Source organism: Novosphingobium sp. GW835-FHT14H07 (assembly GCF_058793515.1).
The window spans coordinates 1-54,115 of the sequence record NZ_JBXAFX010000014.1 but is presented as its reverse complement, the minus strand read 5'-3'; the positions used below and the strand labels follow the sequence as shown (position 1 = coordinate 54,115).

Sequence of the window (54,115 nt, the reverse complement as noted above, 5' to 3'; positions counted from 1 at the left end):
GGAACGGTTATTTCGTGGTGCCGGGCCTGCGCCCTGCCGACGGCAAGCTGGGCGACCAGAAGCGCGCCGTCACCCCTCGCGCCGCACGCGATGCGGGCGCCAGCGTGCTGGTGATCGGCCGCCCGATCAGCCGCGCGGAAGACCCGGTCGCCGCCGCGCGCGCGATCGAGGCAACGCTCTGACCCCATGATCCGCTTTCGGTTGGCCAAGGCTGGGGACGTGCCAGCGCTGCGGGCGCTGGTCGAGAAAGCCTATCGCGGTGACACCGCCAAGCGCGGTTGGACGCACGAGGCGGACCTGCTCGACGACGAACGCACGAGCGACGCGGAACTCGCCGAGACCATTGCCTCGACATCATCGAGGGTGCTGCTCGCCGAGATCGACGGAGCGCTGGCAGGCACGGTAACGATCACCGATGTGGGCCAGGACCGCGCCTATCTCGGCATGCTTTGCGTCGATCCCGACCTTCAGGCCGAAGGCCTGGGCCGCGCACTGATTGCCGATGCCGAGGATATGGCAAGCGAAGTGTTCGGCGCGCGGCTCATGGAAATGACCGTCATCGACGCGCGGCCCGAACTGATCGCCTGGTACGAACGCCGCGGGTATGCGCGCAGCGGCGAGACGCGGCCGTTCCCCAATGGCGAGGCCGTGCCGTTCCGCATGGTTGTGCTTGAGAAAGACCTTAGCTGAGCGGTCTATTCGGGCGACGGTTCCGAACCGGCAGCCGAATCGCCATAATCGCTCGGCACTTCGGCCTGTGCCTCGCTCGCAGCCTGCTCGGCCTCAGCAATGTCGCGGTGCATTTCGGCATCCTGCTTGAGCGCCTTGCCTGCAGCCCCTGCAAAGCTGCCATCAACACCGTCGCTTGGCCAGCGGTAGGCAGTCGAGCCCCCGGCAAGCTCCGGGTTGAATGGACGGTCCTTCAGCGTGGCATCGACCAGTTCGATCACGCGGTTGCGGATCATGTTGTGGGCCATGCCTGCCGCTGCGCCTTCCCCGGCGCCGCCGCCCTCGCAGGTCACCTTGACCTTGGTCAGCACGGGCTCAAGCTCGGTCAGGTGCATGTGGCAGACGCGGTGGGCCATGTCGCCCAGGGCATCATAGGTGACTTCGGAGCCGCCATTGCCGGTGATGGTCGTCCGCAACCGGAAGAACGGCCCGTCTCCGGACGACGCGATGCGGGCAGAGAGCAGCTTGTCGTATGCCTGCTTGCGGCTGAGCGGATATTCGTCAGGCTCGGCGGCGCATCCAGCAAGCAGACTGGCCAGTGCAACTCCAAGAATCAGCCCCGAACGCTTCATGTATTCCCCCCACCCAACATGAACATCACATAACCGCGAAGGATTAATCCGGGGTTTCGCGTTTAACCGGGCACCAGTTCAGGTGTGCGACAGTTGGACTGGGCAAGTCTTGCCGCAATCCATCAGGAGACAAGCCCCGTGAAGTTCTTCAAATCCGCAACCGTTCTTGCCGCACTGCCGCTGGTCGCGCTCGCCGGCGCAGGCTTTGCGCAGAGTGCGCACGCGCAGGCCGTCTCGTCCGGGCCCGTCGTCGCCGCTGGAAACACCCTGCTCAACATCTCGGCAGAGGGCAAATCCGCCCGCACACCTGACCTCGCAGTGTTCAACGCCGGCGTCACCACGCAGGGCAAGACAGCGGGCGAAGCGCTGACCGAGAATGCGCAGCGGATGACCGCTGTCATCGCCGCCCTGAAGAAAGCCGGCATCGCCGAGCGCGACATCCAGACCAGCAACCTCTCGGTGAACCCGGTCTACGGCCAGCCCAAGCGCCTGCCCGACGGCTCCTTCGAACAGCAGGATCCGGTCATCATCGGCTATCAGGCGACCAACCAGGTCTCGGTCCGCCAGCGCAAGCTCGACCAGTACGGCAAGGTCATCGATACGCTGGTTTCGGCCGGTGCCAACCAGGTCAACGGCCCCACCTTCCAGATCGACAGCCCCGATGGTGCCCTCGACGAGGCGCGGCTCGAAGCCATGAAGAAGGCGCGGGCGCGGGCCGATCTCTATGCCAGGGCCGCAGGGCTGCGCGTTGTCCGCGTGCTCTCGATCAGCGAAAACGGTGGCTGGGCGCCGCCGCAGCCGCCCGTGATGTTCGCCCGGGCAGAAAAGGCCATGGTGCAAAGCGCTTCGCCAGTGGCCGCAGGCGAGCTTGAAATGACCGTGACCGTCAACGTCAGCTACGAACTGGCGCCCTGAGGCCTGATTGACATGGGCGGCGCGCCTCTCCTAACGCGCCGCTCATGCCTGTATCGTCCATCAAGATCTGCGGGGTGACCACCCGCGACGCGCTTTCCGCCACGATCGAGGCGCGGGCAAGCCATGTCGGGTTCAACTTCTTCCCGCCCTCCCCGCGCTTTCTTGCGCTGGCCGATGCTCCGGCCCTGGCCATGCAGGCCGAAGGCCGGTTGACCCGCGTCGGCGTGTTCGTCGATGCCGATGATGCGGCTCTGGGCGATGCCGTGGCCGCGGCCCGGCTCGACGCAATCCAACTGCACGGCAAGGAAGACCCGGCGCGGGCGGCGGCAATTCGCACCCGTTTCGGCAAGCCGGTGTGGAAGGTGATTTCGGTGGCAGGCCCGGGCGACGTGGCCAAGGCCGATGCCTATGCCGGGGTTGCCGATTTCATCCTGTTCGATGCCAAGACGCCGAAGGGCGCGGCGCTACCCGGTGGCCTTGGCCTTGCGTTCGATTGGGACCTGCTGCGTGCCTACAAGGGTCCGCTGCCATGGGGGCTTGCCGGGGGGCTTTCGCCCGCGAACGTGGCAGAGGCCGTGCGCGGCACCGGCACGTCGCTGGTCGATGTGTCGTCGGGCGTGGAAAGCGCTCCGGGCGTCAAGGATGCCGACCGTATCCGCACATTCTGCTTTAACGCACGAACTGCCTGATTCTCTGCTGAAAGCCGACACGTCGCAAGCACACCCCCTCCCGCCTCCAGGAGCGGAGTGATAGCGACGCCCTTGTGCTGATCGCCCAAACGAAAACGGGCGACCTCTTTTGAGGCCGCCCGCTTCATTTCGCTTGTGGCGAAGTTCGATCAGAACTTCACGCCGAGGCCGACAGCAACTGCGTCGACGTCGATCGTGCTGTCCTTCACGAAGAAGTGACGGTACTCGACCTTGCCATAGAGCTTGCCGAACGAGTGCTGGTAGCCAGCGCCGGCAGTCCAGGTGCCGTCGCACAGGTCGCAGAATTCGGTGTTGTAACCGCCAACAGCGTAGAGCTTGCCAGCTTCGGCGATCTTCGCACCGACGCGGCCGTTGAAGCCGAACGAAACCTTGGTGCCTTCGGTCAGCAGCTTGTCAGCCGAAACTTCGGCGCCGACGAAAGCGGTTTCACCGAGGTCGTAGTCGTAGCCAGCGGCCACGCCAGCGATTGCTTCGCTTTCACCATCGCTCCATGCAACGCCGCCACGTGCTTCGACGCGGGTTTCGTTGGCGAGAGCCGGGGTAGCCGCAACAAGCGAGGCGGCGAGAGAGATAAGAACCAGACGCATAGATTTTACTCCTGACTTTTTGGCCCCTTCTGTGAAGGTGGCGAGGCGGCAGGTAGAACCGGTCCAGTTCGGAGACAATGACGAAAGTCACAAGAAATTCAAATCCATCCGAGGATGTGACATAGCTGCAACATTCGGCAGCCTAACAATCGCAGATACTTTCGAGAATTACTTGGCCATTATTACAACGCCAAAAGGCGACCCCTTTCGGAGCCGCCTTCACGACGTTGCAAGGACGCCCTAGTCTGATCAAGATTGCCCGCACATGAACGGATCGTGCAGGTTGCCGCAATGCAGCATGGTATCCTTGCACCGCCCCTGCCCCAAAGGCGAAGGCATTGCAAATCTGGACTTTCCGCAAAGGCTCTGCCAAGCGCGAGCCCATGAACGCGCAGACTCCCAACAGCTTCCGCAACCAGCCCGACGAACGCGGCCACTTCGGCCAGTTCGGCGGTCGCTATGTCGCCGAAACGCTGATGCCGCTGATCCTCGATCTCGAGCAGGAATATCGCAAGGCCAAGGCCGACCCGGCGTTCCAAGCCGAGTTCGACGATCTGCTCGAACACTATGTTGGCAGACCGAGCCCGCTCTACTTCGCGCCACGGCTGACCGAAGAGTTAGGCGGTGCGCAAGTCTGGTTCAAGCGCGACGAGCTGAACCACACTGGCGCGCACAAGATCAACAACTGCATCGGCCAGATCCTGCTCGCCATGCGCATGGGCAAGACGCGGATCATCGCCGAGACCGGCGCGGGCCAGCACGGCGTCGCCACCGCCACGGTCTGCGCGCGCTTCGGCCTGCCTTGCGTGATCTTCATGGGCGCAACCGACGTGGAGCGGCAGAAGCCCAACGTGTTCCGCATGAAGCTGCTGGGCGCCGAAGTCGTGCCCGTCACCGCGGGCGCGGGCACGCTGAAGGATGCGATGAACGAGGCGCTGCGCGACTGGGTGGCGAACGTGCACAACACGTTCTATATCATCGGCACTGCCGCAGGTCCCCACCCCTATCCGGAACTCGTCCGCGATTTCCAGAGCGTGATCGGCAAGGAAGCGCGCGCGCAAATGCTCGCCCGCACCGGACGCCTGCCTGACGTGCTGGTCGCGGCCATCGGCGGCGGTTCGAACGCCATCGGCCTTTTCCACCCGTTCCTCGATGATGCCAGCGTCAAGATGCTCGGCGTGGAAGCGGCGGGCCATGGGCTGGACAAGGAGCACGCTGCATCGCTCGCAGGCGGACGCCCCGGCATCCTCCACGGCAACAAGACCTACCTGCTGCAGGACGAAGACGGCCAGATCACCGAAGGCCACTCGATCTCGGCGGGCCTCGACTATCCCGGCATCGGGCCCGAGCATTCATGGCTCAAGGAAATCGGCCGCGTCGATTATACCTCGGTGACCGACAAGGAAGCCCTGGACGCCTTCCAGCTGCTCTGCCGCACCGAAGGCATCATCCCCGCGCTGGAACCCGCCCACGCCATCGCCGCCGTCAAGAAGCTCGCGCCGACGATGGACAAGGACCAGATCATCCTCGCCAACCTGTGCGGTCGGGGGGATAAGGATATCTTCTCGGTGGCGGAGCATCTGGGAGTTTCGTTGTGACCCGCCTCTCCTCCGCCTTCGCCAAGGGCCGTCCCGCCCTCGTCACTTTCGTCACGGGCGGCGATCCGACGCCTGACGCCACTGCTTCCATCCTCGACGCTCTCGTCGAAGGGGGCGCGGACGTGATCGAACTGGGCATGCCCTTCACCGATCCGATGGCCGATGGGCCGGCGATCCAGCTGGCCAATCTGCGTTCGCTCGGCGCTGGCACCAAGACGGCCGATATCCTGCGCATCGCCACCGAATTCCGCGCGCGTCATCCGGAAGTGCCGCTGGTGCTGATGGGCTATGCCAATCCGATGACCATCCGTGGCGCCGACTGGTTCGCCGCCGAATGCGTCAAGGCGGGCGTCGATGGCGTGATCTGCGTCGACATTCCGCCAGAGGAAGACGCCGAACTTGGCCCTGCCCTGCGCGCGGCCGGCGTTTCACTGATCCGCCTCGCCACGCCGACAACCGACCATGCGCGGCTGCCCGCCGTGCTCGAAGGTTCGTCCGGCTTTCTCTACTACGTCTCGGTCGCCGGGATCACCGGGATGCAGCAGGCTGCGCAATCGTCCATCGAAGAGGCCGTGGCGCGGATCAAGGCTTCGGCGACGATTCCGGTTGCCGTCGGCTTCGGCGTGCGCACGCCCGAACAGGCCGGGGCCATTGCCAAGGTTGCCGATGGCGTTGTCGTCGGATCGGCCTTCATCGATCTCGTCGCCAAGCATGGCGCGGATGCGGCAGGACCGGTGAAGGAACTCACCGCTGCGCTTGCCGCCGCCGTCCACTCTGCCCGCAAGGAACTCGTATGAGCTGGCTCAACAAGGTCCGTAACGCCCTCCCCTTCACGCCGAAGCGGGACACGCCGGACAACCTGTGGATCAAGTGCCCTTCGTGCAGCGAAATGCTGTTCACGAAGGACTATGAGGACAACCTCTCGGTCTGCTCCTATTGCGACCACCACGGCCGCATTGGTGCCGACGCACGGTTCGACCAGTTGCTCGACGCTGGCTACGAGCTGCTGCCCGCGCCCAAGGTCAAGGAAGACCCGCTCAAGTTCCGCGACAGCAAGAAGTACGTCGATCGCCTGAAGGCCGCCCGCGCTGCCAATCCCCATGCCGATGCGCTGACCAATGCCTTCGGCAGGATCGAAGGGCAGAAAGCCGTGGTCGGCGTGCAGGAATTCGCGTTCATGGGCGGCTCGATGGGCATGGCTGTGGGCAATGCCTTCGTCGCCGGATGCGAGCGCGCGATCAAGGAGAAGTGCCCCTACGTGGCCGTGACCGCAGCAGGCGGCGCGCGCATGCAGGAGGGCATCCTCAGCCTGATGCAGATGCCGCGTTCGACCGTGGCCATCGCCCGCCTGCGTGCGGCAGGCCTGCCCTACATCGTGGTGCTGACCGATCCGACCACCGGCGGCGTGACCGCGTCCTACGCGATGCTGGGCGACGTGCAGATTGCCGAACCCGGTGCGCTCATCGGCTTTGCCGGACAGCGCGTCATCCAGGACACGATCCGCGAGAAGCTGCCCGAAGGCTTCCAGCGCGCCGAATACCTCCACGCCCATGGCATGGTCGACATGGTCACCCACCGCCGCGACCTGAAGGTGACGCTGGCGCAGGTGATCGATTACCTGATGGCGGGCAAGGCGGCGGCTTAAGGGCCCCTCCACCAACAGCAAAGTTCCTCCCCGTTTTCACGAAGTGCAAATGGGGAGGTGGCATTGGCAACGCCAATGACGGAGGGGTTGCTTGAAGGACTTCGCGATCTCCGAGAACCCGGCGGTGCAGGCGCAGCTTGACCGCCTCGGGGCACTGTCGCTGCCATCGGGGCGCCTTGGCCTCGATACCGTGCGCGAACTCTGCGCGCGGCTTGGCAATCCGCAGGACCGCCTGCCGCCGGTGTTCCATGTTGCTGGAACCAACGGCAAGGGTTCGACCTGCACCTACCTGCGATACATCCTCGAGGCCGAAGGGCTGACGGTTCACTCCGCCACCAAGCCGCATCTGGTCCGCTACAACGAACGCATCCGCATCGCCGGCAAGCTGATCGAGGATGACCTGCTCGCCGCGCTGCTCAAGGAAGTGATGGACGCGGGCGAAGGGCTTGAGCCGAGCTTCTTCGAGGTGACCACGGTCGCCACTTTCCTGGCCTATGCGCGCACGCCTGCGGACGCCTGCGTGATCGAAACCGGGCTTGGCGGCAGGCTCGATGCCACCAACGTGATGCCGACCGCTGCGGTATGCGGGATTGCGACGCTGGGCATGGACCATGAAGCGTTCCTGCTCGCGCCCGAAGAGGGCGTGCCGACCGATCCGCTTGCCCGGATCGCGTTCGAAAAGGCCAGCATCGCGAAGCCCGGCGTGCCGCTCGTGACGATGGCCTATAGCCAAGTCGCCGCCGATTCGGTGGCCGAGACGGCGGCTCGAATCGGTGCGCCGTTGATCATGCGTGGGCGCGACTGGGATGCCGAGATTGCCAGCTCGATCCTCTATCGCGACGAGCATGGCGAGTTGCCGCTGCCCCTCCCCGCCCTGCCCGGGACGCACCAGGCAGAGAATGCGGCGCTGGCCGTCGCGATGATCCGGCACCAGCATGCCGTGCAGGTGACGCTGGGCGCGCTCGGCAAGGGCATCGTCGATGCGCGGTGGCCTGCGCGCTTGCAGCGTCTGGGCGCGGGGCCGATGACAGATCTGGCAGGCGGGCGGACCGTCTGGCTTGATGGTGGGCACAATCCCGATGCGGGGCGTGCGATTGCGCGGCATCTTGAAGGCCAGCCACCGGTGCACCTGATCATGGGCATGCTGGCCAACAAGGACCCCTCGGCGATACTCGCGCCGCTGGCGGACCGCGCCCTGTCAATCTCCGTCGTACCGGCCCCCGGGCACGATGCGCACAAGCCTGCTGACTTTGCGCCGTTCACCAGCCTGCCCGTCGGCAGTTTTGCCACCGTGCCTGAAGCGCTGGCCGCCTTGCCACCCGAGGGTGACGTGCTGATCGTCGGTTCGCTCTATCTCGCGGGCGAAGTGCTGCGGATGAACGACGAGATTCCGGACTGATCAGGCGAAAGGATCGGCGTCCGACTTCTCCTCGCCCGCCGTGCCCATCGCCGCATCGACAAGGCCGCTGCGGCTCATCCACCAGAACAGCACGATGCCCGGCAGCGCCAGCACCGTGGTGAGCAGGTAGAAGTTCACGTAGCCCATGCCCTCGATCAGCGCGCCTGCGGTGGTGCCGGTGGCAAAGCGGCCGACGATGCTCGCAGCAGCGGAGATCAGCGCATATTGAGCCGCCGTGTAGCGCAAGTCGCACAGCGCCGAGAAGTAGGCGACGACAACGACGCCGCCATAGCCCGAGGCGACGTTCTCGAATCCGATCGCGCCGGCCATGCCCAGGTTGGAATGGCCAGCCGCCGCAAGCGCCGCGAAGGAAAGGTTCGACACCGCCATCAGCACCAGCGCCAGCAGGACCGAGCGCTTCAGGCCCATCTTCGCATAAGCCACGCCGCCGATGAACACGCCGATCAGGTAGGCCCAGAAGCCGACGCCAACGTCCCAGATCGCGATTTCGTCGTTGGTGAAGCCGAGATCGTCGAACAGTAGCCGGAAGGTGAGGTTCGCCAGCGTGTCGCCCACTTTGTGAACAAGGATGAACAGCAGCACCAGCCAGGCGCCGTGACGGCGGAAGAATTCGCCGAACGGCCCGATGATCGAGGCAATGACTTCGCCGACTCCCTTGCGCGCGGTGGGCTCGCGGTGGCGTTCGGGTTCACCCAGGATCAGCGCCGTCAGCATGGCCGGCAGGGCGAAGAGTGCACAGGCGAGATAGGCCGCGCTCCAGCCGGAACGCGCCGCCATGAACAGCGCCAGCGCCCCTGCCCCTGCCGAGCCGATGCGCCAGCCATACTGGCTCATGCCCGAGCCGGTGCCGAGCTGGTAGGGCTTCAAGGTCTCGATGCGGTAGGCGTCGATCACGATGTCGAAAGTCGCCCCCGCGACGCCCACCAGCACTGCCGCCAGCACCGTCGCGCCAAGATCCGCCGAGGGATCGACCAGCGCCAAGTTGGCGACTGCGGCCATGACCAGAGATCCGGCCAGCAGCATCCATGATACACGCTGCCCCATGCGCCCGAGCAGCGGCAGATGTACACCGTCGACCAGCCATGCCCAGAAGATCTTCAGGTTGTAGACGAGAAACGCGAGCGTAAAGGCGGTGACCGTCTTCTTGTCGATCCCGTCCTGCGCCAGACGCGTCGTCAGCGTCGCGCCGATCATCGCATAGGGGAAGCCCGAGGACACGCCGAGGAAGAACGCGGCCAGCGATTCCTTCTCAAGATAGGGGCGCACCGAGTCCCACAGGTTCCGGTCACTGGCCTCGGTGCTCATCGACGACTGCGCTCCCTCAAATGTTGCTGGCAGACTAGCGGCCAATTCCAGCGGCGCTAGGGTCAGGACCCATTACTCACACCTCCGAGGCGCCGGAATGGCGAACATATCGGGCGGAAATCCGCGCCGGGAAGGCTGGTTGCCTTTCCAAGCGGATTTCCGTTCGAAATGGAAGCCATTCCGGCGTCCCAGAGGGATTTGACCAAAATGGCCCATCGCTGCGTTGGATGGGCTTGAAATAGAACCACTATTCCCGCGCCCATCCGCCTTGCGCTGGGCCATTTTGCCTCAAACCTCGAAGGTGTGAGTAATGGGCCCTGACCCTAGGGGTGACGCAAGAGGCGTTCTCGCGTAAGGGCTGCCCCATGACTTTTCCCCCAAGAAACGGTGGCGACAGGCCGAAGCGGTTCAGCCCTCGGCCCGGTACCACTGAAAAGAAGCCTTTCTCCATGCGCAGCGGTGCGCCGCGCACGTCGCAGCCGGTCGTTCCCGCCAAGCGCGCGCCGAACGCCGATGGCTCCGAGCGCGAGGGCGATCGCATCGCCAAGCTGCTGGCCCGCGCAGGAATTGCCAGCCGCCGCGAGGTGGAACGCATGATCGAGGAAGGCCGCGTCAAGATCGGCGACGAGGTCGTGACCACGCCCGCCACGCTGCTGACCAGCCTCAAGGGGGTGAGCGTCGATGGCAAGATGGTCGGCCCGATAGCTGCTCCGCGCCTGTTTCGCTTCCACAAGCCTGCAGGCCTGATCACAGCCGAGCGCGACCCCACCGGTCGCCCCACGATCTACACCGCTTTGCGCAATGCCATGCCCAAGGACGCGCCGCGCGTCATGCCGGTCGGCCGCCTCGACGTGAATACCGAGGGGCTGCTGCTGATGACCAACGATGGCGAATTGAAGCGCGCGCTGGAACTGCCCTCTACCGGCATTCCCCGCACCTACCGCGCCCGCACTTTCGGGGACATCACGCAGGCGCGGCTCGAAGAACTTATGGAAGGCATCGAAATCGACGGCGTGCGTTATGGCCCGATCAACGCCAATCTTGAGCGCAGCGCCAACCGCAACAAGTGGATCGAGCTGACCCTGACCGAAGGCAAGAACCGCGAAGTGCGTCGCGTGCTCGAACATCTCGGCCTGGAAGTTTCGCGTCTGCTGCGCACCAGCTATGGCCCGTTTGAACTGGCTGACCTGCAACGCGGCTCGGTCGAGGAGATCCCGCAGTTCATGGTCGAACGCTTCCGCAAGACACTGAAAGCCAAATGAGAATTATAGCCGGAGAATGGCGCGGACGGCCCCTGCGCGCGCCCGAGGGTGACACCACCCGCCCCACTGCAGACCGCACGCGCGAGACGCTGTTCTCGATGCTGGCCAGCCGCCTCGGCAGCTTCGAGGACCTGACCGTCGCCGACCTGTTTGCAGGGTCGGGCGCGCTCGGCCTCGAAGCGCTGTCACGCGGAGCGGCGTCGGCAATCTTCGTGGAGCAGGACGCAGGCGCAATCCGCACCATCCGCGCCAACATCGCGGCCCTGCGCTGCGCCCCGCAATGTGATGTGCGCGCCTCGTCGGTGCTCAGCCTCGGCCCGGTGAAGCAGCCGCTCGACCTCGTCATGCTTGATCCGCCCTATGGTACCGGCGCAGGTGCCGTCGCGATCGACCGGCTGACCCGGCTTGGCTGGATCGGCGAGGCGACCTGGATCTGCCTTGAAACGGCTGCCAAGGAAGTGCCCGACCTGCGCGTGTGCGAGGTCGATGCCGAGCGCAAGGTCGGCAAGGCGCTGATCACGCTGATGCGGTTGAAGTCCTAATCCGCCTGTCGGGGCGAGAACTGCACGCCTGCCAGAGTCATCGCGCCAGCCAGCGTCAGGAACAGCCCGACATAGGCCGTGCCGCCTATGCCGGCGAGCCACGCCGCCGCGAACGGGGCCAATGCGCCACCGATGATCCCGCCCATGTTGAACGCCACCGAAATGCCGGTGTAGCGGACTTCGACCGGATAGAGCGTCGGCAGCCAGGAGCCCAGCGGTCCATAGGCCAGCCCCATCACGAACAGCGCGCTTGCCAGCGTGGCGAAGACCACCCAAGGCGATGCCGCGCCAAGGCCGGTGCCGAACATCATGCCGACGATGATCGTCAGCGCCGCCCCGGTGCCAAGGACAAGCCGCGCCGAGGCCTTGTCCGCCCAGTACCCCGCAACCAGAATGCCGAGCGCAAGGAAGCTGTTGGCGCCAAGCTGAAGCCCTAGAAACTCCTGCTTGGCATAACCGAGCCTGGTCGTGGCAAAGGACAGCGCAAAAGTCGTCGCGAGATAGAAGATCGCAAAGCACGCGACCACGCCCGCGATCCCCGCCAGCACGGCGCCAAGATGATTGCGGAACAGCAGACCGACCGGCACCTTGGGCGGCTCTGCCTTCTCGAGTGCTTCCTTGAACGCAGGTGTTTCGCCGATCCTGCGGCGTACCCACAGGCCAAGACCAACCAGCAGCGCGCTCGCCAGGAACGGCACCCGCCATCCCCAGGCGGCGAAGTCGGCATCCGACAGCCCCTTGCCGAGCAACAGGAACAGCCCGTTGGCACAGAGAAAACCTAGTGGGGCGCCCAGCTGCGGCGCAGAGCCAAAGCGGGCTTCCCACCCCTTCGGCGCGTTTTCCACCGCGAGCAGCGAGGCTCCGCCCCACTCGCCGCCAAGGCCGAAGCCTTGGCCGAAGCGCAAGCAGCACAGCAGCGCGGGCGCGACCCAGCCGATCATCGCGTAAGTCGGCAGAAAGGCGATCAGGAAGGTCGAGCCGCCCATCAGCATCAGCGAGGCGACAAGCGTCGACTTCCGCCCGATCCGGTCGCCGAAGTGGCCGAAGGCAATGGCGCCCACGGGCCGTGCAAAGAACGCGAGGCCAAAGGTCATGAAGGACAGCAACGTCTGTGCTGCCTCCGATTCGGTGGGGAAGAACAATGGCCCTATGACCAGCGCGGCCGCCGTGGCGTAGATGTAGAAGTCGTAAAACTCTACCGCCGTCCCGACCAGACTGGCAGTCAGAACGCGACCATGCTGGCGAATCGGATTCATCTTGGCGCTTCTCCCCTCGTACGCGGGGCGGGTTGTTCCGTCTCAAGCGATCCGGGTCAACCGCTGTGCACACGCAATGGGGCGCCGGTTTCCCGACGCCCCATTGCGCGACGATCGTCAGTAGCCCTTAGATGCCGCCGCGATTGCGACAGCTGTCGGTTACAGTCTTGCTGCAGACCGGATACTTCTTGTTCATGGCCGAGGCGGGCGGCGGGGTCATGTTGCCGGTAGTGCTGCTGTCCATGCTGCTCATCCCGCCTGAGGGAGGCGTTGCAGGCTCTGCGGGAGTGGCTGGCGTTGCGGGCGTACCCATGCCGGGATTGGGCTGGGCCGGCATCGCACCGGATGACGGCACTGCCTTGCCGGAAACCTGCGCCACGATCGAGGGCCAGACCTGCGTGCGTTGTTCCGGCGTCATGGCATAGATCTGCGCCTTCTGCTCGTCGGTCAGCGCCCACCAGCCCTTCTGCTGATCAGCATCGAGGCTCCAGAAGTACTCCTGGTACGTGGAGGGCCATGCCGCATACCTGCTCTTCTGTTCGGCGGCCCATGCGTCGATCTGAAGCTGCTGGTCGGGCGTCGGCGAGAAGGTGCCGGTCGCCGTGGTTGCAGCGGTGGTGTCTGACGTGGTTGCGGTTGCTGTCGTGGAGGTCGACTGGGCGGCCACGAACGAAGGGCTCGAAGCGACGGCAAGCGCCAGCGCGCTCCCGGCAAGAAGGTTTCGCATATGGAATCTCCTGATTTTATCTTTGTACCCGAATTACAACGGCGAAGCTTCGACACCGGAACCGGTTCCCGCAGGTGGGACGGACCGGGCGTTTGATGAGATCGCTGGAAAAGGTTTCCGTTAACCTGCGTTGCATTATTTCAGCGTTGCATTGTGCATCGGGGGCCTAGTGACTGACGTAATTCGCAACGTGCTGATGGGGTTGGGCTGCCCTGGCCTGCTTTGGCTGGGGTCTTGCGCGATGATCGGCGCGGGCACTGCAGTCGTGGTGTCCAAATCGTCGGAGAAGGTCGGGAAAATGGTACGAGAAGGAAGAGCTCAAGGCGCATAACGAGCGCGACAACAAGGCCGCCGCCTATCACGAGCATTCCGATTACAACGCGGACTATTACGAGAACTACGAAGACTGAGCGAACCGTAACGGCCTTGTCGGGCGGGCCGATGTTCTCTAACCGTTCCCAAGTGTCCCAGATTGCGAATCAAGATCAGAGCTGGCTCGATGGCCTCAACCCGCCCCAGCGTGAGGCGGTGACGATGACCGAAGGGCCGGTGCTGATGCTGGCAGGCGCAGGCACGGGCAAGACCGCCGCGCTGACCGCGCGCCTTGCCAACCTGCTGCGCCAGCGGCTCGCCTGGCCGAGCGAGATCCTCTGTGTCACCTTCACCAACAAGGCCGCGCGCGAGATGCGCGAGCGTGTCGGCAACCTGATCGGCCCGGCGGTGGAAGGGATGCCGTGGCTAGGCACTTTCCACGCCATCGCCGCCAAGATGCTACGCCGCCATGCCGAACTCGTCGGCCTGCAGAGCAACTTCACGATCATCGACACCGACGACCAGTTGCGCCTCCTGAAGCAGCTGATCGTGGCCGAAGGGGTCGACGACAAGCGCTGGCCGGCCAAGCAGCTCGCCGGACTGATCGACAAGTGGAAGAACCGCGGCCTCAACCCCGGCGATCTCGATGCGCTGGAGAACGAGGCCTATGCCAATGGCAAGGGCCAGCGCTTCTACGCGCTCTACCAGAACCGCTTGCGCGAGCTGAACGCCTGCGACTTCGGCGACCTGCTTATGCACATGCTCAACATCTTCCGGCGCGAGCGGGACGTGCTGGAATCATGGCAGCAGCGCTTCAAGTACGTGATGGTGGACGAGTATCAAGACACCAACGCGGTGCAGTACCTGTGGCTGCGCCTGCTCGCGCAGAACCGCAAGAACATCTGCGTGGTGGGGGACGACGACCAGTCGATCTATTCGTGGCGCGGCGCGGAAGTCGCCAATATCCTGCGGTTCGAGAAGGATTTTCCGGGCGCCAAGGTGATCCGCCTCGAACAGAATTACCGCTCCACCCCGCACATCCTCGGCGCGGCATCGGGCCTGATCGCGGAGAACTCCGAACGCCTCGGCAAGACGCTGTGGACCGAGGTCGATGGCGGCGACAAGGTGCGCGTGATCGGCGTGTGGGACGCTCCGGAAGAAGCGCGGCGGATCGGCGAGGACATCGAACGATTGGAGCGCGAGGGCGCGCCGCTCGATCGCGTAGCCATCCTCGTGCGCGCGCAGTTCCAGACGCGCACCATCGAAGACCGCTTCATCCAGATCGGCATGGGCTATCGCATCGTCGGCGGCTTCCGCTTCTATGAACGCGCCGAAATCCGCGATGCGCTGGCCTATCTGCGCCAGATCGCCAGCCCGCAGGACGACCTTGCGTTCGAGCGGATCTACAACACCCCCAAGCGCGGCCTTGGCGACAAGACGCTGGAAAAGCTGCACCGCCATGCCCGAGCGCGGGGAATACCGCTGTCAATGGCGGCGGTCGAAATCCTCGATACCGACGAACTGCCTGCCCGCGCGCGCAACACCCTCGCCGCGCTGATGCGCGATTTCGCGCGCTGGCGCGATGCCGCCAAGCAGTTGGTGCCAGCCGAGCTCGCCCGCACGATCCTTGACGAAAGCGGCTACACCGCCGCCCTGCAGGCGGAAAAGACTGCCGAAGCCGCCGGACGCCTCGAAAACCTCACCGAACTCGCCCGCGCGATGGAGGAATACGAGACGCTGGGCGACTTCCTCGAACACGTCAGCCTCGTCATGGACAACGAGAACACCGCCGACGAGGACAAGGTCACGATCATGACCATCCACGCCGCCAAGGGCCTCGAATTCGACAACGTGTTCCTGCCGGGCTGGGAAGAAGGCGTGTTCCCCTCGCAGCGTTCGCTCGACGAAGGCGGCCTTGCCAGCCTCGAGGAGGAACGCCGCCTTGCCTACGTCGCGATCACCCGCGCCCGCAGGCGCTGCACCATCCTCCACGCCGCCAATCGCCAGATCTACGGCCAGTGGACCAGCTCGATCCCCTCGCGCTTCATCGGTGAACTGCCCGCCGAGCACATCGAGGAGGAAACCACCCTCTCGGGCGGCGCATCGATGTGGCGCGCCAACTGGAGCGAGCGCGAAGACCCCTTCGCCCACGTCGCTCAGGCCAGTGCCAGCCGCGCCGCCTCGCGCGGCCCAGGTTGGCAACGCGCCGCCGCCCAGACCTTCAACCCCGCCCCCCGCCGCATCGCCGAACCCACCCGCAGCGCCGCCAGCTTCGCCGCCAAGCCGCGCGGCGACATCGCCGTCGGCGCGCGCGTCTTCCACGAAAAGTTCGGCTACGGCACCGTGGCCGAGCAGGAAGGCAACAAGCTGGAGATCGACTTCGAAAGCGCGGGGCGCAAGCGGGTGATTGATAGCTTTGTTAAGGTGGCTTGAGAGCGTTGGCTTTGTCGGTTGCTATTGTTTAACGATCTAATACGCCCAGTTTCCGCGAGTCTGGAATAAGGCAAAACTTCCTGTCTACCGGCAACGATTGCCCGTTTCGGAGCGCAGGCTTGTGAGTGGACCAGTTCCAATTCTGAAGGACGAAGAGCGGGAACATCCTGTCCCGTCATTATGGAGGAGTAAGCTTCGGGACATCGCGGAGGCGCTGAAAGATGGCAACTTCAACCTGTTTGGTGTCGCCGATGTCGCACCGCAAGACGATGACGCAGCTTCTGCAATTGCCCGAAATATCAAACACTATGGATTCACGTTAACTTCGCTCCCGGACGCAACCTGGGCAACCTCGGTCTGCCAGTGGCAACTGGATTACTGGGAGGTGCTGGTGGACTTATTCACCGTCGAGGAGGGATGTAGTGATCTAGTTTTGCATGTTCACATTTTCGAGCGATCTGGCGGTTTCGATTTCAAAGTGCACTTCGTTTATGTGCCTTAACGCGAACTAAAATTGCGTTTGGCAATGACCGGTTTTGCCCATTTGCCGCCTTCCGATAAGCTTGCCCTGATCTACCTCCCGTCACCCCGTGCTTGACACGGGGTTGGGCTATTCTTCCGGCGCAGCGTCCGAAGAGAAAAGCCAAGGCCCGGATCAAGTCCGGGCCGACGACTTCATCAGGGGGCGTCCTGTCTCAATCGCCCAACATCCGTTCGTGTCGCCTGATTAAAGCGCCGAAACCGCCAGAAATTCCGGAATCGGTCCGTTCCACTCACCCGGCTTTGACGGCGGTTCGGAGTGGTCGCGGTAGCTGGGCTGTTCGCGCCGTGGAGCGCGTTCCTGGCGGGCTTCTGCACGCGGTTCGCGTTCGGCGCGGGGCTTGCGTTCCTCGCGGGCGGGACGTTCGCGGCGGCTTTCGCGCTTCGGCTCTTCCTCGCGGCGCTCGGTCTCGCGGGGTTTGCGCTCTTCCTTCTCGGCGATCTCGAGCTTGAACTCGGGGATCTTGGTCCCCTGCAGCTTCTCGACATTGTCGATCGCCTCGGCATCTTCCGACGCCACCAGCGTGAAGGCGCGTCCCGTCGCCCCGCCGCGACCGGTGCGGCCGATACGGTGGACGTAGTCGTCCGGGTGCCAGGGCGTGTCGAAGTTGAAGACGTGGCTCACGCCCTTCACATCAAGCCCGCGTGCGGCGACGTCGGAGGCGCAGAGGATCGAGATGTCGCCGTCCTTGAACTTCTGCAGCTCGGCGTTGCGCGCGCTCTGGTCCATGTCGCCGTGGATTTCCCCTGCGGCAAAGCCGTGGCGCTGCAGCGACTTGGCCAGTTCGCGCACGGTCGTCTTGCGGTTGGCGAAGACGATTGCCGTGGTGACATTGTCGGTCCGCAGCAGCTGGCGCAGCACTTCGCGCTTCTGGCGCGTGGTGCACTTCACCTTGAACTGGGCGATGCTGGTATTGGTCGACGCCGGTCGCGCCACTTCGATCATCTTGGGGTTCGACAGGAACTTGTCGGCCAGCTTCTTGATCGGCGGCGGCATCGTTGCCGAGAACAGCAGCGTCTGGCGCTGGGTCGGCAGCTTGGTGCAGATGTTCTCGATATCGGGGATGAAGCCCATGTCGAGCATGCGGTCAGCCTCATCGATCACGAGCAGATCGCAGCCGGTGAGCAGGATCTTGCCGCGTTCGAACAGGTCCATCAGGCGGCCAGGCGTGGCGATCAGCACGTCGACGCCGTCCTGCAGCGCCTTGACCTGGTCACCCATCTGCACGCCACCGATCAGCAGCGCCATCTTCAGGTCGTGGTTCTTGCCGTACTTCTCGAAGTTCTCGGCCACCTGCGCGGCGAGTTCGCGCGTCGGTTCGAGAATCAGCGAGCGCGGCATCAGCGCACGGCGGCGGCCGTGCGCCAGAATGTCGATCATCGGCAGCACGAACCCGGCAGTCTTGCCGGTGCCGGTCTGGGCGATGCCGATGATGTCCTTCATCATCAGGACAGCGGGAATTGCCTGCGCCTGGATCGGAGTGGGCTCATCATAGCCGGCATCGAGCACCGACTGGAGCAATTCATCCGAGAGGCCGAGATCGGCAAACTTCATGCAGGCAATTTTCCGAGAACTAGAGACGGCACGAACGCAATTGTGCCCGCTGGACAGCCTGCATCGCAAAACGCCGCCAGCACTGTCTGCGCGCTAAGACGATATGGCCCGAAAAGTCAAGAATTCCGCGACGAGACGGGACGGTCAGTCATCTTCCAGCACGAGTTCGCGCATCTTGGTAATTGCACAGTTCGCTCCGGCCCGTGAATGGATCGTATCCCGGCCGGCACAGAGCTGCCCGTCCTCGTTCCTCTCGACATAGAAGCCCGAATAGAAGTCGCGAGCGCGGCAGGATTTGTCGAGACTGGCACCGATCAGCTTCCGCCCGCGCGTGACAAGCAGGAGGCGATCCTGCGATTCGATCTGCACGCCCGCAATGCTGGTGATCGGCAGGCACTTGCTGGTCTTGCGCTCATAAAAACGCGGCGGCTGAGGCGCGGCCGGCATCGGCGTGTACATCTGGCCGGGCAGGCGCGGTGCAATACGGATGATCATGCGCTGCTCGATGCGCACCTGATTCCAGGACTGGTCGCCCAAGCCGTCGGCAATGAAGCTGTTGAAAGCGCTCGCCCCGAAGTCGTCGACAATGAGGGGCGATCCTGCCGGAATGGAAGCAGTCGCCCATTGCGTATCGCTATCGGGTATCGCCACGGGTGTACCAACCGGTACGGCCAGCAGCATGCCCAATGAGGCCAATAGGTTGAATACGTTGGGCATTCCGATGCAAAAACTCTCGACGTCCCCTCTACGGCCAAGCGGCCCTGACCCCGCTCCAACCGCTCCTGACACCCCTAGCCTCCGGGGTTGAACGGTTGCTTAACCTGTCAGCAATGAAAAATGAATTGCCCTTCCTGCGGGGTGGCAATAGCCGATGCCGTGATGAGCGAAACGTTTCTTGCAGAAGCGGCCCGTCTGCTCGGGCCAAAGGGTCTGACTACCGATCCCGATGACATGGCCCCATGGCTGACCGATTGGCGCGGCCGCTACACCGGCGCGGCGCGGGCAATCGCTTCGCCAGCCAATACCGCCGAGGTCGCCGCCCTGGTGAAGCTGTGCGCCAGGCATGGCGTGCAGATCGTGCCTCAGGGCGGCAACAGCGGCATGTCGGGTGGCGCGACACCATTCGAAAGCGGGCGCGAGATCATCCTCTCCTTGCGCCGCATGAACCGGATCACCGCGCTCGATACCGCGGCGCGTTCGGCCTCGTGCGAGGCAGGCGTCATCCTGCAGGTCCTGCACGAGGCGGCGGAGAAAGAGGGCCTGCGCTTCCCCCTCACGCTTGGCGGCAAGGGCTCGGCCACGATCGGCGGCCTGGTATCGACCAACGCCGGTGGTACGCAAGTCTTGCGCCATGGCTCGATGCGAGCGCTGGTGCTGGGGGTCGAAGCTGTCATGGCCGATGGCAGCGTGCTCGACCTGTTGACCCCGCTCAAGAAGGACAACCGGGGTTTCGATCTCAAGCAGGTGCTGATCGGTTCGGAAGGAACGCTGGGCATCGTCACCGCTGCGACCTTGCGGCTCGCTCCCGCCATTGCCGGCAGGACGGTGATGTGGGCCGGCACGACCTCACTCCACGATGCGCGCAGCCTCCTGCTTCTGGCAGAGGACATGGCGCCGGGGCTGCTGGAAGGCTTCGAGGTCCTGCCCCAGCACAGCCTCGAGGCGGTTCAGGCCTACACTCCCGGAACGCGCGCACCGCTGACGGAGCCTCATGCCTGGCATGCCCTGATCGAACTGGTCGCGGGCGACGAGGACACCGCCGCGAGATTGCCCGAACTGGCCGAGCGCATCCTTGCCACGGCGTTCGAACGCGATCTCATCGCTGACGCCACGATCGCCGCCAGCGAAGACCAGGCCGAGCGCATGTGGTTGATCCGCGAGACCATCTCGCCAGCCGAACGCGCGCTTGGCCCGGCGATGCAGCACGACATTTCCGTGCCGGTCGAAAAGATGCCCGCCTTTGTCGAGGCCGCCGTCCCGCGCCTCGAAGCCGATTGGCCGGGCACCCGCGCGGTCTGTTTCGGGCATCTCGGTGACGGCAACGTCCACTTCCACGTCATCGCGCCGCCGGTCAGCGACCGGGCATCGTGGGAAGCAGGCGACGGCAAGGCGATCAGTGCACAGGTCCACGACATGGTGGTTGCGTGGGGAGGCTCGATCTCTGCCGAACACGGAATCGGCAGGCTGAAACGTGACGAACTGGCCCGCCTTTCCGATCCCGCGGTGCTTGCCACGATGCGCGCCATCAAGCAGGCACTGGACCCGGACGGCCTGCTAAACCCCGGAAAGCTTGTCTGACGCGGCTTGCGCGGCCTTCTGGCAGCCCCTAAGAACCGGCGTTCCCGCTAAGCCGCGGCCAGAGTGAGTTTTGCCCGCGCGAATGTTTTGATTCTTGGAGAGATGCAAAATGGCCAGCGCGCCGCAAGCGAACCTGCCGATGTTCTACAACGACCTGATGCCGCTCAACAGCCGGGACCATGCAACGTGGAAGGCGAAGAACGCGGATGCAGCTCCCTGGCTGATCGGACAGCACGCCATCCCCCTGACGGCTGAGGAATTTCCCCAGGCAGCACGCCATTACCCGATCATCTTTGCATCGGGTGACAACCCGGTTCCGCTGGCGCTGATGGGGCTGAACGAAGGCGTGAACGTCTTTGTCGATGAAGAAGGCAAGGTCACCCAGCCGATCTACATTCCGGCCTATGTCCGCCGCTACCCGTTCCTGCTCGCCAAGCTGAACCCCAATAGCGAAGAACTTTCGCTGTGCTTCGACCCTTCGGCAAACCTGCTCGGCGATTCGGTGGAAGGGCAGGAGCTCTTCACCGACGGCCAGCCTTCTGAAGCGACCCAGGCTGCACTCGGCTTCTGCGAACAGTTCGAACAGGCCGGCCAGCGCACGCAGGCCTTCATCGACGAGCTGAAGAAGCACGACCTGCTCATGGAGGGCGAAGTCGCCATCCAGCAGCAGGGCAATGACCAGCCGTTCGTCTATCGCGGCTTCCAGATGGTCAATCAGGAAAAGCTGCGCGATGTGCGCGGTGACGTGCTGCGTGGCTGGGCGCAGAGCGGCCTGCTGCCGCTGCTTTATGCCCACCTGTTCTCGCTCGAACTGATCAGCCAGATCTTCGGCGCACAGGTTCAACTGGGCAAGGGTCCGATCCCGGCGATCCAGGTTCCGGCTGAATAAGCCGGACACGATTTGACATCGGGCTTGAGCGATCGAGCCACAGGTCAACAGAAAAGCGCGGTGAACCATTCGGTTCATCGCGTTTTTTCTTGGGGTGTTGCAAAAATCCCTCGAAAGGCCTTGCAGGGGCAAATCCCCTCACCTATCTTGTGATTGTTGCGTTGCGGCTCCCCTCATGGCCCAGCGTAACTGGTGCACTCACGTGCACCTCCTCCCTGAACCTTGGCCACCTGGAGCTTGCTCCAGGTGGTTTTTTCTTGGGTTACATGAGTTTGCGCAAGTCTGCCCGCGCGCTTGCCCATAAAGCGCGCATCTACTCGGCAGCAGCGCGCCAGCGTCCGCAATCGGATGCGCGGCCAAGGTCCGCCACATCGACCGCGAGTCGGCGCACCAGGCCCACCAACAGCTCGATCGTGGCATCGAAGCCGGGGCCGGGTTCGGCCATGCGTGCATCGAGGTAGCAAGTGCGGTCTATCTCGAGCTGCATGCAGTGTAGCCCTTCGGCACGCCTTGCGTGTCGCTCCAGCACGTAGCCCCCGGCATAAGGCCGGTTGTGCGACACCCGTCGCGCAGCTTCGGTGAAGAAGCCGAACGCAGAAGCCACCACCCCCCCATCGCACGAAGCGCCGAACCGATCGCCCACGACGAATTCCGGCGCACGCTCTCCGGGTGAACGCGCCGCCAGCGGTGGCATCGAATGAAGGTCGATCAGCAGGGCAGCGCCCCAACGGTCCCGAATCGTTTCGAGCGTGCTGGCGAGCGCCATGTGATAAGGCTGATGCACCGCTGCAATCCGCTCTGCCAGCTCGCTGTGGTCGAGCCTGCGCTTCCACAGCTCTCCAAGGCCCGGCAGACGACGCGGCACCAGCCCCAGCCCGCTTCGTGCGCGCCTGCCAAAACCGCTGGGCGCGGCCGAAGCATCGGCCGGTGGACCACCGACCATCTCCCAGTCGACATCATCGCTGGCACGGTTGAGATCGAGCATGGCCCGCGGCGCATGGGCGATGAGCAGCGCCGCGCCGGTCCGGCGAGAAACCGCCTGCCCCAAGAGATCGGCGTAGCGATCCTCAAGCCGGGGCGCTGCGAATGCGGGATGACGCATCCGGTCCAGCAGCGACTTGGCATAGGCCCTTCCTGCGTGCGGGACGGCAATCACCACGGGGATCGGCGAAGGATCGATCGTCGTCAGGCTGTAGGCCGGCACACCGGGATTGCCCGGCACCGACCCGCCATGGACCGAAGCCGAATCGCCCTGGTGCTCACACTCATGCTGCATCCCGCAAAGGTGCAACCGATTCGCACGCAAGTCAAAGCAAGGTCCGACAACGATTGGACCACATGTCGGGTTGCGGGCAAAAAGCGGTTTGCGCGAAGCTTCAGGCGGGAGATTGTTAACCCCATCGGCGTTATAGGCCATGGAACTGAAGCCCCACTAAAAAACAGGTTCGCCATGATCCGGATCCTGCTCGCCGAAGATGAAGAGGCGATGCGCACTTACCTGACCCGCGCGCTGGAAAATGCCGGCTATTCCGTGGCTGCCGTGGACAGGGGCACCGCCGCAATTCCCCTGCTCGAATCCGAACATTTCGACCTCCTCCTGTCTGACATCGTGATGCCGGAAATGGATGGAATCGAATTGGCGCAACGCTGCAGCGAGATCAGTCCCAGCACCAAGGTCATGTTCATCACCGGCTTCGCTGCCGTGACGCTCAAGGCAAATCGTGAGGCACCCCAGGCCCGGGTTCTGTCAAAGCCGTTCCACCTCAAGGATCTGGTGCTGGAAGTCGAGCGCGTGTTCGAGGATGCGCAGTTCGCGGGCAGCCGCTGAACTCCGGCTGCAAATTCCCCCTTGCCATGAATCGGGACGGGGGCTAATGGCGCGCTTCCCGACGCGATCAGCGGTTCTCCGCCAGCCAAGGGACAAGCAGATGGTACGGGCGTATAGCTCAGTGGTAGAGCACTATGTTGACATCGTAGGGGTCGCAAGTTCAATCCTTGCTACGCCCACCATCGCATAAGAAACCCCGCCAATGGCGGGGTTTTTTGTTGATCGACGCAGGCTTTTGTTGATCGACAGGGCAAAGTGGCGGGAGCGACCAGCGCCCCCGCCCTGGCGATCTTACTTGCCCTGCCAGTTCGGCTTGCGCTTCTCGGCAAAGGCGGCGGCGCCTTCGCGTGCGTCGCTCGACGTGAATACCGGCGCGATATAGGCCTGCTGCTTCTTCCACATTTCCGCCTCGGTCCACTCGTGCGAATCGCGGATGATGCCCTTCGACGCGATCAGCGCAAGCGGACCGTTCTCGGCGACCTTCGCTGCCAGAGCCTTTGCTGCTTCCAGCGACGGGCCCTCGACGATCTGGTTGATGAAGCCGAGCTCATAAGCGCGCTGGGCGGTGATGAAGTCGCCGGTCAGCGCCAGTTCCATGGCGATGCGCGGCGGGATCTGGCGCGGCAGCTTGATCAGGCCACCGGCAGCAGCGGCAAGTCCGCGCTTGGCTTCGGGAATGCCGAACTTGGATGAAGCGCTCGCCACGATCAGGTCGCACGACAGCGCCAGTTCCATGCCGCCCGCCAAGGCATAGCCATCGACCGCAGCGATGATCGGCTTCTTCGGCGTCCATTCCGACAGGCCGCCAAAACCGCGCCCGGGAATCGAGGGCGACTCCCCGCGCAGGAAGCCCTTGAGATCCATCCCTGAACAGAACGTGCCGCCAGCCCCGGTGAGGATCGCACAGCGCAGGTCGGCCTCGGCATCCAGCCGGTCCATCGCTGCCGAAATGCCCTCGGCCGCAGCCTTGTTCATGGCATTCTTTGCATCGGGCCGGTTGATCGTGACGATCAGCACGTTGCCATCGACTTGGGTAAGGACTTCCGCCTCGCTCATCGCATCTCTCCAAAAGGACTTGCACCCGGCTTTAACCGGTCACTTAAATATCTGCATTGCCCATGCGCCGATGTCCAGCGCAAAGCCTGCAAAAATTGCGCGAATCGCCCCACTGCCTTGCGCACCGGCAAGCCTCTGCTAAGGGAAGGCGCAATTTCTCTCCCCAGCTTGAAAGACAGGACGGACATGGCGAAGATCAAGGTGAAGAACCCGGTCGTCGAACTCGACGGCGATGAAATGACCCGGATCATCTGGGAATGGATCCGCGAGCGCCTGATCCTCCCCTACCTCGACATCGACCTCAAGTACTACGACCTCTCGGTCCAGAAGCGCGACGAGACGGACGACCAGATCACCATCGATTCCGCCAATGCAATCAAGCAGTACGGCGTCGGCGTGAAGTGCGCCACGATTACGCCTGACGAGCAGCGCGTCGAGGAATTCAACCTCAAGTCGATGTGGAAGTCACCCAACGGCACGATCCGCAACATCCTCGGCGGCGTGGTCTTCCGCGAACCGATCGTGATCCAGAACGTGCCCCGCCTCGTCCCGGGCTGGACCGACCCGATCGTCGTCGGCCGTCACGCCTTCGGCGACCAGTACCGCGCCACCGACTTCGTCGTCCCCGGCCCCGGCAAGCTGCGTCTCGTCTGGGAAGGCGACAACGGTGAGACGATCGACCGCGAAGTGTTCAACTACCCCTCGGGTGGCGTCGCCATGGCGATGTACAACCTCGACGATTCGATCCGCGACTTCGCCCGCGCGTCGTTCAACTATGGCTTGTCGCTGGGCTGGCCGGTCTACCTGTCGACCAAGAACACCATCCTCAAGGCCTACGACGGCCGCTTCAAGGATCTGTTCCAGGAAGTGTTCGACACCGAAGGCTTCAAGGAAAAGTTCGCCGCCGCCGGCATCAGCTACGAACACCGCCTGATCGACGACATGGTCGCCTCGGCGCTCAAGTGGTCGGGCAAGTTCGTCTGGGCCTGCAAGAACTACGACGGTGACGTGCAGTCCGACACGGTTGCGCAGGGCTTCGGCTCGCTCGGCCTGATGACCTCGGTCCTCATGTCGCCCGACGGCAAGACCATCGAAGCCGAAGCTGCCCACGGCACCGTGACCCGTCACTACCGCCAGCACCAGCAGGGCAAGCAGACCTCGACCAACCCGATCGCCTCGATCTTCGCGTGGACCCGCGGTCTGATGTACCGCGGCAAGTTCGACGAGACCCCGGAAGTCGTGAAGTTCGCCGAAACGCTCGAGCGCGTCTGCATCGAAACCGTCGAAAGCGGCAAGATGACCAAGGACCTCGCCCTGCTGATCGGCCCGGATCAGGCCTGGATGACCACCGAGAAGTTCTTCGAAGCCATCGTCGAGAACCTCGAAGCCGAAATGAAGAACTGGGCATAAGCGCCGGTTCCTTTATGGAAACAGCAAAGGGCTCCGGTTCGCGCCGGGGCCCTTTTGCTTTGGCAACAGTTCGACATGCAGAAACGGGTGACACCATTGCCCCCCTCCCCTAACCTTCGCCAATGGCAGGCAATCTCGAACCGACGACCGCACTTTCCGACGCTCTCGTAATCCTCGGTGCCGCAGGCATCGTCATCCCGGCCTTTGCCCGCTTCCGCATCACCCCGATCATCGGCTTCATCCTCGTCGGACTGGTGGTCGGCCCGTTCGGCCTCGGCGCGCTCGTGCCGCAGTACCCCTGGCTGTACCACTTCACCATTTCCGATCCGGCCGCGATCACGCCTTTCGCGGAGTTCGGCATCATCCTCCTGTTGTTCGAGATCGGCCTGGAGCTGTCCTTCAATCGCCTGTGGGACATGCGCCGACTGGTCTTCGGCCTTGGCGCGATGGAGCTTGGCATTTCGGCCTTCCTCCTGTCGGCGGCACTTCTGGCCACCGGTTTGCAGATCAGCGGCGCTTTCGGCCTCGGCCTTGCACTTGCGCTTTCCTCGACCGCGTTGGTCCTGCCCATCGCCGGCACCCACGGCCCGGTCGGTCGCGCGGCGCTGTCGATGCTACTGTTCGAGGATATCGCGCTCGTGCCGATCATCTTCATCCTTGGTGCAATGGGCCCGGTCGCCGCGCATTCGGATGGCCCAACCCTTGGCGAAACGCTGCTTTATGGCGGCATCGTCATTGCCGTCCTGCTGGTCGGCGGACGCCTGCTGCTACCGCGCCTTTTCGCCCAGGCTGCACAGACGAAGAGCCCCGAGTTGTTCCTTGCTGCCACGATGCTGGTTGTGATCGCCGCAGCGCTGTCGACGTCTCTCGTCGGCCTCTCGCCGATCATGGGCGCGCTGCTGGCGGGCCTGCTCATCGCCGAGACCGAGTATCACACCGAGGTCGAAGCGATTACCAAGCCGTTCAAGGGCCTCGCGCTGGGCGTTTTCCTCATCACCATCGGCATGGGCATAGATTTGCGCGTCGTCTGGGCACAGATCGGGCCGCTCACCCTCGCCGTCGTCGGTGTGGTGGTGCTCAAGGCGCTTGTCACGATGTTCGCCCTACGCGCCATGGGCAAGGAGCGCGCTACCGCACTCGAAGCCGGCATCCTGATGGCCAGCCCATCGGAAACTACCCTGATCGTGCTGACCACGGCCGCCGAGGCAACCCTCATCGACCGGGAAACTGCCCAATTCTGGCAGATCGTCACCGCCATCGGCCTGACGATTACGCCGCTCCTGGCCAAACTCGGTGAGACATGGGGGCAGCGGGTCGCGCGCGGGACTGCGGACGTCGGACAGAATACGTTCGTCGAGGAGCCCGAAGGCGAGCGCGTCGTCGTCATGGGCTTCGGCCGCGTCGGCAGGCTCATCGCCGAGATGCTGACGGTCCACAAGGCCGCCTGGCTCGGCATCGATTCGGACCCCGGCATCGTCAGGAACGCGCGCAAGGATGGCCTGCCAGTCCTGTTCGGCAACGTCGACAGCGAAGCGGCAATCGCCCGGCTCGGCCTCGATGATGCCAAGGCGATGATCCTGACGATGGACGAACCCGTCCTCATCCTGCGCATGGTCAAGCGCCTGCGGAGCGCACATCCTGACCTCCCGATCATCGTCCGCGCGCGCGACGCGACGCACGCCGCCGCGCTTTACAAGGCCGGCGCCAGCCATGCCGTGCCCGAGACGCTCGAGAGTTCGCTACAGTTGTCCGAAGCTGTGCTCGTCGATCTCGGCTTCCCGATGGGCCCGGTCATCGCCTCGATCCACGAAAAGCGCGACGAACTGCGCCAGAAGATCAAGGAGGAAGGCGAGCTCAATTCGCTTCCCAAGCTCAAGTCTGCCTCGCTCCGGGAACGCTCTGCCTGACAGCCCGCAACCGATCTCCTTGCCCTGTGTTTTCATGGCAAGGAGAGAAACATGACCCACCGCAGCAACAAGCCCGACCTGAACCCGGCAACGCAGGACGATCAGCCGAACAAGGGCCCGATCAAGGGGCCGCAGCAGACCGACGCCACGATGCGCGAAAAGGATCTGGCCCGCGGCTCCGAACCCGAAACGCGCGGCGCCAGCGGGCGCAGGCAATAACGGTCAATTCGAAAGAACAGCCTTAGCCGCAGCAATCGCCTCGGCAGCCTTTGCTCCGTCCGGACCGCCGCCTTGGGCCATGTCCGGACGGCCACCACCGCCCTTGCCGCCAAGTGCTTCCACGCCTGCGCGCACCATATCGACCGCGCTGACCTTTCCGACGAGATCCTCCGTCACCGCCGCCGCGATCGAAGCCTTGCCTTCGTTCACCGCGACGATCACCGCAACGCCCGAACCCAGACGCTGCTTTGCCTGATCGAGCAGTCCGCGCAGTTCCTTGGGGTCCAGCCCGTCGAGCACCTGGCCCGAGAACTTCACGCCGCCCACTTCCTCGTCCGCGTTCTCCGCCTTGGCTGCACCGCCGCCCAGCGCCAGCGCCTTCTTCGCCTCGGCCAGTTCGCGCTCTAGCTTCTTGCGCTCTTCCATCAGCGCGGACACGCGAGCTTCCACGTCTTCCGGCGTCGTGCGCAGGATCGACGCGGTGTGCTTCAATGCCTCTTCGCGGGCCACGAACCACTGCCGCGCGCCCTCGCCGGTCAGGGCCTCGATGCGGCGCACGCCCGACGAGACTGCGCTTTCGCTGACGATGCGGAACACGCCGATATCGCCCAGCGCCCGAACGTGCGTGCCGCCGCACAGTTCGACCGAATAGTGCTTCTCCGTCGCACGGCCCATCGAAAGCACGCGCACTTCCTCGCCATACTTTTCACCGAACAGTGCCATCGCCCCCGCCTCGATCGCATCATCGGGGCTCATCAGTCGCGTCGTCACTGGTTCGTTGGCACGAATCTCGGCGTTCACTTCCGCTTCGATCGCGGCAATGTCCTCAGGCGTCAGTGCAGTCGGCTGCGAGAAGTCGAAACGCAGGCGATCGGCGGCGACCAGCGAGCCCTTCTGCGTCACGTGCCCGCCAAGGCGATTGCGCAGTGCCGCATGCAGGAGGTGCGTGGCCGAGTGGTTGGCGCGGATTGCATCGCGACGTTCGACATCGATGTCGAGTTTCACCACGTCACCGACCTTGATCGCGCCGGCCTCGACCTTCGCGTTGTGCGCGTGCAGGCGGCCCAGCGGCTTGGCGGTGTCGCTCACTGCCAGCTTGAGACCATCGGCGCCGGTGATCATCCCTGCGTCACCGGTCTGGCCACCGCTTTCGCCGTAGAACGGCGTCTGATTGACGATCACGGTAACGTCGTCGCCCGCCGCAGCACTCTCGACTTCCTTGCCGTCCTTGACCAGCGCCACGACCTGCGCCTCGCCGGTGGTGGCGGTGTAGCCGGTGAACTCGGTCGCGCCGACACGCTCGGCAATGTCGAACCACACTTCGCTGTCCGCAGCCTGGCCAGAGCCCTTCCACGCCGCGCGCGCCGCCGCCTTCTGCTGCGCCATGGCAGCATCGAAGCCCTCGCGGTCAACCGCAATGCCACGGGCGCGCAAGGCGTCTTCGGTCAGGTCGTACGGGAAACCGTAAGTGTCATAGAGCTTGAATGCGGTCCCGCCCGGCAGCGCATCGCCCTCGCCCAGCGCAGCGGTCGCTTCGTCGAGCAGCTTGATGCCGTTCGAAAGCGTGCGGCGGAACTGCACTTCCTCGCGCAGCAGGGTTTCCTCGATCAGCGGCTGCGCACGGCCCAACTCAGGATAGGCAGCGCCCATCTCGGCGACCAGTGCCGGCACCAGGCGGTGCATCAGCGGGTCCTTGGCGCCCAGCAGGTGCGCGTGGCGCATGGCGCGGCGCATGATACGGCGCAGCACATAGCCGCGGCCCTCGTTCGAAGGCAGCACGCCATCGGCCAACAGGAAGCTGGTCGAGCGCAGATGGTCGGCAATCACGCGATGGCTCGCGCGCTGCTCGCCCTCGGCCTTGACCGAGGTCAGGCTTTCGGAGGCCGCGATCAGCGCCTTGAATGTGTCGGTGTCGTAGTTGTCGTGTTCGCCCTGCAGAACGGCGGCAATGCGCTCGAGGCCCATGCCGGTATCGATGCTCGGCTTGGGCAGGCTGCCGGTGATTTCACCCGCGGTCTGCTCGAACTGCATGAACACGAGGTTCCAGATCTCGATGAAGCGGTCGCCATCCTCTTCCGGCGATCCCGGAGGGCCGCCCCAGATGTGATCGCCATGATCGAAGAAGATTTCGGAGCAGGGACCGCACGGGCCATCGTCGCCCATCGCCCAGAAGTTGTCCTTGGTGGCGATGCGGATGATGCGATCCGCAGGCAGGCCTGCGATCTTCTTCCACAGCTCGAACGCCTCGTCGTCGGTATGGTAGACGGTGGCGAGCAGCTTGTCCTTGGGCAGGCCCCATTCGCGCGTCAGCAGCGTCCACGCATGGGTGATCGCCTGCTCCTTGAAGTAGTCGCCGAACGAGAAATTGCCGAGCATCTCGAAGAAGGTGTGATGCCGCGCAGTGTAGCCGACGTTGTCGAGATCGTTGTGCTTGCCGCCCGCGCGCACGCACTTCTGCGACGAGGTGGCGCGTGGGGTCGCGCGTGTCTCGAGCCCGGTGAAAACGTTCTTGAACGGCACCATCCCGGCGTTCGTGAACATCAGCGTCGGGTCGTTGTAGGGCACCAGCGGCGCAGACTGCACCACATCGTGCCCGTGCGAGCCGAAGTATTCGAGGAAGGAGCGGCGGATTTCGTTCGTCGAAGTCATGAAAGGCCGATTAGGCGAGCGTTCGGCGCGCTACAAGCACGTTTCATCCATCATTGTGATCGGACGTGGCGCTTACCAGCCACGCCGCAGCATTGAATGCCACCACGCCGTCCCGATGATGGGCCTCCACAAGCTCGGCGAGCCGCATCTCGACCGCTGCGCGCTCGGCCTCGGGCAAAGTCCGCAAGGCCGCCGCAGCAGGTCCGATGCGGCGGAACAGCGCCATCGCTTCGCCCACGGCATCTGGCCCGGTGCCGGCGATGTACCGGAAATCCACCGGCGCGAACTCCACCGCCCGCCATCCTGCCATGCAGCGTCGCACGTGCTCCGGCAGGGCGAATGCGAAGGGGCCCGGCGCAGTTGGCGAAGCTGGCGGAGAATCACCTTTCGGCAGTAGCGCCGCGATGGCCGCCGCCCAGTCGTTCTCGGCAGCCTTGCGAAAGCACGAGAAGACCATGCGCGCTCCTGGCATCGCCTGCGCGGCCAGATGGGCGAAGGCTGCTTGCGGATCGGAGAAGAACATCACGCCGTGGCGCGATACATACAGGTCCGGCCGTGACGCGGGTTGCCACTGCGAGGCATCGGCCAGCTCGAACGTCAGGTTTGGCTGAATGGCGCGGGAGCGGGCCGCATCGACCAGATCGGCAGAGATATCCACGCCGGTCACCTGCGCTTGCGGCCTTGCCTCGGCAATGGCGATCGACAGCTCCCCCGCTCCGCAACCGATATCTGCAACAGCCGCGCCCGGCTCTTGAGCGATGGCCGCCAGAAGTTTGGGTGTCAGGTCGGAAAAGCTGACATCGGTGCGCCGCCATTCGCTGGCCCAGCTCCGTCCGACCGTCCCCTGCCAGTCACTCACGTTGGTCATGCCTTACATGCCGAAATAGTCGCCGCCCTTTTCGCGCGCGCGCTGCCACGCGGGCCGCGCGTGGATGGCCGCGACGAATGCCGCAAGCTTGGGGAAATGCGCACCCGCTCCTTGCATCACCGCGATCTCTGCCGGGAAGCTCATCATCACATCCGCCCCGGTCCAATCGTCGCCGATGAAGTGGCCGGACGGGCGCAGGATCTGCTCCATGTAGCCAAAATGGGCTGCCAGCTGTTCGTCGATGCGCGGCTTCAGCGGCGCGGCAGCCTCTCCAAGGCGCGAGGTATAAAGCTGCAGGAGGACGGGGGTCATGGCAGAGCCTTCGGCAAAATGCATCAGTTCAAGGTGCCGCAGGGCGTCGTCCGAACCTTCCGCCGGGAGCCATGTGCCCTTGCCATAGCGTTCGCACAGGACCTGCACGATCGCGCCCGATTCCTCGATGACCCGGCCATCGATCTCCAGCAGGGGCGATTTGCCCAGCGGGTGCACGGCCTTCAGTTCGGGCGGGGCAAGGTTGGTCACCGCATCGCGCTGATAGTGCCTAATCTCGTAATCGACGCCAAGCTCCTCCAGCAACCAGAGGACCCGTTGCGAACGGCTGTTGTTGAGATGGTGAACGATGATGCCCATGGCGATTCTCCGTGCGGTTTAAGTGGAAGGTTAACCCGCAACCGCCGGCGCGCAAACAAAAAGCCCGCGCGATCCTGCCGGGGAACGCGCGGGCTCTTTGTCTGGCTGGCGGGCCCGGCTTGCACCGGGGATGGAGGCTGCCCGCCGCCTTGAAGATCAGACGTCGTCGTCCGCGTCCGGACCGACCATCAGACCTTCGGCAACCTTGTCGGTGCGGCCGCGGATCGCGGCTTCCAACCGGTCGCAAAGTTCGGAATTCTCGCGCAGGAAGTTCTTGGCGTTCTCGCGCCCCTGCCCGATGCGGATCGAGTCATAGCTGAACCAGGCACCCGACTTCTCGACCAGCCCGGCCTTGACGCCGAGGTCGAGGATTTCGCCGATCTTCGAGATGCCTTCGCCATACATGATGTCGAATTCAACCTGCTTGAACGGCGGAGCCACCTTGTTCTTGACCACCTTCACGCGCGTGGCGTTGCCGACGATCTCGTCACGATCCTTGATCTGGCCGGTGCGGCGGATGTCGAGGCGGACCGAGGCGTAGAACTTGAGCGCGTTGCCGCCCGTCGTCGTCTCGGGGTTGCCGTACATCACGCCGATCTTCATGCGCAGCTGGTTGATGAAGATCACCATGCAGCGCGAACGGCTGATCGAACCGGTCAGCTTGCGCAACGACTGGCTCATCAGGCGGGCCTGCAGGCCGACGTGGCTGTCGCCCATCTCGCCTTCGATTTCCGCACGCGGCACGAGCGCGGCCACGGAGTCCACCACCAGCACGTCGATCGCGTTGGAGCGCACCAGCGTGTCGGTGATTTCCAGCGCCTGTTCGCCAGTATCCGGCTGCGACACGATCAGGTTGTCGATATCGACACCCAGCTTCTTGGCATAGACCGGGTCGAGCGCATGCTCGGCATCGATGAATGCCGCCGTGCCACCGGTCTTCTGGGCCTGGGCGATGACGTGCAGCGCGAGCGTGGTCTTGCCCGAGCTTTCCGGCCCATAGACTTCGATCACGCGTCCGCGCGGCAGACCGCCGACACCGAGTGCGATATCAAGCCCCAGCGACCCGGTGGAGATCGCCTCCACCTGCATCGCTTCCTTCGAGCCCAGCTTCATTGCCGAACCCTTGCCGAACGCACGGTCAATCTGTGCAAGGGCTGCGTCGAGCGCCTTCTGACGATCCATGTCCTTGATCTTACCTTCCTCGATGAGCTTGAGCTGAGCCGCCATGGCTTCGTTTCCCTTGCTAGAGTTGGCTGACACGAGCCGTCAACAAGGGTTATGTACTCGTTGTGTTCCCGTGGAACAAGAGGGGAACGATATATTCGCGCCGATTTGGCAACGCCTTGGCGCAAATCCTTAGCTTATCTCGCTTTTCTCGCAGTATGCGCGGCCGGCAGGATGGTGCGCAAACGGCGTTATCCACGACGCGGATGGGTTTCCCGCCAAATTGGACGCGCTTCCGTGAAGCGTTGCTTGTGATCGAATCGCGGCGCCCTGCCTTTCACAGATCGCAGAGCCGGCCGGCGTCATTGCAAGAATGCAGAATATCTATAAAGTTAATCCGGACCGTATATCGAAAGTTACTGCCAAATGTCTCAATCCCGTAAGCCGCAGTCTGCGGCCGGTGGCGGCGGCGGGGGCAGACCAGGTAGCCCGCCCCCGGGCGCGAAGCCGAAAGGCCCGCGCCAGGAAGTCGTCAGTGCACGTACGCTATACTTCGGGAATGGCGATCCAGCGCCCGAAACCGCGCTCGCTCGTGCGATCTCGGGCCGGGTTCAGCTCCACCGCATTACCGACGATTACATCGGCCATATCGATGACAGTCGGGAATACTATAACACGCTTTTCGTCATTGGCAGCGACCCTGTCCGGATCCGCAAGCTCATGCGCATCTATCGCCCCTTGCTGAAAATGAAGGCCAAGATAGTCATCATGCGCGAAGTACGGCCAAGCGTGAAAGCGCAGTTGCTCAATGCCGGTTTCGACGATGTCTTCGATCGTGAAATGCCGGTCGCCGAGGCTGCAGCGCGGGTGCGAGCCGTGCTGGGCCGCATCGCCCAGAGCCAGCAGTCGAAGGTCGTCGAGGAAGTCAGGGACCTGCATCTTCAGCACTTCACCCGAGAGCCACTGCTCGGCCGCGAGGCGCGTGTCCTGTCCATGCTCGTGGCCGCGCGCGGGTCACCTGTGCGGAGCAGCCAGCTTGCCATCAGTGGCCGTTCGACGCATCGACCGATCAGCACGAAGTCGCTGCAAGTCCTGATTTCCGGCCTGCGCTCCAAGCTGCGTCCAAATCTGCGGATCGTCAGTCAGGGCCCTGCAGGTTACTCTCTGCAGGAGATCTCTCCGGTCCGGTCATTGCTCGACAGCGCCTCCAAGATAACTTGAGCAACCGACCGTCTGACCCGAGGGTGCCCCGTTCGGCACCCCCGGTTCTCCAGCCTCGCCTTGCGGATCAGACGACGCCGAAGGCCAGCATCGCATCCGCCACCTTCTTGAAGCCGGCGATATTCGCTCCCTTGACGTAGTCGATATAGCCGCCGCCCTGATCGCCATAGGCGAGGCACGACTTGTGGATGCCCGACATGATGTCCTTGAGCATCTGCTGGAGTTCTTCCTCCTTCCACGAGCGGCGTTCGGAGTTCTGGCTCATTTCGAGGCCGGAGACGGCCACGCCGCCAGCGTTGGAGGCCTTGCCTGGCGCGTAAAGGATCTTGGCTGCCTTGAAGACATGCACACCGTCAAGATCGGTCGGCATGTTGGCACCCTCGGCCACCGCCTTGCAGCCGTTGGCGATCAACATGCGCGCATCATCGCCGAGCAGTTCGTTCTGGGTCGCGCAGGGCAGCGCGACGTCGCAAGGCACGCCCCATGGCGTCTGGCCGGCCACGAATGTCGCCTTCGGGAACGCCGTGACATATTCCTCGATCCGGCCGCGACGGTGGGTCTTGTGCGTCTTCACCCAGTCGATCTTTTCCTGATCGATACCGTCGGGGTCGTGGATGTAGCCCCCCGAATCCGACAGTGTCAGGACCTTGCCGCCCAGTTGCACGATCTTCTCGGCGGCATGGGTTGCCACGTTGCCGGAGCCGGAGATCACCGCTGTCTTGCCCGTGAGGTCTTCTCCCTTCGTCGCCAGCATGTTGGCCAGGAAGTAGACCGCGCCATAACCGGTCGCCTCGGTGCGGATCAGGGAACCGCCCCATTCGAGGCCCTTGCCGGTCAGCACGCCTGTGAAGTTGTTGGTGATGCGCTTGTACTGGCCGAACATGAAGCCGATCTCGCGCCCGCCTACGCCGATGTCGCCTGCGGGAACGTCAATGTCGGCACCAATGTGGCGGTAGAGTTCGGTCATGAAGCTCTGGCAGAAGCGCATGATCTCCCGCACGCTCTTGCCCTTGGGATTGAAGTTCGATCCACCCTTGCCACCCCCCATCGGCAGGCCGGTCAGCGCGTTCTTGAAGGTCTGCTCGAATGCAAGGAACTTCAGCACGGATTCGGTGACGGAAGGATGGAAGCGGATGCCGCCCTTGTAGGGACCGATCGCATTGTTGTTCTGCACGCGCCAACCGCGTTGCACGCGAATGTTGCCGTTGTCGTCCTCCCAGCAAACGCGGAACGAGACCACGCGATCCGGCTCGGCAATGCGACGCAGGATCTGCTGCGAGTGATACTCCTCCTTGTCCTGCATGAACTCGAAGATGTCTTCAGCAACCTCCTGAACCGCCTGGACGAATTCCGGCTGATACGGATTGCGCTTCTTCACGCCCTCCATGAAGGTCGGCAGGTCAACATGATCGGATACGGCCACGGTACTCTCCCCCAAGTCGGAGCCTCTGTCGGCTCACGATATGCATGCCGGTAGCGGCGGGTGCGGCCCGTTATTCGCCCAACTCGGAGAGGTTCCGAGTCGCGCTGTTGTTGGCATTCAGATTAACGCCTTTTGCGCCGTGGGAAAGCGGCGATGCTTGCCCTCACCGCCCAGGCGGCAAGCGATCGTCCTTCTTCTTGAAAAGCTGGTCGAGCGCCGACTTCACCGACTCACCGGCCGCTGCGTCATCCCTTGTCGGATCGGGGGTGTAGGTCGGTGCATCTTCTTCTGGTGGTGGTGCCACGTCTGTGGCACTGTCGTTCGCACCCGGCCTGGTTCCGGCAACCGAGGCTTCCGGGGCCAGCGGCTCCGTCGAAAGCAGCTTGGTGTCAACCGGACTCGCTGGTCCGATAAGTTTGGTCAAACCGCTGATCTGCTCGCCCAGGACCTTGTCGACGGCCCCCGAAATGGTGTCGGTCTTGTAGCGCATGAAGCCGCCGACAACATATTCCCAGAGAACGCGGGTCGACTTTCCACCGCTGCCCTCCACTGGCTTGAATGTTACCGTCATGGTCCCGTTCACCGCCTCGGACTGCAGCGGGCCAAGCCCGCCCACCAGCCTGAGGGCACGGTAAGGTTCGGCGTAAATCACGCGCATGTGCATGACAGAACCCGGCTTCTGCGTAGCCGGAGCGCCCTTCGGAACGGGCAGCTTCTCGCAGAAGCAGCCGTTTGCACTCGCATCCAGGGAAAGATTGGCCGCCTCGCCGGAAAACGTGTGCTGCGGGTTCCACCACAGCGACGGCGTCGTAAAGGCCTTCCATGCCTCTGCCGGGCTGGCGGCGACTTCCCCGGTGACGCGAATAACGAAACCGGAATCGGTCCGTGCCGTGACTTCAGCCCGGGCAGGCACCGATGCAACAACGGCGAGGCCACCAAGCCCCGCCGTCAGGATATACCACAGCTTGCCCATCACGCGCCTCCGCCCGCTCCGGGACGGGCGGGTCACGCTCGAGTGTTAGCGCTTGCCGAGGATAGCCTCAATGGCTGCCGTCACGTCGTCCATGTCCGCCATGCCGTCAACGCGGGCGACGATACCCTGCGCTTCATAGATCGGCAGGATCGGCGCGGTCTTGGCCCGATACTCGGCCATGCGCGTGCGCACGGTTTCCTCGTTGTCGTCAGGGCGGCGCTTGAATTCATGCCCTCCGCACTTGTCGCAGGTGCCTGAGACTGCAGGCTTCTCAAAGGTGTCGTGATAGCCCTTGCCGCAGGTTGCGCAGGTGTAACGGCCGGTGATGCGCTCGACCAGTGCATCCTCGTTGACGTCGAGTTCGATCACGTGGTCCAGCTTCTTGCCGCGCGAAGCAAGCAGTTCACCCAGCGATTCGGCCTGGGGCGCCGTGCGAGGGTAACCGTCGAAGATCGCGCCCTGCCCCTCGGGCATGGCATCGAGCTCGTCACCGATCAGCGCTGATACGATCTCGTCAGAGACCAGCTCGCCCGCTTCCATCACAGCCTTGGCCTTGAGACCGACCGGCGTCTGCGCCTTCACGGCCGCGCGCAGCATATCGCCCGTGGAGAGCTGCTTCATGCCGTGGCGTTCGACCAGACGCTGGGCCTGGGTGCCCTTGCCCGCGCCCGGAGGCCCCAAAAGGATGATGTTCAAGGTACCGTCCCCCTCATGCGGCTGCTGCTGTCAGCGCAGCCTGCCCTTCAGTTTCGCCTTCTTGATCAGATCGCCATACTGGTGGGCCAGCAGGTGCGACTGGATCTGCGTGATGGTGTCGACCGTGACGTTGACCACGATCAGCAGGCTGGTGCCGCCGAAGAACAGCGTTCCCATGCCCGTCTCCGCCATGATGAATTCCGGCACGACGCAGACCACGGTGATATATGCCGCACCCAGCACGGTGATGCGAGTTAGCACATAGTCCAAGTAGTTCTGGGTGTTCTTGCCAGGACGGATACCAGGAATGAACCCGCCGTTCTTCTTGAGGTTCTCGGCTGTCTCCTCGGGATTGAAGACCACGGCCGTGTAGAAAAACGCGAAGAAGATGATCCCCAGCGCATAGAGCAGCATGTAGAGCGGCTTGCCGTGGCCGAGGTACTGGTTCAGCGTCACGATCGCCTGGCCCATCGTGGTGTCGGGCGAGATCGAGTTGCCGGCAAACTGCGTGATCGTCAGAGGCAGCAGCAGCAGCGAGCTGGCAAAGATCGGCGGAATGACGCCAGCAGTGTTGAGCTTCAGCGGCAGGTGGCTGCGGTCGGCGTTCATCATGCCGCGCTGCGTGGCGCGTTTGGGGTACTGGATCAGCAGGCGCCGGGTCGCGCGCTCGAAGAAGCAGATGCCGAGTACCAGCGCGATCAGCATGATCACGATGCCGACGATAAGGAACGGCGAGATCGAGCCGGTACGCCCGCCTTCGAACAGATTGCCGAAGAACTTGGGCAACTGCGCGACGATACCGGCCATGATGATCAGAGAAACACCGTTGCCGATTCCGCGCGAGGTGATCTGCTCGCCAAGCCACAGCAGGAACATCGTCCCACCGATCAGCGAGATGACGGCACCGACCCGGAACAGCATGCCCGGGTTCACGACAGCCTGCAGCCCGCTCGACGCGCCGTATGCTTCAAGCCCGGAGGCGAGCACCCAGCCCTGGATGGCGGTCAGCAGCACCGCGCCATAGCGGGTGTACTGGTTGAGCTTCTTGCGCCCGCTTTCGCCTTCCTTCTTCATCGCGGCGAGCGCCGGATGGAGCGAGGCGGCAAGCTGCACCACGATCGACGCGGTGATGTAGGGCATCACGCCGAGCGCGATCAGGCTCATGCGCTCGAGCGAACCGCCCGAAAAAGCGTTGAAGATGTCGAGAACGCCGCCGCGCGTCTGGTCGTAAAGCGTCTCCAGGATCAGCGGATTCACGCCGGGCAGCGGCACGAAGCTGAGGAACCGGAAGACGATGAGCGCGCCCACCGTGAACCAGATGCGCTTCTTGAGCTCGGTTGCCTTGGAGAAGTTGGCCAGACTGAGGTTGCTGGCGATGTTGTCGGCGCGTGATGCCATTTCGGGGTTCTAAGCCTTGCTGCGAAACCGGGCCTGCTGGCCGCGTGCGTTTCGGACGTCTTGAGCTAGCCCATATAGTGCGGGGTGACGAAAGTCGAACCCCTGCAAGCCGAAATCCCCGCCCGACTAGCGAGCGGGGATCGGAACTGGCTTACTTGGCCCTGTTGGCCGCAGCGCGAGCGGCCTTCTTCTCGGCTTCGCTCGGGCCGGTTTCGATGACCGAGACCGAACCGCCAGCCTTCTCGACAGCAGCCACGGCGCCCTTCGAGGCACCAGCGACCGAGAACGCGACCTTGGTGGTCAGTTCGCCCTTGCCGAGGAGACGGACGCCATCCTTGCCACCGCGAGCAAGGCCAGCAGCCTTGAGAGCGGCGTGGTCAACGGTGCCCGAGACGTCGAGCTTGCCGGCATCGATCATCTTCTGGATCATGCCGAGGTTCACTTCGGCGTAGTCCTTGGCGAAGATGTTGTTGAAGCCGCGCTTCGGGATGCGCATGTGAAGCGGCATCTGACCGCCTTCGAAGCCGTTGATGCTGACGCCCGAACGTGCCTTCGCACCCTTCTGGCCGCGACCGGCAGTCTTGCCCTTGCCCGAGCCGATACCACGGCCGACGCGCATGCGGCCCTTGCGGGCGCCGTAGTTGTCGTTGAGTTCGTTCAGTTTCATGTTCTGCACTCGCTTTCGCTTTGAGACGCGCTTTGGAAAGGGCGCCGCCTAGCCGATCAGGCCGGGCTTGTCACCCCCTCACGGGACTGAAGGCACCGCGCCGCCGAGCCCCAAAGGAAAACCCCGGCACGGGGCCGGGGCGTCCTTTTTCCCAACGGGGAGCAATGGTCAGTCGACCACGGCCACCATGTGGGGAAGCTTGGCAATGGCGCCACGCACTTCGGCCGTGTCTTCCAACTCGACCACGCGGTGCATCTTGCCCAGGCCCAGGCCGATCAGAATCTTCTTCTGGCTTTCCGGGCGACGGATCGGCGAACCGATCTGCTTGATCTTGATCGTTGCCATGACCGATTACTCCGTGATGGCTTCGGCAGCGGCTTCGGCTTCGACCTGCGAAGCGCCACCACGGCCGAGGAGATCGGCGACCTTCTTGCCACGACGCTGCGCAACCGACTTCGGCGAAGTCTGATCGGTCAGCGCGTCGAAGGTTGCGCGGATCATGTTGTAGGGGTTCGAGGTGCCGACCGACTTGGTCACCACGTCAGCAACGCCAAGGCTTTCGAACACGGCGCGCATCGGGCCACCGGCGATGATGCCGGTACCGGCCGGAGCCGAACGCACGTTGACCTTGCCAGCGCCGAAACGGCCCTTGCCGTCGTGGTGCAGGGTGCGGCCTTCCTTGAGCGGCACGCGGACCATTGCACGCTTTGCAGCGGCAGTAGCCTTGGTGATCGCCTCAGGCACTTCGCGAGCCTTGCCCTTGCCGAAGCCGACGCGGCCCTTGCCATCGCCGACCACGACCAGTGCTGCAAAGCCGAAGCGCTTGCCGCCCTTCACGGTCTTGGAAACGCGGTTGATGTGGACGAGCTTTTCGATCAGCTCCTCGCCACCTTCCTCGTCGTTGTTGCCACGACCGCGACGGTCGTCGCGACGGCCACGGCCACCACGCTCGCCACCACGGTCATTGCCGCCACGGCCGCGGCCACGACCGCGACCTTCGCGCTGCTCACCGCCGGTCGATTCGACCGCGGCTGCGCCTTCCAGGTTGGTTTCGTCAGCCATTGTCAGAACTCCAGCCCGCCTTCACGGGCGGCATCGGCCAGCGCCTTGACGCGGCCATGGAACAGGAACCCGCCGCGATCGAACACGACAGTGGTGATACCGGCGGCCTTGGCCTTCTCGGCGATCTCGGTGCCAACCTTGGCGGCGGCATCGACATTCGCGCCGATCGACTTCTGGCCCTTCACCAGCGTCGAAGCGGCAGCAAGGGTCTTGCCTTCCGCATCGTCGATGATCTGGGCGTAGATGTGACGGCCGGAGCGATGCACCGACAGGCGAGGACGGCCACCCGAGCGCGCCTTGAGCGCAGTGCGGACGCGACGGCGGCGGCGTTCGAAGAGAGACAGCTTTGCCATTACTTCTTCTTCCCTTCCTTGCGGAAGATAAACTCGCCGCGGTACTTGATGCCCTTGCCCTTGTAAGGCTCGGGCTTGCGCCAGCGACGGATCTCGGCGGCAACCTGGCCGACCTTCTGCTTGTCGATGCCCGAGATTTCCACCGTGGTGTTGTCAGGGGTCTTGATCTCGATGCCTTCCGGCACCGCGAAGTCGACGTCGTGGCTGTAGCCAAGCTGCAGCTTCAGGTTCTTGCCCTGGGCGTTGGCGCGGTAGCCGACACCGGTGATCTCGAGGACCTTGGTGTAGCCCTGCGTCACGCCAGTGACGAGGTTGTCGACGAGGGTGCGCTGCATGCCCCAGAACGCGCGAGCGCCCTTGGTGTCGTTCGCAGGCTTCACGAGGATCGTGTCGCCATCGACGGTGTAGCTGATCTCGTCGCGCAGCGTGAGCGTCAGGGTGCCCTTGGGGCCCTTCACGGTCAGCACGCCGTCCGCGATGTTCGCGGTGACGCCACTCGGGATCGCCACCGGCTTCTTGCCGATGCGGCTCATCAGAACACCTCCGCCAGCACTTCGCCACCGACGTTGGCAGCGCGTGCTTCGGCATCCGAAAGCACGCCCTTCGGCGTCGAGACGATGGTGATGCCAAGACCGTTGCGGATCACCGGAAGTTCCTTGGAACCCGAGTAGACGCGGCGGCCAGGCTTGGAGACACGGGCAACATGCTTGATCGCAGGCTGGCCTTCGAAATACTTGAGCTCGATGCGCAGCTGCGGATGGGCGCCAGTGGCGTCCTCCGAGAAACCGCGGATGTAGCCTTCACGCTGAAGGACTTCGAGCACGTGCGCACGCAGCTTCGAAGCGGGCGAAAGGACCGAGTCCTTCTTCGCCTGCTGGCCGTTGCGGATGCGGGTGAGCATATCACCCAGGGGGTCGGTCATAGCCATCGGATGATCCTTACCAGCTCGACTTCGTCAGGCCGGGGATAAGGCCCTTGTTGCCCTTGTCCCGCAGCTCGATGCGGCAAAGGCCGAACTTGCGATAGTAGCCACGCGGGCGGCCGGTGGTTGCACAGCGGTTGCGCACCCGGGTCGGGTTCGCGTTGCGCGGCAGCTCGGCCATCTTCAGGCGGGCGATCAGGCGCTCGGTTTCGTCGAGCGATTCATCGTCGGCCTGGGCCTTGAGCGCAGCGTACTTGGCCGCGTACTTCTGAACGAGCTTCTTGCGCTTCTCGTTCTTGTTGATGGAACTCAGTTTCGCCATGGACTTAAGCTCTCTTCTTCAATTCTGGATCACGCGGCCTGCTGCTCTTCAGCAGCTTCCTGCGGGAACGGGAAACCGAACAGGCGAAGCAGCTCGCGGGCTTCCTCGTCCGTCTTCGCGGTCGTGGTGACGATGATGTCCATGCCACGCACCTTCTCGATCTGGTCGTAGCTGATCTCGGGGAAGATGATCTGCTCTTTCAAACCCATCGCGTAGTTGCCGCGACCATCGAACGACTTCGGGTTCAGACCACGGAAGTCGCGGATGCGGGGCATTGCGATGGTGATGAGGCGGTCGAGGAATTCGTACATACGTTCGCGGCGCAGGGTGACCTTGCAACCGATCGGCATGCCTTCACGCAGCTTGAACTGCGCGATCGACTTCTTCGCCTTGGTGATGACAGGCTTCTGACCGGCGATCAGCTCCATTTCGGCAGCTGCGGTCGTGACCTTCTTCTTGTCCTGGCTCGCTTCGCCCACACCCATGTTGAGCGTGATCTTTTCGATGCGCGGGATCTCGAGCGCGTTCTTGTAGCCGAACTTGGCCTGCATCGCAGCTGCGATTTCGGCATCGTACTTGCCCTTCAGACGCGGAGTGTACTTGTCAGCCATCGATGGCCTCCCCGGACTTGACGGCCACACGGACCTTCTTGCCGTCCTTGGTCTCGAAGCGGACGCGGGTGGGCTTGCCATCCTTGTCGGCGACCGAAACCTTGGAGATGTGCAGCGGAGCCTCGAAGCGGTCGATGCCGCCCTGGGGGTTCTGCTGGCTCGGCTTGCGGTGACGGGCAGCGATGTTCACGCCCTGCACGACGACCTTCTCATCCTTCGGAAGGACCTGGAGAACGGTGCCGGTGCGGCCCTTGTCCTTGCCCGAACGGACGACGACGGTGTCGCCCTTCCTGATCTTCGCGGCAGCCATTACAGCACCTCCGGAGCGAGCGAGATGATCTTCATGAAGCCCTTGCCGCGGAGTTCGCGAACCACGGGGCCGAAGATACGCGTGCCGATCGGCTCTTCGTTCTTGCCGACCAGAACGGCGGCATTGCTGTCGAAGCGGATGACCGAACCGTCGGTGCGACGGACGTCCTTCTTCGTGCGAACGATGACGGCGCGGTGCACGTCGCCCTTCTTAACGCGGGCGCGCGGCTGCGCTTCCTTGACCGACACCACGATGATGTCGCCGACGCTTGCGAACCGACGCTTCGAGCCACCCAGCACCTTGATGCACTGGACGCGCTTTGCGCCGCTGTTGTCCGCCACGTCGAGATTGGATTGCATCTGGATCATTGATCCGGTTCCTTCTCACTGGCTTGCCGGAACCAGTCCGGCAGTTCCAAAACAGTAGCCGGGGCCGCTACACGACTTGAGCCGCGAAGCAACCCCAAACTTTGGCTGACGACCTTATCAGACGTCCGCTTCGATGGCGGTGCCCTTGCCGGCCTGGACGCGGTCGATGACCTTCCACGTCTTCAGCTTCGAGATCGGCGCGGTCTCTTCGATGCGCACGGTCTCGCCGGTCTTGAAGGCATTCGCCTCGTCGTGGGCGTGATACTTCTTCGAGCGACGGATGATCTTCCCGTAGAGCGGGTGCTTCACCTTGCGCTCGACCTTCACGACCACGGTCTTGTCGGTCTTGTCGGACACCACGGTGCCGATCAGAATACGCTTGGGCATATTGGCTTCCTTACGCCTGGGCCGACTGAGAACGCTCAGTCTGCAGCGTCTTGATGCGCGCGATGTCGCGACGGACTTCCTTGATGCGCGCGGGGCGCTCAAGCTGGTTCGTCGCGCCCTGGAAACGCAGGTTGAACTGCTCGCGCTTGAGCTCGGCGAGTTCAGCGTTCAGCTGGTCGTCGCTCTTGGCGCGAAGGTCTTCGATCTTGGCCATCATTCGACTCCCAATCACTCGCCACCAAGGTGCGAAGTGTCACCCAGGCGGGCAACGACCTTCGTCTTGATCGGCAGCTTCATCGCGGCGCGGCTGAATGCCTCGGCCGCGAGCGGGCCGGGGACGCCGTCCAGTTCGAACAGGATGCGACCCGGCTTCACGCGGGCTGCCCAGTATTCGATCGAGCCCTTGCCCTTGCCCTGGCGGACTTCGGCGGGCTTCTTCGAGACCGGCACGTCCGGGAACACGCGGATCCACAGACGGCCCTGACGGCGGATGTGGCGCGTGATCGCACGACGGGCCGCTTCGATCTGGCGAGCGGTAACGCGCTCCGGCTCAAGGGCCTTGAGGCCGTAGGAGCCGAAGTTCAGGTCCGTACCACCCTTGGCAACGCCGTGGATGCGGCCCTTGAAGGCCTTACGGAACTTGGTCTTCTTCGGTTGCAACATGGTGCTTCTCTACCCTCTAGGCTCAGCGTGCCGGACGGACGCCGGAAGTCTGGGCTTCCATCATCAGTCGGTCCTGCGCCATCGGATCATGACCGAGGATCTCACCCTTGAAGATCCAGGTCTTGATGCCGATCACGCCATAGGCGGTGTGGGCTTCGGCTTCCGCGTAGTCGATGTTCGCGCGCAGCGTGTGCAGCGGAACGCGACCTTCGCGGTACCATTCGACGCGGGCGATTTCCGCACCGCCGAGACGACCGCCGCAGGTGATCTTGATGCCTTCGGCACCAAGACGCAGGGCGGACTGCACGGCGCGCTTCATCGCACGACGGAAGGCAACGCGGCGGACCAGCTGGTCGGCAACGCCTTGGGCGACGAGCTTGCTGTCGATTTCCGGCTTGCGGATCTCGACGATGTTCAGCTTCACGTCGCTGCCGGTCATCGTGGCAAGCTTCGAGCGAAGCTTCTCGATGTCGGCGCCCTTCTTGCCGATGATGACGCCCGGACGGGCGGCATAGATCGATACGCGGCACAGCTTGGCAGGACGCTCGATCACCACCTTCGAAATCGCTGCCTGCGGCAGGTTCGTGACGATGAACTTGCGGATCTCAAGGTCTTCCTTGAGCATCTGCGCATAGTTGCGACCTTCCGCGTACCAGCGGCTGTCCCAGGTGCGGTTGATCTGCAGGCGCAGACCGATGGGGTTCGATTTATGACCCATGATCAGGCCTCCTCAACTTCGCGGACCACGATCCGCAGCCGCGAGAACGGCTTGAGGATGCGGGTCGACTTGCCGCGACCACGGGTGTGGAAGCGCTTCATCGTGATCGACTTGCCGACCGAGGCTTCCGCCACGACCAGAGCGTCGACGTCGAGGTTGTGGTTGTTTTCCGCATTGGCGATCGCCGAAGCGAGAACCTTGCGGGCGTCAACAGCCATGGCCTTCTTCGAGAACGCGAGGATGTTCATCGCGTCTTCGGCCTTGTGACCGCGGATCAGCGCAGCAACGAGGTTCAGCTTCTGGGCCGAACCACGGATCTGCGTGCCGACCGACAGCGCTTCCTTGTCGCCAACGCGACGGGGTGCCTTAGGCTTGCTCATCAGCGCTTGCCCTTCTTGTCAGCGGCGTGACCCGGGAAAGTGCGCGTGGGTGCGAACTCGCCGAGCTTGTGGCCGACCATCTCTTCCGAGACGGAAACCGGGATGAACTTGTGCCCGTTGTAGACGTTGAACGTCAGGCCAACGAACTGCGGAATGATGGTCGAACGACGCGACCAGGTCTTGATGGCGCCAGCGCGCGATCCTGCATCGTGAGCGGCTTCCGCCTTCTTCAGCAGATGCAGGTCGACGAAGGGGCCCTTCCAGACGGAACGTGCCATGTGGTCTTACCTCTTCTTCTTCGCGTGGCGCGAACGGATGATCATCTTGTCCGTCGACTTGTTGTGACGGGTGCGGGCGCCCTTGGTCGGCTTGCCCCACGGAGTCACAGGATGACGGCCACCCGAAGTACGGCCTTCACCACCACCGTGCGGGTGGTCGACCGGGTTCTTGGCAACGCCGCGGGTCAGCGGACGCTTGCCCAGCCAGCGATTGCGACCGGCCTTGGCAAGGTTCGTGTTGGCGTTGTCGGGGTTCGACACGGCACCGACGGTGCCCATGCAGTCACCACGCAGGTAGCGCTGCTCGCCCGAGTTCAGGCGAACGATGACCATGCCGCGGTCACGACCGACGAGCTGGACATAGGTGCCTGCCGAACGTGCGATCTGCGCGCCCTTGCCCGGCTTCATCTCCACGTTGTGGATGATGGTGCCGACCGGCATCTGCGACAGCAGCATGGCATTGCCAGGCTTCACGTCGGTCTTCTCTCCGGCGACAACGGTATCGCCAACGGCGAGACGCTGCGGAGCGATGATGTAGGTCTGCTCGCCGTCCTCATACTTGATGAGAGCGATGAACGCCGTGCGGTTCGGGTCATATTCCAGACGCTCGACGGTAGCCGGCATGTCCCACTTGCGACGCTTGAAGTCAATGTAGCGGTACTTCTGCTTGTGACCACCGGCGATGCCACGCGAGGTGACATGGCCCTTGTTGTTGCGGCCGCCGGTCTTCGACTTGCCTTCTGTCAGCGCCTTGACCGGCTTGCCCTTCCACAGCGACGACTTGTCGACGAGGATCAGGCCGCGCCGGGCGGGGCTGGTCGGATTGTAGCTCTTGAGTGCCATGGTCTAGCCTCAGATCCCGCTGGTGACGTCGATCGACTGGCCAGCAGCCAGGGTCACGACAGCCTTCTTGACGTCGGAGCGCTTGTAGGGCTTGCCCTTCCAGCGCTTGGTCTTGCCCTTCTGGGTCAGGGTGTTCACCTTGGTGACCTTGACGTTGAACAGGGCTTCGACCGCTGCCTTGATCTCCGGCTTGGTCGCCTTTTCGGCAACCTTGAAGACCACGGCGTTGTTTTCGCTGAGCAGCGTCGCCTTTTCCGTGATGTGGGGTGCCACGATCACGTCATAGTGACGCGTGTCGATTGCGTTAGCCATTGAAACGCGCCTCCAGCTTTTCGACAGCAGAGCGCGTCAGCACCAGCGTGTCATGCTTCAGGATGTCGTAGACGTTGGCGCCGATGGCAGGCAGCACGTTCACGCCGACGATGTTGCGGGCGGCCTTGGCGAAGTTGTCGTTCACGGCGTCACCGTCGATCACGAGAACCTTCTTGCCCCAGTTGGCCTTCGACAGCTGGCCGACGAGAGCCTTGGTCTTGGCGTCGATGTCGAGCGAGTCGACCACGACGAGACCAGCCTTGGCCTTCGACGAGAGAGCCATCTTGAGACCGAGCGCACGGACCTTCTTGTTCAGCGAGATGTTGAACTCGCGGACACGCGGACCGTGAGCCTTGCCACCGCCGATGAATATCGGCGCCTTGCGGTCACCGTGACGAGCCGTACCGCCGCCCTTCTGGCGACCGAACTTCTTGCCGGTGCGGGCAACGTCCGAACGCTCGCGCGCCTTGCGGGCAATGCCGCGACGGTTTTCGAGCTGCCAGGTGACGACGCGGTGCAGGATGTCGGCGCGCGGTTCGAGACCGAACACGTCGTCCGACAGTTCCACTTCGCCCTTGCCGGCGGTGCCGTCGAGATTGAGGACCTGAACCTTCACGACTTAGCCCTCCTGACCTTCGGTGGCTTCGACAGCCGCAACTTCTGCGGGAGTGTCGGCAGCTGCCGAGTCATTGCTGTTTGCGGCCTGCTTGAGGCCTGCGGGATAGGGCGCTTCAGCGTGGCGCGAGACCTTCACGGCGTCGCGCACGAGGAGCCAGGCGTTCTTCGAACCGGGCACCGAGCCCTTCACGAAGATCAGGCCACGCTCGTCGTCGGTGCGGACGACTTCGAGGTTCTGCTGGGTGCGCTGACGGTCGCCCATGTGACCGGCCATCTTCTTGTTCTTGAAGACGCGGCCCGGGTCTTGGCGATTACCGGTCGAACCGTGTGCACGGTGCGAGATCGAGACACCGTGGGTGGCGCGCATACCGCCGAAGCCCCAGCGCTTCATCGCGCCCTGGAAGCCCTTGCCCTGGGTGTTGCCGGTGATGTCGACATACTGGCCAGGGACGAAGTGCGAAGCGGCGATGGTCGAGCCGACATCGAGCAGCGCATCTTCAGCGACGCGGAACTCGGCGACTTCCATCTTCAGCGGAACCTCTGCCTTGGCAAAGTGTTCGCGCTGCGGCTTGGCAACGTTCTTCTGCTTGGCTTCGCCTGCACCGAGCTGAACCGCGACGTAACCGTCACGGTCTTCAGTGCGAACCGAAACCACCTGGCAATTTTCAAGCGACAGGACAGTGACCGGCACGTGCCGACCATCTTCCTGGAAAAGGCGGGTCATCCCCACCTTCTTCGCGATCACGCCGGTGCGCATGATCCATACTCCATAACAGAGGCATGCCGGGCCCATCCCGACATGCGTGTTCAGCCCGTATGTGAAGCGCGCCCCCGACCGGGCTGAATGCCCCCGCCTGAACGGGAGCAATCGGGGGACGCTTGCCCGGCATGGTCCAAAAGGACGGTGCCGGAGGTATCCCATTGTCAACGAGGCTTTTGTTACCCCGGAAACTCTGGCCTTTCACCGGACCTCAGTCCTGGCGAAAGTCTGGGCCGGAACGTGTCCGGCCAGAAACCTTGGGTCGATGCGGACGACCCGGCCGGAGCGGACACTGCCGTGGCAGCTCGCTCGATCAGCGGCCTCAGGCCAGCTTGATCTCGACGTTGACGCCGGCCGCGAGGTCCAGCTTCATCAGCGCGTCGACAGTGGCCGCATTGGGCTGCACGATGTCGAGCAGGCGCTTGTAGGTGCGAACTTCGAACTGCTCACGCGACTTCTTGTCGATGTGAGGACCGCGGTTCACGGTGAACTTCTCGATGCGCGTCGGGAGCGGAATGGGGCCCCGGATCAGCGCGCCGGTGCGGCGGGCGGTATCTGCAATTTCTCCAGTGGCCTGGTCGAGCACACGATGATCAAAGGCCTTGAGGCGAATGCGGATATTCTGGGCGTCCATGTCCGTTTACCGATGCGAAAGAGCAAAACAAAAAAGCCAGTCGACCTGCCCTCTACCCCACCCCTTTTACGAAGCTCGGGGAGAGCGGGCCGACTGTCCAATAGCGATCAGTCAGTAAGAAACCGACCGGCGGGAAGAGCGAATCTCCCCGCCGGTGCGCGGCCTATATTACTTCGTGATCTTGCTGACAACCCCCGAACCGACGGTGCGGCCGCCTTCGCGAATTGCGAAGCGGAGACCTTCGTCCATTGCGATCGGAGCGATCAGCTTGACCGACAGCGTGACGTTGTCGCCAGGCATGACCATCTCGGTGCCCTCGGGGAGGATCACTTCGCCGGTCACGTCGGTGGTGCGGAAGTAGAACTGCGGGCGGTAGTTGGCGAAGAACGGCGTGTGACGGCCACCTTCGTCCTTCGACAGCACGTAGACCTCGGCCGAGAACTCGGTGTGCGGCTTGACCGAACCGGGCTTGCAGAGGACCTGGCCGCGCTCAACGTCTTCACGCTTCACGCCGCGAACCAGTGCACCGATGTTGTCGCCAGCTTCACCCTGGTCGAGCAGCTTGCGGAACATTTCGACGCCGGTGACGGTGGTCTTGGTGGTGTCCTTGAGGCCGACGATCTCGACTTCCTCACCAACCTTGACGATGCCGGTTTCGACGCGGCCGGTCACAACCGTACCACGACCCGAGATCGAGAACACGTCTTCGACCGGCATCAGGAACGGCTTGTCGGTCGGACGCGGCGGCTGCGGGATGTAGCTGTCGACAGCTTCCATCAGCGCGTTGATCGAATCGCGACCGATGTTGTCGTCGCGGCCTTCGAGAGCGGCCAGAGCCGAACCCTTGACGATCGGAATATCGTCGCCCGGGAAGTCGTACGACGACAGCAGTTCGCGAACTTCGAGTTCGACGAGCTCGAGGATTTCCTCGTCGTCGACCTGGTCGACCTTGTTCATGTACACGACCAGAGCCGGCACGCCGACCTGACGGGCGAGCAGGATGTGCTCGCGGGTCTGCGGCATCGGGCCGTCAGCAGCGTTCACGACCAGGATCGCGCCGTCCATCTGGGCGGCACCGGTGATCATGTTCTTGACGTAGTCGGCGTGACCCGGGCAGTCGACGTGCGCGTAGTGACGGTTGGCGGTCTCGTACTCGACGTGTGCGGTCGAGATGGTGATGCCGCGCTCGCGCTCTTCCGGAGCCTTGTCGATGTTCGCGTAGTCGGTGAACGTTGCGCCACCGGTCTCAGCGAGAACCTTGGTGATGGCAGCGGTCAGCGTGGTCTTGCCGTGGTCGACGTGACCGATGGTGCCGATATTGCAGTGCGGCTTGGTCCGCTCAAACTTAGCCTTGGCCATTGTTCAAACCTTCTTTTCGTATGTGTGCAGATACTGCGGGAAATGGACGGCACCCGCTGAATCGAGCGCCGCCCCTAATGCTATCCGTGCTCTTATGCAAGCTTCGCCTTGAGCTCGGTCGCGACGTTCGCCGGGACCTCGTCGTAGTGGTCGAAGAACATCGAGTAGTTTGCACGGCCCTGGGTGAACGAGCGCAGCTGGTTCACGTAGCCGAACATGTTCGCCAGCGGGACCATGGCGGTAACAGCCTGGGCGTTGCCGCGACTGTCGGTGCCCTGGATCTGGCCACGACGCGAGTTGATGTCGCCGATCACGTCACCGAGGTATTCCTCAGGCGTGATCACCTCGACCTTCATGATCGGCTCGAGCAGCTTGATGCCGGCCTTCTGGGCGGCTTCGCGCATGGCACCGCGGGCGCAGATTTCGAAGGCCAGGGCCGACGAGTCGACGTCGTGGTACGCGCCGTCATAAAGCAGGACTTCGAAGTCGATGATCGGGAAGCCGATCAGCGAGCCCGTCAGCGCGGTTTCGCGGAAGCCCTTTTCGATCGCGGGGATATATTCCTTGGGAATGTTACCGCCCTTGATCTCGTCCTTGAAGACGAAGCCCGAACCACGCTCGCCCGGCGTCACCTTGACCTTGACGCGACCGAACTGGCCGGTGCCGCCCGACTGCTTCTTGTGGGTGTGGTCAAGATCGACCGGCTTGGCGAGGTATTCGCGATAGGCCACCTGCGGCGCACCGACGTTCGCCTCGACCTTGAACTCGCGCTTCATGCGGTCGACAAGGATTTCGAGGTGAAGTTCGCCCATCCCCTTGATGATCGTCTGGCCCGATTCGTGATCGGTCGAAACGCGGAACGAGGGGTCCTCAGCCGAGAGACGGTTGAGCGCGATGCCCATCTTCTCCTGGTCGGCCTTGGTCTTGGGTTCCACCGAGAGCTCGATGACCGGCTCGGGGAATTCCATGCGCTCGAGGATGATCGGGTGCTTTTCCGAGCAGAGCGTATCGCCCGTGGTCGTCTCCTTCAGGCCCGCGATGGCAACGATGTCGCCGGCGTAGGCCGCATCGATGTCTTCACGGTTGTTGGAGTGCATCAGCAGCATGCGGCCGACCTTCTCCTTCTTGTCCTTCACCGAGTTCAGGTAGCTGCCCTTGGTCAGCGTGCCCGAATAGATGCGGGTGAAGGTCAGGGAGCCGACGAACGGGTCGTTCATGATCTTGAACGCCAGCGCCGAGAACGGCGCGTCGTCCGCGGTCGGACGGCTGTCGGGCTCTTCGGTGTCGGGGTTGATGCCCTGCACGTCCTCGATGTCGAGCGGCGAAGGCAGGTAGTCCACCACCGCGTCGAGCAGGCACTGGACGCCCTTGTTCTTGAACGCCGAGCCGCACAGCACCGGCACGAAGGCCTGGCCGAGCGTACCCTTGCGGATCAGCTTCTTGAGCGTAGCCACGTCGGGCTCGTTGCCCTCGAGGTACGCTTCCATCGCCTCGTCGTCCTGCTCGACGGCGAGTTCGACAAGCTGCGAACGATACAGCGCGGCTTCATCGGCCATGTCGGCCGGGATTTCCTCGTAGAAGAACTCGGCACCGAGCGATTCATCCTTCCAGATGATCGCGCGCTGTTCGACAAGATCGACGAGGCCCTTGAAATCGCTTTCCGCGCCGATGGGCAGGTACAACACCGCCGGCGTAGCACCAAGGCGGTCGATGATCGTCTGGACGCAGTACTTGAAGTTCGCGCCGGTGCGGTCGAGCTTGTTGATGAAGCACATGCGGGGGACGTTGTACTTGTCGGCCTGGCGCCAGACGGTTTCCGACTGGGGCTCCACGCCGGCGACGCCGTCGAAGGCGGCCACGGCACCGTCGAGCACGCGCAGCGAGCGTTCGACTTCGATGGTGAAGTCGACGTGGCCGGGGGTGTCGATGATGTTCAGGCGGTGGTCCTGCCAGAAGCAGGTGGTGGCGGCCGACGTGATCGTGATGCCGCGCTCCTGCTCCTGCTCCATCCAGTCCATGGTAGCGGCGCCGTCATGGACTTCGCCGATCTTGTAGGACTTGCCGGTGTAGTAGAGGATGCGCTCGGTCGTCGTCGTCTTGCCGGCGTCGATGTGCGCCATGATGCCGAAATTGCGATAGCGCTCGAGCGGATGGCTGCGTGCCATGGTGCTATTCCTTGGGTCTATGGGGGAGCCTGAGAGGCTCCGCCCATATGGTTACGGATGTGACCGTTTAAAGACGGACCTTACCAGCGGTAGTGGCTGAACGCGCGGTTGGCGTCGGCCATGCGGTGGGTGTCTTCACGCTTCTTGACGGCGTTGCCACGGTTGTTGGCAGCATCGAGCAGCTCGGCCGAGAGGCGCGCGGCCATCGTGGTTTCGCTGCGGTTGCGCGCCGCGGTGATCAGCCAGCGGATGGCGAGCGCCTGGGCACGCTCGGGGCGAACCTCGACCGGGACCTGGTAGGTCGCACCACCGACGCGGCGCGAGCGCACTTCGATCTGCGGACGGACGTTGTTCAGCGCATCGTGGAAGAGCTGGACCGGGTCCGCCTTCGCACGGGTCTGCATGGTTTCGAGCGCACCATAAACGATGCTTTCGGCAACCGACTTCTTACCATCGAGCATGAGGTTGTTCATGAACTTCGACAGAACCTGATCACCGAACTTCGGATCGGGCAGGATGACCCGCTTTTCCGGACGACGACGACGTGACATACTCTATACTCCTTCGGAGTGCGGTGGCCCCATCCGGGTCCACCTTGCGGCTCCGGCCCGCTCCCCCTCCCGGCCACCCAGAGCTTACCCGCGTAGGGTAGCCGGGAGGGGGAGCGGGCCGCAGCCGGGCCTCGCTAAACCTTACTTCGGACGCTTGGCGCCGTACTTCGAGCGGGACTGCTTGCGGTCCTTGACACCCTGCGTATCGAGCACGCCGCGCAGGACGTGGTAGCGAACGCCGGGAAGGTCGCGAACGCGGCCGCCGCGGATGAGCACGACCGAGTGCTCCTGCAGGTTGTGGCCTTCACCCGGGATGTACGAGATGACTTCGCGGCTGTTGGTCAGGCGGATCTTGGCGACCTTGCGCAGAGCCGAGTTCGGCTTCTTCGGGGTGGTCGTGTAGACGCGGGTGCAGACGCCGCGCTTCTGCGGGTTCTGCTCCATCGCAGGGACCTTGGACTTGGCCTTCTGCGGTTCGCGGCCCTTGCGGACCAGCTGATTGATAGTGGGCATGAAGTACTCTTCACCTGTGATTGTGGCGCTTCGGCCGAAGGTGAAGGAATGCGGGACCCGCAAATGCGCAAACCGGGGAAGCCGAGCCGAGAGGCCCCTTCCCCAACGCAATCACGAACCGAAACGCTCCACCCGCAACTTTCGTCACCGGGTTACTTTGACGGATTACCTGGGAGCCCCAGACGCACCGGCAATGTTCAGCTCAAGCCACCTGCGCAGCGAGGCCGCACCTGTGGAAGGACGCGCCCTTAGGCGGGTTTGGGGGTGGGGTCAAGTTGGTAACGCAGTAACAGATTTGCCCACCAGCAAGCAGCCTAGGAACGTCCGATGTGCTCTGCCCAAGCGCATACCATGATGGGCCGAGTGCAAAAATTCCCAACGAAGCGCATGCAGATAACGGCCCGCACATCAAACCTACCTTGCACAGCTAAATTAAAAAGGTCAGAATAGATCAACAGTGGAGCAGTTCAGGACTTGAAGATTGAGCGATCTAAATATCTTTCTCAGAGCCCGAACCGAAAGTTGTTGAGCAATACCAGCATGTTGTGATTCACGCCTCTTTGCGAAGAGAAGGAGTGAATG

Annotated in this window: 61 protein-coding genes and 1 tRNA gene (1 of these 62 cut by a window edge); 20 read left to right on the top strand and 42 right to left on the bottom strand. The window is 63.5% G+C overall.

The features are described from left to right. Together pyrF and AC1Q5P_RS13850 are read left to right on the top strand one after the other, a co-directional pair. Positions 1–182 carry the end of an orotidine-5'-phosphate decarboxylase gene (gene pyrF / locus AC1Q5P_RS13855; RefSeq protein ID WP_492519236.1) on the top strand. It extends 493 nt beyond the left edge of the window, so the window shows 182 of its 675 coding nt (coding positions 494–675); the start codon falls outside the window, past its left edge; its stop codon occupies positions 180–182. 4 nt (positions 183–186) lie between these two features. Beyond that, the gene (locus tag AC1Q5P_RS13850) at positions 187–690 is read left to right on the top strand and encodes a GNAT family N-acetyltransferase (RefSeq protein ID WP_039334280.1); all 504 of its coding nucleotides are present in this window, start codon (positions 187–189) and stop codon (positions 688–690) included. Between the two features lie 5 nt (positions 691–695). Here the strand turns inward: AC1Q5P_RS13850 and AC1Q5P_RS13845 are convergent, their stop codons facing one another. Then, complete coding sequence (locus tag AC1Q5P_RS13845; RefSeq protein WP_492519235.1) at positions 696–1,301, bottom strand: hypothetical protein; 606 nt, start codon at positions 1,299–1,301, stop codon at positions 696–698. Between the two features lie 138 nt (positions 1,302–1,439). Between AC1Q5P_RS13845 and AC1Q5P_RS13840 the strand changes: the two genes are divergently transcribed. Both AC1Q5P_RS13840 and AC1Q5P_RS13835 read left to right on the top strand, forming a co-directional pair. Beyond that, positions 1,440–2,216 (top strand): SIMPL domain-containing protein, encoded by a 777-nt coding sequence (locus tag AC1Q5P_RS13840; protein ID WP_492519234.1) that lies wholly within the window; start codon positions 1,440–1,442, stop codon positions 2,214–2,216. A 44-nt stretch (positions 2,217–2,260) separates the two neighbouring features. Continuing rightward, on the top strand, positions 2,261–2,905 hold the full coding sequence (locus tag AC1Q5P_RS13835; RefSeq protein ID WP_492519233.1) for a phosphoribosylanthranilate isomerase: 645 nt from the start codon (positions 2,261–2,263) through the stop codon (positions 2,903–2,905). A gap of 149 nt (positions 2,906–3,054) precedes the next feature. On the opposite strand, the gene AC1Q5P_RS13830 is transcribed toward AC1Q5P_RS13835, so the two are convergent. Beyond that, on the bottom strand, positions 3,055–3,513 hold the full coding sequence (locus tag AC1Q5P_RS13830) for an outer membrane protein (RefSeq protein WP_492519232.1): 459 nt from the start codon (positions 3,511–3,513) through the stop codon (positions 3,055–3,057). 383 nt (positions 3,514–3,896) lie between these two features. On the opposite strand from AC1Q5P_RS13830, the gene trpB reads away from it, so the two are divergent. From trpB to AC1Q5P_RS13810, 4 genes are all read left to right on the top strand, one after another. Continuing rightward, positions 3,897–5,111 (top strand): tryptophan synthase subunit beta, encoded by a 1,215-nt coding sequence (trpB, locus tag AC1Q5P_RS13825; protein WP_039334290.1) that lies wholly within the window; start codon positions 3,897–3,899, stop codon positions 5,109–5,111. Next, positions 5,108–5,908: a tryptophan synthase subunit alpha gene (gene trpA / locus AC1Q5P_RS13820; protein ID WP_492519231.1), complete on the top strand. Its 801-nt coding sequence runs from the start codon at positions 5,108–5,110 to the stop codon at positions 5,906–5,908. Before trpB ends, trpA begins: the two co-directional genes overlap by 4 nt. Next, the gene (gene accD, locus AC1Q5P_RS13815) at positions 5,905–6,756 is read left to right on the top strand and encodes an acetyl-CoA carboxylase, carboxyltransferase subunit beta (protein WP_039334295.1); all 852 of its coding nucleotides are present in this window, start codon (positions 5,905–5,907) and stop codon (positions 6,754–6,756) included. The genes trpA and accD overlap by 4 nt, the downstream gene beginning before the upstream one ends. Positions 6,757–6,847: 91 nt before the next feature. After that, entirely contained in the window at positions 6,848–8,155 is a 1,308-nt protein-coding gene (locus AC1Q5P_RS13810) for a bifunctional folylpolyglutamate synthase/dihydrofolate synthase (protein WP_492519230.1), read from the top strand. On the opposite strand, the gene AC1Q5P_RS13805 is transcribed toward AC1Q5P_RS13810, so the two are convergent. Next, entirely contained in the window at positions 8,156–9,481 is a 1,326-nt protein-coding gene (locus AC1Q5P_RS13805) for an AmpG family muropeptide MFS transporter (RefSeq protein WP_492519229.1), read from the bottom strand. It abuts the gene before it with no gap. 449 nt (positions 9,482–9,930) lie between these two features. Here AC1Q5P_RS13805 and AC1Q5P_RS13800 point away from each other — a divergent pair, with 449 nt between their 5' ends. Continuing rightward, positions 9,931–10,743 carry a pseudouridine synthase gene (locus AC1Q5P_RS13800; protein ID WP_492519228.1) on the top strand — a complete coding sequence of 271 codons (813 nt, stop codon included), beginning with the start codon at positions 9,931–9,933 and terminating at the stop codon, positions 10,741–10,743. After that, a complete protein-coding gene (gene rsmD / locus AC1Q5P_RS13795; RefSeq protein ID WP_492519227.1) occupies positions 10,740–11,285 on the top strand; it encodes a 16S rRNA (guanine(966)-N(2))-methyltransferase RsmD in 546 nt (181 codons plus the stop codon). The genes AC1Q5P_RS13800 and rsmD overlap by 4 nt, the downstream gene beginning before the upstream one ends. On the opposite strand, the gene AC1Q5P_RS13790 is transcribed toward rsmD, so the two are convergent. Together AC1Q5P_RS13790 and AC1Q5P_RS13785 are read right to left on the bottom strand one after the other, a co-directional pair. Then, positions 11,282–12,541: an MFS transporter gene (locus tag AC1Q5P_RS13790; RefSeq protein ID WP_492519226.1), complete on the bottom strand. Its 1,260-nt coding sequence runs from the start codon at positions 12,539–12,541 to the stop codon at positions 11,282–11,284. The two genes, rsmD and AC1Q5P_RS13790, sit on opposite strands and share 4 nt — an antisense overlap. Before the next feature lie 127 nt (positions 12,542–12,668). After that, the gene (locus AC1Q5P_RS13785; RefSeq protein WP_492519225.1) at positions 12,669–13,268 is read right to left on the bottom strand and encodes a hypothetical protein; all 600 of its coding nucleotides are present in this window, start codon (positions 13,266–13,268) and stop codon (positions 12,669–12,671) included. A gap of 441 nt (positions 13,269–13,709) precedes the next feature. On the opposite strand from AC1Q5P_RS13785, the gene AC1Q5P_RS13780 reads away from it, so the two are divergent. Further along, positions 13,710–16,013 carry an ATP-dependent helicase gene (locus AC1Q5P_RS13780; protein WP_492519224.1) on the top strand — a complete coding sequence of 768 codons (2,304 nt, stop codon included), beginning with the start codon at positions 13,710–13,712 and terminating at the stop codon, positions 16,011–16,013. 121 nt (positions 16,014–16,134) lie between these two features. Then, the gene (locus AC1Q5P_RS13775) at positions 16,135–16,515 is read left to right on the top strand and encodes a DUF7668 domain-containing protein (protein WP_492519223.1); all 381 of its coding nucleotides are present in this window, start codon (positions 16,135–16,137) and stop codon (positions 16,513–16,515) included. Positions 16,516–16,740: 225 nt separating this feature from the next. Here the strand turns inward: AC1Q5P_RS13775 and AC1Q5P_RS13770 are convergent, their stop codons facing one another. Both AC1Q5P_RS13770 and AC1Q5P_RS13765 read right to left on the bottom strand, forming a co-directional pair. Continuing rightward, positions 16,741–18,108 (bottom strand): DEAD/DEAH box helicase, encoded by a 1,368-nt coding sequence (locus tag AC1Q5P_RS13770; RefSeq protein ID WP_492476744.1) that lies wholly within the window; start codon positions 18,106–18,108, stop codon positions 16,741–16,743. Between the two features lie 144 nt (positions 18,109–18,252). Further along, on the bottom strand, positions 18,253–18,825 hold the full coding sequence (locus tag AC1Q5P_RS13765) for a hypothetical protein (RefSeq protein ID WP_156135765.1): 573 nt from the start codon (positions 18,823–18,825) through the stop codon (positions 18,253–18,255). 162 nt (positions 18,826–18,987) lie between these two features. Here AC1Q5P_RS13765 and AC1Q5P_RS13760 point away from each other — a divergent pair, with 162 nt between their 5' ends. Both AC1Q5P_RS13760 and AC1Q5P_RS13755 read left to right on the top strand, forming a co-directional pair. Then, positions 18,988–20,406, top strand: a complete 1,419-nt coding sequence (locus AC1Q5P_RS13760) for an FAD-binding oxidoreductase (protein WP_492519222.1) — start codon at positions 18,988–18,990, stop codon at positions 20,404–20,406. A 109-nt stretch (positions 20,407–20,515) separates the two neighbouring features. Further along, positions 20,516–21,295: a SapC family protein gene (locus AC1Q5P_RS13755; RefSeq protein ID WP_427463792.1), complete on the top strand. Its 780-nt coding sequence runs from the start codon at positions 20,516–20,518 to the stop codon at positions 21,293–21,295. A 313-nt stretch (positions 21,296–21,608) separates the two neighbouring features. On the opposite strand, the gene AC1Q5P_RS13750 is transcribed toward AC1Q5P_RS13755, so the two are convergent. Then, a complete protein-coding gene (locus AC1Q5P_RS13750; protein WP_492519221.1) occupies positions 21,609–22,571 on the bottom strand; it encodes an N-formylglutamate amidohydrolase in 963 nt (320 codons plus the stop codon). 174 nt (positions 22,572–22,745) lie between these two features. Between AC1Q5P_RS13750 and cpdR the strand changes: the two genes are divergently transcribed. Together cpdR and AC1Q5P_RS13740 are read left to right on the top strand one after the other, a co-directional pair. After that, complete coding sequence (gene cpdR, locus AC1Q5P_RS13745; RefSeq protein ID WP_062348304.1) at positions 22,746–23,123, top strand: cell cycle two-component system response regulator CpdR; 378 nt, start codon at positions 22,746–22,748, stop codon at positions 23,121–23,123. Between the two features lie 107 nt (positions 23,124–23,230). Next, a tRNA-Val gene (locus AC1Q5P_RS13740) sits at positions 23,231–23,305 on the top strand. Between the two features lie 109 nt (positions 23,306–23,414). Here the strand turns inward: AC1Q5P_RS13740 and AC1Q5P_RS13735 are convergent. Beyond that, positions 23,415–24,179 (bottom strand): crotonase/enoyl-CoA hydratase family protein, encoded by a 765-nt coding sequence (locus AC1Q5P_RS13735; protein ID WP_039334313.1) that lies wholly within the window; start codon positions 24,177–24,179, stop codon positions 23,415–23,417. A 186-nt stretch (positions 24,180–24,365) separates the two neighbouring features. Between AC1Q5P_RS13735 and AC1Q5P_RS13730 the strand changes: the two genes are divergently transcribed. The 3 genes from AC1Q5P_RS13730 to AC1Q5P_RS13720 all read left to right on the top strand — a co-directional run bounded on the left by AC1Q5P_RS13730 (position 24,366) and on the right by AC1Q5P_RS13720 (position 27,715). Next, the gene (locus tag AC1Q5P_RS13730) at positions 24,366–25,589 is read left to right on the top strand and encodes an NADP-dependent isocitrate dehydrogenase (protein ID WP_039334315.1); all 1,224 of its coding nucleotides are present in this window, start codon (positions 24,366–24,368) and stop codon (positions 25,587–25,589) included. 122 nt (positions 25,590–25,711) lie between these two features. Next, positions 25,712–27,496 (top strand): cation:proton antiporter domain-containing protein, encoded by a 1,785-nt coding sequence (locus tag AC1Q5P_RS13725; protein WP_039334317.1) that lies wholly within the window; start codon positions 25,712–25,714, stop codon positions 27,494–27,496. Positions 27,497–27,547: 51 nt separating this feature from the next. Further along, complete coding sequence (locus AC1Q5P_RS13720; protein ID WP_156135766.1) at positions 27,548–27,715, top strand: hypothetical protein; 168 nt, start codon at positions 27,548–27,550, stop codon at positions 27,713–27,715. Between the two features lie 3 nt (positions 27,716–27,718). Here AC1Q5P_RS13720 and alaS read toward each other — a convergent pair whose 3' ends face one another. From alaS to recA, 4 genes are all read right to left on the bottom strand, one after another. Next, the gene (gene alaS / locus AC1Q5P_RS13715; RefSeq protein ID WP_492519220.1) at positions 27,719–30,364 is read right to left on the bottom strand and encodes an alanine--tRNA ligase; all 2,646 of its coding nucleotides are present in this window, start codon (positions 30,362–30,364) and stop codon (positions 27,719–27,721) included. A 43-nt stretch (positions 30,365–30,407) separates the two neighbouring features. Next, complete coding sequence (locus tag AC1Q5P_RS13710) at positions 30,408–31,232, bottom strand: class I SAM-dependent methyltransferase (RefSeq protein WP_492519219.1); 825 nt, start codon at positions 31,230–31,232, stop codon at positions 30,408–30,410. Positions 31,233–31,235: 3 nt separating this feature from the next. Then, positions 31,236–31,862 carry a glutathione S-transferase family protein gene (locus AC1Q5P_RS13705; protein WP_492519218.1) on the bottom strand — a complete coding sequence of 209 codons (627 nt, stop codon included), beginning with the start codon at positions 31,860–31,862 and terminating at the stop codon, positions 31,236–31,238. Positions 31,863–32,018: 156 nt separating this feature from the next. Beyond that, positions 32,019–33,089, bottom strand: coding sequence for a recombinase RecA (gene recA / locus AC1Q5P_RS13700; RefSeq protein WP_039334323.1), 1,071 nt, complete (start codon positions 33,087–33,089; stop codon positions 32,019–32,021). 363 nt (positions 33,090–33,452) lie between these two features. Between recA and AC1Q5P_RS13695 the strand changes: the two genes are divergently transcribed. Beyond that, positions 33,453–34,247, top strand: coding sequence for a helix-turn-helix domain-containing protein (locus AC1Q5P_RS13695; RefSeq protein WP_062343942.1), 795 nt, complete (start codon positions 33,453–33,455; stop codon positions 34,245–34,247). Positions 34,248–34,314: 67 nt separating this feature from the next. Here AC1Q5P_RS13695 and gdhA read toward each other — a convergent pair whose 3' ends face one another. The 29 genes from gdhA to rpsL all read right to left on the bottom strand — a co-directional run bounded on the left by gdhA (position 34,315) and on the right by rpsL (position 53,533). Continuing rightward, positions 34,315–35,670 (bottom strand): NADP-specific glutamate dehydrogenase, encoded by a 1,356-nt coding sequence (gene gdhA, locus AC1Q5P_RS13690; protein ID WP_492519217.1) that lies wholly within the window; start codon positions 35,668–35,670, stop codon positions 34,315–34,317. A gap of 163 nt (positions 35,671–35,833) precedes the next feature. Then, complete coding sequence (locus tag AC1Q5P_RS13685) at positions 35,834–36,679, bottom strand: SRPBCC family protein (protein WP_492519216.1); 846 nt, start codon at positions 36,677–36,679, stop codon at positions 35,834–35,836. Positions 36,680–36,688: 9 nt separating this feature from the next. Then, positions 36,689–37,339 carry an adenylate kinase gene (locus tag AC1Q5P_RS13680; protein WP_039334332.1) on the bottom strand — a complete coding sequence of 217 codons (651 nt, stop codon included), beginning with the start codon at positions 37,337–37,339 and terminating at the stop codon, positions 36,689–36,691. Positions 37,340–37,369: 30 nt separating this feature from the next. After that, positions 37,370–38,737, bottom strand: a complete 1,368-nt coding sequence (gene secY / locus AC1Q5P_RS13675; RefSeq protein ID WP_492476752.1) for a preprotein translocase subunit SecY — start codon at positions 38,735–38,737, stop codon at positions 37,370–37,372. A 151-nt stretch (positions 38,738–38,888) separates the two neighbouring features. After that, positions 38,889–39,404 carry a 50S ribosomal protein L15 gene (gene rplO, locus AC1Q5P_RS13670; RefSeq protein WP_492519215.1) on the bottom strand — a complete coding sequence of 172 codons (516 nt, stop codon included), beginning with the start codon at positions 39,402–39,404 and terminating at the stop codon, positions 38,889–38,891. A 168-nt stretch (positions 39,405–39,572) separates the two neighbouring features. Further along, positions 39,573–39,749, bottom strand: a complete 177-nt coding sequence (rpmD, locus tag AC1Q5P_RS13665) for a 50S ribosomal protein L30 (protein WP_039334338.1) — start codon at positions 39,747–39,749, stop codon at positions 39,573–39,575. Between the two features lie 6 nt (positions 39,750–39,755). Next, positions 39,756–40,466, bottom strand: coding sequence for a 30S ribosomal protein S5 (rpsE, locus tag AC1Q5P_RS13660; protein WP_039334340.1), 711 nt, complete (start codon positions 40,464–40,466; stop codon positions 39,756–39,758). A 2-nt stretch (positions 40,467–40,468) separates the two neighbouring features. Continuing rightward, positions 40,469–40,819: a 50S ribosomal protein L18 gene (rplR, locus tag AC1Q5P_RS13655; RefSeq protein WP_039334342.1), complete on the bottom strand. Its 351-nt coding sequence runs from the start codon at positions 40,817–40,819 to the stop codon at positions 40,469–40,471. Next, the gene (gene rplF, locus AC1Q5P_RS13650; RefSeq protein ID WP_039334344.1) at positions 40,819–41,352 is read right to left on the bottom strand and encodes a 50S ribosomal protein L6; all 534 of its coding nucleotides are present in this window, start codon (positions 41,350–41,352) and stop codon (positions 40,819–40,821) included. Before rplF ends, rplR begins: the two co-directional genes overlap by 1 nt. Then, a complete protein-coding gene (rpsH, locus tag AC1Q5P_RS13645) occupies positions 41,352–41,747 on the bottom strand; it encodes a 30S ribosomal protein S8 (protein ID WP_039334346.1) in 396 nt (131 codons plus the stop codon). The genes rplF and rpsH overlap by 1 nt, the downstream gene beginning before the upstream one ends. A gap of 10 nt (positions 41,748–41,757) precedes the next feature. Next, positions 41,758–42,063 (bottom strand): 30S ribosomal protein S14, encoded by a 306-nt coding sequence (rpsN, locus tag AC1Q5P_RS13640; RefSeq protein WP_039334348.1) that lies wholly within the window; start codon positions 42,061–42,063, stop codon positions 41,758–41,760. A 29-nt stretch (positions 42,064–42,092) separates the two neighbouring features. Then, positions 42,093–42,674, bottom strand: coding sequence for a 50S ribosomal protein L5 (gene rplE / locus AC1Q5P_RS13635; protein WP_039334350.1), 582 nt, complete (start codon positions 42,672–42,674; stop codon positions 42,093–42,095). Further along, positions 42,667–42,984 carry a 50S ribosomal protein L24 gene (gene rplX / locus AC1Q5P_RS13630; protein WP_039334352.1) on the bottom strand — a complete coding sequence of 106 codons (318 nt, stop codon included), beginning with the start codon at positions 42,982–42,984 and terminating at the stop codon, positions 42,667–42,669. Before rplX ends, rplE begins: the two co-directional genes overlap by 8 nt. Further along, positions 42,984–43,352, bottom strand: a complete 369-nt coding sequence (gene rplN / locus AC1Q5P_RS13625; protein ID WP_039334354.1) for a 50S ribosomal protein L14 — start codon at positions 43,350–43,352, stop codon at positions 42,984–42,986. Before rplN ends, rplX begins: the two co-directional genes overlap by 1 nt. A 117-nt stretch (positions 43,353–43,469) precedes the next feature. Further along, positions 43,470–43,739: a 30S ribosomal protein S17 gene (gene rpsQ, locus AC1Q5P_RS13620; RefSeq protein ID WP_039334356.1), complete on the bottom strand. Its 270-nt coding sequence runs from the start codon at positions 43,737–43,739 to the stop codon at positions 43,470–43,472. Positions 43,740–43,749: 10 nt separating this feature from the next. Then, positions 43,750–43,956: a 50S ribosomal protein L29 gene (gene rpmC / locus AC1Q5P_RS13615; RefSeq protein WP_039334358.1), complete on the bottom strand. Its 207-nt coding sequence runs from the start codon at positions 43,954–43,956 to the stop codon at positions 43,750–43,752. An 11-nt stretch (positions 43,957–43,967) separates the two neighbouring features. Then, positions 43,968–44,402: a 50S ribosomal protein L16 gene (rplP, locus tag AC1Q5P_RS13610; RefSeq protein ID WP_039334360.1), complete on the bottom strand. Its 435-nt coding sequence runs from the start codon at positions 44,400–44,402 to the stop codon at positions 43,968–43,970. 22 nt (positions 44,403–44,424) lie between these two features. Beyond that, complete coding sequence (rpsC, locus tag AC1Q5P_RS13605; protein WP_039334362.1) at positions 44,425–45,120, bottom strand: 30S ribosomal protein S3; 696 nt, start codon at positions 45,118–45,120, stop codon at positions 44,425–44,427. A 2-nt stretch (positions 45,121–45,122) separates the two neighbouring features. Beyond that, positions 45,123–45,500 carry a 50S ribosomal protein L22 gene (gene rplV, locus AC1Q5P_RS13600; RefSeq protein ID WP_039334363.1) on the bottom strand — a complete coding sequence of 126 codons (378 nt, stop codon included), beginning with the start codon at positions 45,498–45,500 and terminating at the stop codon, positions 45,123–45,125. After that, entirely contained in the window at positions 45,500–45,778 is a 279-nt protein-coding gene (gene rpsS, locus AC1Q5P_RS13595) for a 30S ribosomal protein S19 (protein ID WP_039334365.1), read from the bottom strand. Before rpsS ends, rplV begins: the two co-directional genes overlap by 1 nt. 6 nt (positions 45,779–45,784) lie before the next feature. Next, entirely contained in the window at positions 45,785–46,621 is an 837-nt protein-coding gene (gene rplB / locus AC1Q5P_RS13590; RefSeq protein ID WP_039334367.1) for a 50S ribosomal protein L2, read from the bottom strand. 9 nt (positions 46,622–46,630) lie between these two features. Continuing rightward, positions 46,631–46,933: a 50S ribosomal protein L23 gene (locus tag AC1Q5P_RS13585; RefSeq protein ID WP_039334368.1), complete on the bottom strand. Its 303-nt coding sequence runs from the start codon at positions 46,931–46,933 to the stop codon at positions 46,631–46,633. Beyond that, positions 46,926–47,549 carry a 50S ribosomal protein L4 gene (gene rplD, locus AC1Q5P_RS13580; protein ID WP_039334370.1) on the bottom strand — a complete coding sequence of 208 codons (624 nt, stop codon included), beginning with the start codon at positions 47,547–47,549 and terminating at the stop codon, positions 46,926–46,928. The genes AC1Q5P_RS13585 and rplD overlap by 8 nt, the downstream gene beginning before the upstream one ends. 3 nt (positions 47,550–47,552) lie before the next feature. Beyond that, the gene (gene rplC / locus AC1Q5P_RS13575; protein WP_039334372.1) at positions 47,553–48,308 is read right to left on the bottom strand and encodes a 50S ribosomal protein L3; all 756 of its coding nucleotides are present in this window, start codon (positions 48,306–48,308) and stop codon (positions 47,553–47,555) included. Positions 48,309–48,633: 325 nt separating this feature from the next. Continuing rightward, positions 48,634–48,945 (bottom strand): 30S ribosomal protein S10, encoded by a 312-nt coding sequence (gene rpsJ, locus AC1Q5P_RS13570; protein ID WP_039334374.1) that lies wholly within the window; start codon positions 48,943–48,945, stop codon positions 48,634–48,636. Between the two features lie 168 nt (positions 48,946–49,113). After that, complete coding sequence (gene tuf / locus AC1Q5P_RS13565; protein WP_039334376.1) at positions 49,114–50,304, bottom strand: elongation factor Tu; 1,191 nt, start codon at positions 50,302–50,304, stop codon at positions 49,114–49,116. 92 nt (positions 50,305–50,396) lie between these two features. Continuing rightward, entirely contained in the window at positions 50,397–52,469 is a 2,073-nt protein-coding gene (fusA, locus tag AC1Q5P_RS13560; RefSeq protein ID WP_039334378.1) for an elongation factor G, read from the bottom strand. An 80-nt stretch (positions 52,470–52,549) separates the two neighbouring features. Further along, complete coding sequence (gene rpsG, locus AC1Q5P_RS13555) at positions 52,550–53,020, bottom strand: 30S ribosomal protein S7 (RefSeq protein ID WP_039334380.1); 471 nt, start codon at positions 53,018–53,020, stop codon at positions 52,550–52,552. Positions 53,021–53,161: 141 nt separating this feature from the next. Then, on the bottom strand, positions 53,162–53,533 hold the full coding sequence (rpsL, locus tag AC1Q5P_RS13550; protein WP_011444902.1) for a 30S ribosomal protein S12: 372 nt from the start codon (positions 53,531–53,533) through the stop codon (positions 53,162–53,164). Positions 53,534–54,115 lie beyond the last annotated feature (582 nt).

Excerpts from the sequence above, each read along its gene's own strand:
- AC1Q5P_RS13850 (WP_039334280.1), top strand. The coding sequence starts at position 187 with ATGATCCGCTTTCGGTTGGCCAAGGCTGGGGACGTGCCAGCGCTGCGG.
- AC1Q5P_RS13845 (WP_492519235.1), bottom strand. The coding sequence starts at position 1,301 with ATGAAGCGTTCGGGGCTGATTCTTGGAGTTGCACTGGCCAGTCTGCTT.
- AC1Q5P_RS13835 (WP_492519233.1), top strand. The coding sequence starts at position 2,261 with ATGCCTGTATCGTCCATCAAGATCTGCGGGGTGACCACCCGCGACGCG.
- AC1Q5P_RS13830 (WP_492519232.1), bottom strand. The coding sequence starts at position 3,513 with ATGCGTCTGGTTCTTATCTCTCTCGCCGCCTCGCTTGTTGCGGCTACC.
- trpB (WP_039334290.1), top strand. The coding sequence starts at position 3,897 with ATGAACGCGCAGACTCCCAACAGCTTCCGCAACCAGCCCGACGAACGC.
- accD (WP_039334295.1), top strand. The coding sequence starts at position 5,905 with ATGAGCTGGCTCAACAAGGTCCGTAACGCCCTCCCCTTCACGCCGAAG.
- AC1Q5P_RS13805 (WP_492519229.1), bottom strand. The coding sequence starts at position 9,481 with ATGAGCACCGAGGCCAGTGACCGGAACCTGTGGGACTCGGTGCGCCCC.
- AC1Q5P_RS13800 (WP_492519228.1), top strand. The coding sequence starts at position 9,931 with ATGCGCAGCGGTGCGCCGCGCACGTCGCAGCCGGTCGTTCCCGCCAAG.
- rsmD (WP_492519227.1), top strand. The coding sequence starts at position 10,740 with ATGAGAATTATAGCCGGAGAATGGCGCGGACGGCCCCTGCGCGCGCCC.
- AC1Q5P_RS13790 (WP_492519226.1), bottom strand. The coding sequence starts at position 12,541 with ATGAATCCGATTCGCCAGCATGGTCGCGTTCTGACTGCCAGTCTGGTC.
- AC1Q5P_RS13785 (WP_492519225.1), bottom strand. The coding sequence starts at position 13,268 with ATGCGAAACCTTCTTGCCGGGAGCGCGCTGGCGCTTGCCGTCGCTTCG.
- AC1Q5P_RS13780 (WP_492519224.1), top strand. The coding sequence starts at position 13,710 with ATGTTCTCTAACCGTTCCCAAGTGTCCCAGATTGCGAATCAAGATCAG.
- AC1Q5P_RS13770 (WP_492476744.1), bottom strand. The coding sequence starts at position 18,108 with ATGAAGTTTGCCGATCTCGGCCTCTCGGATGAATTGCTCCAGTCGGTG.
- AC1Q5P_RS13765 (WP_156135765.1), bottom strand. The coding sequence starts at position 18,825 with ATGCCCAACGTATTCAACCTATTGGCCTCATTGGGCATGCTGCTGGCC.
- AC1Q5P_RS13760 (WP_492519222.1), top strand. The coding sequence starts at position 18,988 with ATGAGCGAAACGTTTCTTGCAGAAGCGGCCCGTCTGCTCGGGCCAAAG.
- AC1Q5P_RS13755 (WP_427463792.1), top strand. The coding sequence starts at position 20,516 with ATGGCCAGCGCGCCGCAAGCGAACCTGCCGATGTTCTACAACGACCTG.
- AC1Q5P_RS13750 (WP_492519221.1), bottom strand. The coding sequence starts at position 22,571 with ATGCAGCATGAGTGTGAGCACCAGGGCGATTCGGCTTCGGTCCATGGC.
- cpdR (WP_062348304.1), top strand. The coding sequence starts at position 22,746 with ATGATCCGGATCCTGCTCGCCGAAGATGAAGAGGCGATGCGCACTTAC.
- AC1Q5P_RS13735 (WP_039334313.1), bottom strand. The coding sequence starts at position 24,179 with ATGAGCGAGGCGGAAGTCCTTACCCAAGTCGATGGCAACGTGCTGATC.
- AC1Q5P_RS13730 (WP_039334315.1), top strand. The coding sequence starts at position 24,366 with ATGGCGAAGATCAAGGTGAAGAACCCGGTCGTCGAACTCGACGGCGAT.
- AC1Q5P_RS13725 (WP_039334317.1), top strand. The coding sequence starts at position 25,712 with ATGGCAGGCAATCTCGAACCGACGACCGCACTTTCCGACGCTCTCGTA.
- AC1Q5P_RS13720 (WP_156135766.1), top strand. The coding sequence starts at position 27,548 with ATGACCCACCGCAGCAACAAGCCCGACCTGAACCCGGCAACGCAGGAC.
- alaS (WP_492519220.1), bottom strand. The coding sequence starts at position 30,364 with ATGACTTCGACGAACGAAATCCGCCGCTCCTTCCTCGAATACTTCGGC.
- AC1Q5P_RS13710 (WP_492519219.1), bottom strand. The coding sequence starts at position 31,232 with ATGACCAACGTGAGTGACTGGCAGGGGACGGTCGGACGGAGCTGGGCC.
- AC1Q5P_RS13705 (WP_492519218.1), bottom strand. The coding sequence starts at position 31,862 with ATGGGCATCATCGTTCACCATCTCAACAACAGCCGTTCGCAACGGGTC.
- recA (WP_039334323.1), bottom strand. The coding sequence starts at position 33,089 with ATGGCGGCTCAGCTCAAGCTCATCGAGGAAGGTAAGATCAAGGACATG.
- AC1Q5P_RS13695 (WP_062343942.1), top strand. The coding sequence starts at position 33,453 with ATGTCTCAATCCCGTAAGCCGCAGTCTGCGGCCGGTGGCGGCGGCGGG.
- secY (WP_492476752.1), bottom strand. The coding sequence starts at position 38,737 with ATGGCATCACGCGCCGACAACATCGCCAGCAACCTCAGTCTGGCCAAC.
- rplO (WP_492519215.1), bottom strand. The coding sequence starts at position 39,404 with ATGAAACTGAACGAACTCAACGACAACTACGGCGCCCGCAAGGGCCGC.
- rpmD (WP_039334338.1), bottom strand. The coding sequence starts at position 39,749 with ATGGCAACGATCAAGATCAAGCAGATCGGTTCGCCGATCCGTCGCCCG.
- rpsE (WP_039334340.1), bottom strand. The coding sequence starts at position 40,466 with ATGGCTGACGAAACCAACCTGGAAGGCGCAGCCGCGGTCGAATCGACC.
- rplR (WP_039334342.1), bottom strand. The coding sequence starts at position 40,819 with ATGGCAAAGCTGTCTCTCTTCGAACGCCGCCGCCGTCGCGTCCGCACT.
- rplF (WP_039334344.1), bottom strand. The coding sequence starts at position 41,352 with ATGAGCCGCATCGGCAAGAAGCCGGTGGCGATCCCGAGTGGCGTCACC.
- rpsH (WP_039334346.1), bottom strand. The coding sequence starts at position 41,747 with ATGGCTATGACCGACCCCCTGGGTGATATGCTCACCCGCATCCGCAAC.
- rpsN (WP_039334348.1), bottom strand. The coding sequence starts at position 42,063 with ATGGCGAAACTGAGTTCCATCAACAAGAACGAGAAGCGCAAGAAGCTC.
- rplE (WP_039334350.1), bottom strand. The coding sequence starts at position 42,674 with ATGGCTGACAAGTACACTCCGCGTCTGAAGGGCAAGTACGATGCCGAA.
- rplX (WP_039334352.1), bottom strand. The coding sequence starts at position 42,984 with ATGGCTGCCGCGAAGATCAGGAAGGGCGACACCGTCGTCGTCCGTTCG.
- rplN (WP_039334354.1), bottom strand. The coding sequence starts at position 43,352 with ATGATCCAGATGCAATCCAATCTCGACGTGGCGGACAACAGCGGCGCA.
- rpsQ (WP_039334356.1), bottom strand. The coding sequence starts at position 43,739 with ATGCCCAAGCGTATTCTGATCGGCACCGTGGTGTCCGACAAGACCGAC.
- rpmC (WP_039334358.1), bottom strand. The coding sequence starts at position 43,956 with ATGATGGCCAAGATCGAAGACCTTCGCGCCAAGAGCGACGACCAGCTG.
- rplP (WP_039334360.1), bottom strand. The coding sequence starts at position 44,402 with ATGTTGCAACCGAAGAAGACCAAGTTCCGTAAGGCCTTCAAGGGCCGC.
- rpsC (WP_039334362.1), bottom strand. The coding sequence starts at position 45,120 with ATGGGTCATAAATCGAACCCCATCGGTCTGCGCCTGCAGATCAACCGC.
- rplV (WP_039334363.1), bottom strand. The coding sequence starts at position 45,500 with ATGAGCAAGCCTAAGGCACCCCGTCGCGTTGGCGACAAGGAAGCGCTG.
- rpsS (WP_039334365.1), bottom strand. The coding sequence starts at position 45,778 with ATGGCACGTTCCGTCTGGAAGGGCCCCTTCGTCGACCTGCATCTGCTG.
- rplB (WP_039334367.1), bottom strand. The coding sequence starts at position 46,621 with ATGGCACTCAAGAGCTACAATCCGACCAGCCCCGCCCGGCGCGGCCTG.
- AC1Q5P_RS13585 (WP_039334368.1), bottom strand. The coding sequence starts at position 46,933 with ATGGCTAACGCAATCGACACGCGTCACTATGACGTGATCGTGGCACCC.
- rplC (WP_039334372.1), bottom strand. The coding sequence starts at position 48,308 with ATGCGCACCGGCGTGATCGCGAAGAAGGTGGGGATGACCCGCCTTTTC.
- rpsJ (WP_039334374.1), bottom strand. The coding sequence starts at position 48,945 with ATGGACGCCCAGAATATCCGCATTCGCCTCAAGGCCTTTGATCATCGT.
- tuf (WP_039334376.1), bottom strand. The coding sequence starts at position 50,304 with ATGGCCAAGGCTAAGTTTGAGCGGACCAAGCCGCACTGCAATATCGGC.
- fusA (WP_039334378.1), bottom strand. The coding sequence starts at position 52,469 with ATGGCACGCAGCCATCCGCTCGAGCGCTATCGCAATTTCGGCATCATG.
- rpsG (WP_039334380.1), bottom strand. The coding sequence starts at position 53,020 with ATGTCACGTCGTCGTCGTCCGGAAAAGCGGGTCATCCTGCCCGATCCG.
- rpsL (WP_011444902.1), bottom strand. The coding sequence starts at position 53,533 with ATGCCCACTATCAATCAGCTGGTCCGCAAGGGCCGCGAACCGCAGAAG.